We start from the raw sequence: 42,821 nt of genomic DNA, 5'->3' as shown, positions 1-42,821 counted from the left end.
TTCTGTTCCCCATACCTATGATTGCTAGTATAAGTTTTTCAATTGGTATTTTTCTGCTCCTAACAAAATCCTTTCCCGGAGAAACACAGAACTGATCGATGGACTTGCAAACGCTGTGTATCTCCTTTAGTAAAATATCTCTAACTTGTTTTGATTTCACGTGCACCTCCTTGAATTTAGACTTTTGCCTCTAATTTCAAGGGCCGCTTTCGCTACCTCTAAAAATAAATCTGTAGCGAAAGCGGCCGCACTTTTATGCTTACATGTCAACTGTTTTTAGAAAAAAAGACCCCTACATCATTTTCAGATGTAGAGATCTTTATAGTGTCATCTTAACTTAATGACATTGGGGAAATCCCGATGGCGCTTATTTTTATGTACTTAATTATTTGATTATTGTCTGGTCTCCACGAGGCTGAGCATACTTGCTGCCGATTGTTCCGTGAAGCTCTGTCTGTACATAATCAATAACTGCCTCATCCATAGGAATACCTGTATCGAACTGTGCACTTGCTGCTGCGAATGCATAGTAGGTATCTCCACCTGCTGCACAGAAATTGTTTGTAACTACAGCATATGTGTCAGTAAGTGAGAAAGGCTCTCCGTTTACGCTCTCGATAGTTACTCTGTTTATCTTAGTCGGCTTGTAATATGTTGATGCAGGATAAGCAGGTCCCTGTGCGAAAGGCTTAGTTGTATCTACTGTAAACTTGATGCCTGAAGTCTGAGGATATCCGCCGATAGCATTAGGTGTGCAGTATGTTGAAGCCTCAAGTGCCTCTAAGAGTTCTGCACCTGTTACATAGACAACTGATACTGTATTTCCGAAAGGAAGCACTGTGTTGATGTCCTTCTTGGTAACTCCGCCCGCCTTGATGGCTGCTCTGATTCCACCACCGTTTGTAATTGAAACCACATGTGAAGGATCAACAGAGATTGATCCGCTTACCTTCTGAACTGACCACAGCATAGCGTCTGTGATAAGGTCACCAAGGTTTGTCTCCTCAGTTCTGTTACCGGGAGCTTTAGCACCGTTAAGTTCTACATCACTCTTGGCAATACCTACAGCATATTCTCTGTCAACTCTCTTGATGATTGCTGTAGTAACAGCATCAGTTACAACGTCCTTCTGAAGTCCGTCAAGAGTTATAAGATAGCTGTCTTCAAGTGACTTGGTTGCATTGTCAAGTACAACAACACCGATAGTCTCAAGCTTAGTACCTGTTGAAGTAACAGGAGCAAGCTTCTTCTCAGCTGTCATGATTGTATGTGAGTGTCCATCGATCATAAGATCAATGCCCTTTGTCTTAGCGTATACATCGACACTTCTGTGTCCATCCGGAGCTGACTCATCGTCTACACCAAGGTGTGAAAGACATACTACATAATCAGCACCCTGTGCATTAAGCTCATCAACCTGAGCCTGTGCGCACTTAGCAAGATCACCCTTTGAAAGGAATGTGATGCCCTGAATAAGTCCAGGATTAACCTTTGTCTGTGTTTCAGGTGTCTCCAAACCAAAGAAACCGATCTTCATGCCTGACTTTGTTGTGTACATTGTGTTTGCAGGAACAATTGTGTTACCGCTCGCATCAAGAACGTCTGCACAGATAACCTTGAACTTGGCAACTGCAAGGTTTCCGCGAAGCTGTGCGTAGCCATAATCGAACTCATGATTTCCGAGAGTTACGATATCATAACCGGCTGCATTCATCGATGTGATTGCATCAAGTCCCTTGGTCGTGCTTACATAAGCGGTTCCCTGAGAGAAATCTCCTGAATCAACCAGAATAACCTCTGCTCCTCTGTTCTGGAAATTCTGCTTAACAGAAGCGATGTAAGCATAGCGTCCGATAGCACCGTGTACATCGTTTGAATGAAGAATGACGGTCTTGCCTGTAAGATCGGCAGGAACATCTGCGATTGTCTTAATATCCTGCGCTATATTTACAGCGTAAGATGTTAAGGCTGTTACATTGGCTGTAAGAACCAGTGCCAATGCAAGTAGAACTGATAATACACTTTTTAAAACCCTTTGTCTTTTCATGCACTTTCCTCCTAAGAAATATTTAGAGTACATCAATCATTATATAATTCACAGGCCACAATTCATACAGTATTCTGACAAATTAAAATTGGTCAAAATTGTGCAGTTTCACTATAAAAAAGAGACATCTCTTTTATGGGGCCCAGAAGGTCCTCTGGAAGGAACAGTTTCCCCATCCCCGTCCCTAAATCAATCTTTGGTTTATTGGCTCCATGGAAGTCAGAGCCTCCGCTTACAGCAAGGTCATACTTGACAGCAAGTTCTTTAATCTGCCTCTCTTCTGAGGGACTGTAGGTTGAATAGATAGCTTCAATCCCTTTAAGTCCCGCGCCTTTTAGCCTTGCCACCAGAGCATCAAGCTTTCTGTCGCTCATATGATACAGTATGGGATGTGCCAGGATTGGTACTCCACCTGCCTCAAGCACATAGCCAATGGCTTCCTCCGGTGATATCTTTTCTCTTTCAACGTAGTATGGGCAGTTATCTCCTATGTATTTATCAAATACCTCGTTTCTGTTCTTTGCATATCCCCTGTCCACCATGAATTTGGCATAATGGGCTCTTGTGAGAACGGCACCGGGAAAAGAGCTGACAAGCTCCTCGTAGGATATTGGAATGCCGGCTTCCTCAGATAGCTTTTTGCACATCTTCTTGTTTCTCTCAGTTCTTGAGTCTATGAACTGCTGTAGCTTACCGGTAAATTCAGTATTGTGGTGATCTATATAGAGTCCGACAATATGAACATCCTTCCCCTCTTCCACAGTAGAAAACTCAATCCCCGGGACAAACTCCATATCAGGGTAATTCTCTTTTACATATAAAGCTCCCTCGTCAAGGCCATCCACAGTGTCATGGTCGGTAAGGGCAATGGCGGAAAGGTTCTTCTCATGGGCATAGTCCATCAGCTCTTTTACCGAAAATGTGCCATCTGAGCAGTTTGAATGTGTGTGTAAGTCTATTCCTCGCATCTTAAACCTCCAACATCCCCTATTTTATCATAAAAAAGAGAACCACCCGTATTGGATGGTTCTCTAAAGATCATTTAATGATCAATTATTTGTTTCTAGCCTCTTTGTAAGCCTTAACTGCAGCGTCAACGCCTGCCTTAAGACCCTCAAGACCAGCCTTGGCAACCTCAGCTGACTGCTCAGCGAGCTCCTTAGCGATCTCCTCAGCCTTCTTTGCAGCCTCTTCAAGCTTAGCCTTTGTCTCATCATCTACGAAAGACTTTGTGTCTGCACCACACTTGTCGCACTTCTTCTCAGCCTTCTCAGCGATAGCAGCCTGAGCAGCAGCAAGTCTTGCAACAGGAACACGGAAAGGTGAGCATGATACATAGTCAAGTCCGATCTTGTGGCAGAACTCAACTGATGAAGGATCTCCACCGTGCTCTCCGCAGATACCTACGTGAAGTGAAGGATTTACAGGCTTACCAAGCTTAAGTGACATCTCCATGAGCTTACCAACACCTGTCTGGTCAAGCTTAGCAAATGGATCGTTCTCAAAGATCTTGGTGTCATAGTATGCATTGAGGAACTTACCAGCGTCATCACGTGAGAATCCGAATGTCATCTGTGTAAGGTCGTTTGTACCGAAGCAGAAGAAGTCAGCTTCCTTAGCGATCTCATCAGCTGTAAGAGCAGCTCTGGGGATCTCGATCATTGTACCAACTTCGTAGTCAAGCTTAGCACCTGCAGCAGCGATCTCAGCATCAGCTGTCTCTACTACTACCTGCTTAACAAACTTAAGCTCCTTAACTTCGCATACAAGAGGGATCATGATCTCAGGCTTAACGTTCCAGTCTGAGTGAGCCTTCTGTACTTCAAGAGCAGCGCGGATAACAGCCTTTGTCTGCATCTTAGCGATCTCAGGATATGTAACTGCAAGACGGCATCCTCTGTGACCCATCATAGGGTTGAACTCGTGAAGAGAATTGATGATAGCCTTGATCTCGTCTACGCTCTTGCCCTTAGCGTCAGCAAGCTTCTTGATCTCGTCCTCAGTTGTAGGAACGAACTCGTGAAGAGGTGGATCAAGGAATCTGATTGTAACAGGGCATCCCTCAAGAGCCTCATAGAGCTGCTTGAAGTCGTTCTGCTGATAAGGAAGGATCTTCTCAAGAGCAGCTTCTCTCTCTTCTACTGTATCTGAGCAGATCATCTCACGGAAAGCAGCAATTCTGTCTTCCTCGAAGAACATGTGCTCTGTACGGCAAAGACCGATACCCTCAGCACCAAGCTCTCTAGCCTTCTTAGCATCAGCAGGTGTATCAGCGTTTGTACGAACCTTAAGTCTTCTGAACTCATCAGCCCATGCCATAATACGTCCGAACTCGCCGGCGATCTTAGCATCAACTGTTGCGATCTGACCATCGTAAATGTTACCTGTTGTACCATCGATTGAGATGTAATCTCCCTCGTGGAACTCTTTTCCTGCAAGAGTGAACTTCTTGTTCTCCTCGTCCATGTTGATGTCGCCACAACCTGATACGCAGCACTCACCCATACCACGAGCAACTACGGCAGCGTGTGATGTCATACCACCACGAACTGTAAGGATACCCTGAGCAGCCTTCATACCTGTGATATCCTCAGGTGAAGTCTCAAGACGAACAAGAACAACCTTCTCGCCTCTCTCAGCCCAAGCTACAGCGTCATCAGCTGTGAATACAACCTTACCGCAAGCAGCTCCGGGTGATGCGCCAAGACCCTTTCCAAGAGGAGTAGCAGCCTTAAGTGCAGCAGCGTCGAACTGAGGGTGAAGAAGTGTATCAAGGTTACGAGGATCGATCATTGCAACTGCCTCTTCAGGAGTCTTGTGTCCCTCGTCAACCAGGTCGCAAGCGATCTTAAGAGCAGCAGGAGCTGTTCTCTTACCGTTACGGCACTGAAGCATGTAGAGCTTCTTGTTCTCTACTGTGAACTCCATATCCTGCATGTCATGGTAGTGATTCTCAAGAGTCTCACAAACCTTGATGAACTCTGCATAAGCCTCAGGGAATTCCTTCTCCATCTGAGCGATTGGCATAGGTGTACGAACACCTGCAACTACGTCCTCACCCTGAGCGTTGATAAGGAACTCACCCATGAGCTTGTTCTCACCTGTAGCAGGGTCACGTGTGAATGCAACACCTGTACCTGACTCATTGTTAAGGTTACCGAATACCATAGGCATTACGTTAACAGCTGTTCCCCATGAGTAAGGGATGTCGTTGTCACGACGATATACGTTAGCACGAGGGTTATCCCATGAACGGAATACAGCCTCGATAGCAAGCTTAAGCTGCTCTACTGGATCTGAAGGGAAGTCCTTACCAAGCTGGTTCTTGTACTCAGCCTTGAACTGCTCAGCAAGCTCTTTAAGATCTGCTGCTGTAAGGTCAACGTCAAACTTAACGCCCTTCTTCTCTTTCATCTGGTCGATAAGCTGCTCGAAGTACTTCTTACCAACCTCCATAACTACATCAGAGAACATCTGAATGAAACGACGATATGAATCATATACGAAACGCTCGAAAGCAGGATCAGGATTGCCCTTGATCATAGCTGCTACAACTTCGTCATTAAGACCAAGGTTAAGGATTGTATCCATCATACCAGGCATAGATGCACGAGCACCTGAACGAACGGAAACAAGGAGAGGATTCTGAAGATCACCAAACTTCTTGCCGTTGATCTCTTCCATCTTCTTAACGCCTTCCATAGCCTGAGCCATGATCTCGTCGTTAATCTTACGACCATCCTCGTAATACTGTGTACAAGCCTCTGTTGTGATTGTGAAGCCCTGTGGTACCGGAAGGCCAATGCTTGTCATCTCAGCAAGGTTAGCACCCTTACCACCGAGGAGGTTACGCATTGTCATGTCACCTTCACTAAACATATAAACCCATTTGTTCGCCATGTTTTTACCTTTCTTACCGGAATACAGTCCGGTAACCTTTCATATATACATTTTTTTATAACTACTGTGTGATTAATACACAGGAATTACCTTATGATGGTATAAAGCTGTCAAAAATATAAATGTCAAAGTCCTCTTTTGCTGCTTCAAGCTGCTCCTGGTCCTTGATGGTCCAGGCAGCGGTAACACATTTGTACAAATGTCTGCAAAGCTGCATCGAAAAACTCTTTGGATATTTGCGGTTAAACGCAATAAAATCCGGTTTTGCCAAAAAATTGAAAAACAGATTGGTGAGTATAAAATACAGTGCTCCTCTAAATTCCTCGGGCTTATCCCTGTGGAACTGATCCGAAAGCTGACCCCTGAAAATTTCGGGGCGATGTCTTCTGTACCAGATTATCCCCAACGGATTAAAAGATTCAATACAGTACACACCCTTGTAGTTTCTAAGAAGCGTATCTACCTTAGGACATACGGACAAATCTCCTCGCTCGATCTTAAGCTCAATGATAAGCGGAACCTTTCCATCTACAAGCTTAAGAAAATCTTCAAACCTCGGTATCTTTTCTTCAGAATTTAAAATATGAAACTTCTGAAGTTCCTCAAAGGTGTAATCAATAACCTTACCTGATACTCCCACGCTGCCATCTTCGTTTCTGACTGCATCTTCCGGAATCTCACCATCTGAGTATCTTGCTACTCTTGCCAGTGTGAAATCGTGGAATATTACCGGAACACCGTCTTTTGTAAGCTGAACATCGCACTCAATGCCATATCCTGCCGTGACAGCCTTGCCAAAAGCGGCCATTGTGTTCTCCGGAGCATCGGTATTGTTATCATGAAGTCCCCTGTGAGCATAAAGGACATTCAGGTATGGTTCCCTGTCAGGTCTCCTTGTCATTCTTGGCATAATAATAAGTAAATAAAGAACTGCCAAAACTGCCAGAACTATGCATAAAACCTTGATTGTAACCATCAAACCACTTCCTGAAATTGATAAATTTATAACTTGTCCGCCAACTATTTTACATTGTCTTCTTTGATTACGCAAGAAATATAGTGCCTATAATGGAAAAAATTCTGTGAAGTGATTGTAAAAAGTTTATTTTTACACTATTCTTAATTCATATCCTATACAAAAAGGGAGATTTTGGGGAAATGAAACTAAATTATAGGAGAACCATTCTAATCGGACTTGCATTTTTGTCCATCACGGCTTTCTGGCAGTTCTACGACAACGAGATTCCAAAGATACTTAAATACAACTTTGGCCTGGGCGAAACTCTTACCGGCGTTATAATGGCCCTGGACAATGTCCTGGCGCTGTTTCTTCTTCCGCTTTTCGGAGCTCTCTCCGACAAGACAGACACAAAGCTCGGAAAAAGAACTCCGTACATCTTATTCGGAACTATCTCAGCCATGGTACTTTACTTCGTGCTCATCCAGGTAGCAAAGCCATCCGGCAACCTTATCTTCTTTATTATAGTGCTTCTGCTTCTTCTTGTAGCCATGGGCACTTACAGATCACCGGCCGTATCGCTTATGCCCGATCTTACACCGGCTCCGCTACGAAGCTCAGCGAACGCCATAATCAATCTCATGGGAGCTCTCGGTGGTGCTTTCACCCTGGTTCTTACCATGGTATTCATTGACAGCAATACTTCAGCCGCTGAAGTCAACTACACTCCAATCATGTGCGGAGTACTTGCGATCATGTGCATAGCAGTCCTGGTACTTCTTCTTACGGTAAAAGAGCCTGTCATCGCCAAAAAGATACAGGAAGAAGGCGGACTTCACTCCCTTGGTGAAGAACTTGAAAATGAAGAAGGGAACGATGCAAACAAAGGCAAAGCTCTTCCAAAGGACGTATTTAAGAGCCTTGTATTCCTATTATTATCTGTAGCCTTCTGGTACATGGCCTACAACGCCGTTACCACTGCTTATACAAGATATGTCAGCGAAGTATGGCACCTTAACGGCGACGGCTACGCAATGACAATGATGATTGCCATGGTTGCAGCCATCATCAGCTATGTTCCCGTAGGTATTGTTTCCAGCAAGATAGGCCGTAAGAAAGTTATTCTTTTTGGCGTTGTACTCATGAGTATATGCTATCTCGTAGCAGCGCTGATGCCTGTATATAGCGGAATCGTCAATGTCTTTTTCGCAATAATCGGAATCGGCTGGGCAGCCATCAACGTAAACTCCTATCCTATGGTAGTTGAGATGAGTAAATCAGGCGACATCGGCAAGTACACCGGAACCTACTACACCTTCTCAATGGCAGCTCAGGTATTTACTCCTATCCTTTCAGGCTTCCTTCTTGAACACGTATCCTACAGGACACTGTTCCCTTACGCCTTTATCTTCTCAACCCTGGCATTCTTCACAATGCTCATGGTAAAGCACGGCGACTCAAGATCCGAAGCTAAGAAGAACGTCCTTGAGCACTTCGATGTAGACGATTAAATAATGACAAAAATAAACCGCCCGGACCGATAACTCGTCCGAGCGGTATTTTTTATCATATTCTTATTCAGATCTCTAGCTCTTTTCCTGTGAGGAGTCTGTAAGCCTCAAGGTATTTGTCGATGGTCTTGTCGATGACTTCCTGAGGAAGGTTGTAGTCGCACTCAGGATTAGCCTTTAAGTAGTTACGTACAAACTGCTTGTCGAAGGAAGGCTGGTCATGACCTGGCTCATATCCATCTACAGGCCAGAAACGTGAGCTGTCGGGTGTGAGCATCTCATCACCGATAACTACCTCTCCGTTCTCATCAAGGCCAAACTCAAACTTGGTGTCTGCAATGATGATTCCCTTTGTGAGGGCGTACTCTGCACATTTCTTGTAAAGAGCTATTGTGTAGTCTCTTATCTTGGTAGCATATTCAAGGCCGTGTCCGGGGAAGTCTCTCTCAAGAACTTCTACGCTGCGGTCAAAATCGATGTTCTCATCGTGATCACCGATCTCAGCCTTGGTGCTTGGTGTGTAGATGGGTTCAGGGATCTTGTCGCACTCCTTAAGTCCCTCGGGGAGCTTGATTCCGCATACTGTTCCGTCCTGAACGTAGCTCTTCCAGCCTGAACCTGTTATATATCCTCTTACGATGCACTCTATAGGAAGCATTGTCAGCTTTTTACAGAGCATACTGTTACCTGTAAACTTAGGTGATCTGAAAAACTCAGGCATATCTGCCGTATCTGTACTGATCATGTGGTTCTTTACAATGTCTTTGGTCAGATCAAACCAGAACTTTGACATCTGTGTAAGAACTGCACCCTTCTTTGTGACCTTGTTCTTAAGGATCACGTCAAATGCTGAGATTCTGTCGGTAGCAACCATGATAAGGTTCTCACCGATATCGTAGATCTCACGAACTTTTCCCTCTTTTACTGGACTGTACTCCTGCATAACTGCTCCTCCTATATAGATATTGACCTTATTTATATAAAGACGTGATTAGTCGTCTTCTTCCTCATCAGCAACAGTGTTATAAACTGTACGCTTTCTGGCCATCTCATCATTTTCAAGGTACTCATCGTATGTGGATCTCTTATCCACAAGTGTTCCGTCCGGAAGGATCTCCATGATCCTGTTGGCTGTTGTCTGTACAACCTGATGGTCTCTGCAGGCAAAAAGCTCAACGCCCGGGAACTTGATCATTCCGTCATTAAGTGCGGAGATTGACTCCATATCAAGGTGGTTCGTAGGCTCATCGAAGATAAGGCAGTTAGCACCGCTGATCATCATCTTTGAAAGAAGACATCTTACCTTCTCTCCTCCGGAAAGGACCTTAACCTTCTTGATTCCGTCCTCACCTGCAAAGAGCATACGTCCAAGGAAACCTCTTACATAAGTGGAATCCTTGATCTCTGAATAACCTGTAAGCCACTCTGTGATGTTGTAATCGTTGTCAAACTCTTTTGTATTATCCTTGGGGAAGTACGCCTGTGAAGTTGTTACGCCCCACTTGTAGGTTCCCTCATCCGGCTCGATCTCTCCCATAAGGATCTGGAAAAGAGTTGTCTTAGCCAGCTCGTTACCGCCTACAAAGGCGATCTTATCATCGTGCTGAACTACGAATGAGATATTATCAAGGACCTTTTCGCCGTTAATGGTCTTGGAGATTCCGTCAACGGTAAGGACTTCATTACCGATCTCACGGTCAGGTCTGAAGTCAATGTAAGGATACTTTCTGCTTGAAGGCTTGATGGTATCAAGCTCGATCTTCTCAAGAGCTCTTTTTCTTGAAGTAGCCTGCTTGGACTTTGAAGCATTGGCGGAGAATCTTGCAATGAACTCTTTAAGTTCCTTGATCTGCTCCTCTTTCTTTTTGTTGGCTTCCTTCATCTGGCGGATCATGAGCTGTGAAGACTCATACCAGAAGTCATAGTTACCGGCATAGAGCTGGATCTTGCCGTAATCGATATCAGCAATGTATGTACATACCTTATTAAGGAAGTATCTGTCGTGGGATACTACAATAACGATGTTCTCATAATTGATGAGGAACTCCTCAAGCCATGCAATAGCATCCAGATCCAGGTGGTTGGTAGGCTCGTCGAGAAGCAGAATATCGGGATTTCCGAAAAGAGCTCTCGCAAGAAGAACCTTGACCTTCTGATTACCGTCAAGTTCCTTCATAAGCTTGTAGTGGTTCTCTGTCTCAATGCCAAGTCCGTTAAGAAGGCTCTCGGCATCTGACTCAGCTTCCCATCCGTTCATCTCGGCAAACTCAGCCTCAAGCTCACTCGCTCTTATTCCGTCCTCGTCAGAGAAATCCTCTTTGGCGTAGATTGCATCCTTCTCCTTCATTACCTCAAGGAGACGGGCATTTCCGCCCATAACGGTATCAAGAACAACGTTATCATCGTACTTAAAGTGATCCTGTTCAAGGAAAGAAAGACGCTCACCGGGAGTTATAGCGATATCTCCGTTGGTGGTCTCTATCTGTCCTGACAGGATCTTAAGAAATGTAGATTTACCTGCTCCGTTGGCACCAATGATGCCATAGCAGTTACCTTCTGTGAATTTGATGTTTACATCTTCAAAAAGAGCCTTTTTACCGACTCTAAGGGTTACATTGTTTGCACTGATCATTTAATAAATCCTCATATAATAAACTTTAGCTTGCAACAGTTCGTATTATATGGGATTGCCCGGCAAATTGCAACTGCTGTATTTCTTTATAAACTCATCCATGGGAATCGGTTTGGAATAGTAATATCCCTGAAGATAGTCAACTCCAAGCTCTGTTACTATCTTTCTCATTTTATCATCTTCTATTCCTTCACATGTGGTCTTAAATCCCATGCGTTTAAAAGTCGATATCATGCTGGGAAGAATCTCGTCAGGCTTTTTGCAATAGTCCCATACAACACTCATATCGATCTTAATATCAACAAAGGGATAGCTCTTTATTCTGGACAGATTTGACGATCCCGTTCCGTAGTCATCCAGCGCAAATTTAAAGCCCTTATCTATCATGGCCTGAACCTGTTTGTTCATTATGCTCTCATCTGCAAGGGATACCTCGGTTATCTCAAGGTGTATCTTCTCCGGATCAACACCATACCTTTCAACTATGGAAGCATATCTTTCCGCCAGATCTCTTTTTATGAACTGAGCAGGAGAAAGATTGACGCTCACCCACTTCATTCCCATATCTGTCATATTGTAATCTGAAGCAAACCTACATGCTTTCTCAAATATCTGTTCTCCGAGAGCATTGATCCTGCCGTTTGCCTCAGCCACAGGGATAAATAAACCGGGAGGAATGATATTGCCCTTTTCATCCCTTATCCTGGCCAGTGCCTCTGCTCCTACGAGCTTTCCGCTTTTTGCTTCTATAAAGGGCTGGAAGAAGACCTCAACCTTATCATGCTCTACAGCATACTCAAGGTTCTTCTTGAGGGCAGCCTTATCTACATATTCATTTAAATCTTTCTCGGTTACAACTACAGTCTCTTTAAGGTCTCCCTTATCAGCCTTCTCCATGGCATCCATAATTGTACTTAAAAGGAAATCGGATGAAGCAACTTTCCCGTTTACAAGAGCTCCGCAAAAAGCAACCTCCAAATAAATCTCCAGGTTCTCAGATACCCATGGATTCCTAAACCTCTCTCTGATAACTTCTACAGCCTTCTCCAGAGGCATTTCCTTATCGCTGACCAAAAAGAATCTTCCGTTTCTGTAATAAAATGCATCATATTCAGGGAATGCAGTTAAAAGATACTGGCTTATCAGAGTAAGTCCCTGATCCAGCTGCCTTCCGCCATAAATGTCTCTCATTTCCATATAATTATGGATAACTATACCCAAAATCTTATGTTTTAACTTTCCGTTGTTCTCTTCGAAATAATCCCTAAAGGCATTACTGTTGAAAATTTTTCCTCTTGTCTCAAGATAAAACTCCGGATTACCAAATGCCAGATATGCAGTAATTATCGCAATTAAACAGAAGCTATCCATAAGCAGATATGATGGAAAGATTTTTCTGAAAATAATCCCGGCTAAAAGCACGGCATTATAAAACAGCATCGTGAAAAAATATCTTCTCCTGACAGTATTTTTATACTTAAGAGTGACATAAACAGAAAATGCTATATAGAAATATGAAACATAATACAGAAGGAAATAATATGGTCCGTTGTGATACTGCCCGCCATCCAAGTTATATATAAGTCCGGTCCAGGGGCTTAAAAAGCTAAACAAAAATCCCGCACCAAATGGCACACAAACAAGGGCTAAAACAGCCCTGTTCGAAGCATAATTGCGTTTAAATACAATTGAAGTAAATTCGAAAAATGCAAGAGCTCTGTTGAAAAAGAATGCAAAGTAGCAGACATTCAAAAGATGAGCTACCGATAAGCTCACCTCTGAAATATTACTGTCAGCCCAGCTTGCAATGATATCAAAGAATAAAACTGCACTTTCAACCCACAAAAGATACAAAAATGTCCTATTGATCTTAACTGAAAGCCTGGGTAATGAAAAATAAAACAGCAGGATTATAAATAGTATGAATAAGCTATGGATTGCGTAGCCGTAATTCCACATACGGTTCCTCAATTCTTTCCTTACTGCACGTTAATAGTTAATATAATTTTAAATAATTATTCACGCTATTACAATCCAAATAGTATTAAGACTTTATAAAACATTTTTTATTGCTGCAAGAAGATCGCTATATTCCTCAAAAGCCTGAAGATGAGGATAATCCTCTTTTATCTTATCTGTAGTCCTGAATAAAAATCCATTCCTGGAGGCCTCGATCATGGCAAGATCATTGTAGCTGTCTCCGCTGGCTATAGTATCATAACCGATAGACTGAAGTGCCTTAACGGTTGTGAGCTTGGAGTTCTCGATTCTCATCTTAAAGCCTGTGATCTCTCCGCTTTCGGCAACCTCAAGGCTGTTGCAGAAGATTGTCGGCCATCCAAGCTTCTCCATAAGAGGAGTTGCAAACTGAGTGAAGGTATCGCTTATGATAATAACCTGGGTAAGACTTCTGAGCTCGTCCAAAAACTCTTTTGCTCCCGGAAGCGGATCTATGGTTCTTATGGTATCCTGGATCTCTTTAAGTCCAAGGCCATGCTCCTTAAGGATTCCGATACGCCATCTCATGAGCTTGTCATAATCAGGCTCATCTCTGGTTGTTCTCTTAAGCTCAGGTATTCCGCTGGCCTGTGAAAAGGCGATCCAAATCTCAGGTACCAGTACTCCTTCAAGGTCAAGACAAACTATATTCATGGCAAAATCCTCTTTTCTTCTAATTTTATACAAAACCTTGTTTAGTTTAGCACATTAAAGTGATGCAGACAACACCAAATTTATATCGCGCCCAGAATAAACTCAGCAAGACCGTCGTGGTCGTTGTCAAACCTTGTCACTACATCAGCAGACTCTTTTACAAGGTCCGTTCCGTTTATCATGGCGATTCCGCATCCGGCTGCCTCGATCATGGAGATGTCATTCTGCTCATCACCTGCAGCGTAGGTATTCTTTTCGTCAACCCCAAGGATACCGGCGAGTCTTTTGACTGCACTGCCCTTTCCGGCCTCGGAAGGGAATATCTCCATATAATTGGGATTTGAATACAAAAGAGTAAGCCTATCCCCTACCATTTCCTGTAGTGCCAGTCTGAATCTCTCCTGCTTTTCTCTGTCATGAAGCTCGATTGCTATCATCTTGGAAGGTGGCTGTTTCAAATAGGCCATTACATCATCAGTGACGGTAAGCGGAGTCTTGATGACTCTTCTGTAGTACTGCATGCACTCATTGTCATGTCTTGATACAATGTGATCCTCATTGTAGGTATGACAGTGCATGTCATACTCCTCTGCAAGGTCGAGGATGCTCTCAACAAGCTCCAGCGGAACTCCGGTCTTATATACGTATTTCTGTTCATCGACGCTGTATATCTCAGTTCCGTTTGATCCGCACAGAAAGCTTCCTTTAAAATCAAGCCCCAGTCCGTCGTAAACCGCCTTTGCGCTATCTATCGCCCTTCCTGTATTTATACAAAAATAATGCCCTGAATCAGTGAATCTCTTCAGGGCATCTAAAGTATTCGGAGTAATCTTTTTTTCTGAATTAAGAAGTGTCCCATCCAGATCAAAAAAGAATATCTTTTTGTCCATTTTATCCCTCAACTATTAAGTATCTTCCGTCTCCGATATCAAATACCTCGTCCGCATCAAGAACATTTCCGCCCTCTGTATCGACGCCGGATTCCTCGAAGTATTCTTCTACCTCTTCAACTCCTTCAACAACTACTGCCATGCAGTCTTCAAGAAAAGCTTCAGCCTCTTCCTCATTGGATGCTACATCCTCAGGAAACAGCTGCCCCTGGTTTTCAAGAAAACATCTGATTACAGCCTCGTCATACTCATGCATAAACTTTTCCTCCATACCTCTCATAATAGTCCATGTTCTTTGAGTTCTTTGTAAAGCCTTGCCACAGGAAGTCCCATTACATTGTAATAATCACCCTTGATACCGGTTATGAACCTTGCAAAAAGCCCCTGTATGCCGTAGGCTCCTGCCTTGTCATCGCACTCGCCGCTGCCAACGTACCAATTGATCTCATCAGCGGACATTGATGCCACATCAACATCGGTGCATTCTGAAAAGGTGAAGCTCTTTAATAGTCCCTTATCATTCCAGAAGACGCTGACTCCGGTGTAAACGCTGTGGGCCTTGCCCGAGAGCATTTCAACCATTTTGTAAGCATCGCTTCTGTCTGACGGTTTACCGAGTATCTTATGATTATATGATACAACGGTGTCTGCGCCTATTACAACAAGTGTGTCCTCTTCATTCGTAAAAGTTTTGTTAAATATTTCTTCGGCCTTCTGAAAAGAGAGTTCCTCAACAATTTCAGACGGAAGCTCTTTGGTCATTACTTCTTCTGAAACGGCAGGAATTATCTCAAATTCCGGTATGATCTTTGAAAGGAGTTCCTTTCTTCTCGGCGATCCGGAAGCCAGTATATATCTCATTGTTATAAATTCCCCTATCTGTTTATTATGCTTTTGGATTCATCTCCGGTATAAAGACTCTGCTGCTACCCGGGTCATGTCTTTCAACCGCCTCCACAGCTTCTTTTCCAAATACCATCTGAGAGTTGACTCTCTCTGTTCCCTCAAGGTTCCTTTCGGATATCTTCTCATAAACGCCCTTGCTGTTCATGATATGAGCCTTCTCTGTGTCCTTAAGCTCAACGTCAAGAATATGCCAGAGCTTCTCCTTAAGAACTGCATCCTCCACAGGGAAAAGAATCTCAACCCTTCGTTCAAGGTTTCTTGGCATCCAGTCAGCACTTGAAGCATACATCTCTGGGCTTCCGCCGTTCTCAAAGTAGAATATCCTGCTGTGCTCAAGGAAGTTTCCGACGATGGATCTGACGGTGATATTCTCACTCACTCCCTCTACGCCTGCTCTGAGACAGCATATACCTCTTACTATGAGATCAACCTTAACGCCGACGCTGCTGGCTCTGTAGAGCTCTGCAATAACGTCCTTGTGGCAGATTGCGTTCATCTTGGCAACTATCCTTGCCCTCTCGCCCATACGTGCATGCTCTTCTTCTCTCTTTATAAGGTCAATGATCCTGTCCTTGAGCCAGAGAGGCGCAATGGCAAGCTTATTCCATCCAAGGGGCTCGCTGTAACCTGAGAGCATATTAAATACAGCCGTTGCATCCTCACCAAATGCCGGTGCACAGGTAAAGAGACCAACGTCAGTGTACTGCTTGGCTGTTGAATCGTTGTAGTTACCGGTTCCGAGGTGGACGTATCTCTTTATGCCGTCCTCTTCACGTCTTACAACGAGTGTTATCTTACAGTGGGTCTTAAGTCCAACAAGACCATATATTACATGACATCCGGCTTTCTCAAGCATCTTGGCCCAGACGATGTTGTTCTCTTCATCGAATCTTGCCTTGAGCTCAACCAGAACCGTTACCTGCTTGCCGTTGTCGGCAGCCTTGGCAAGAGCTGCAATGATGGGCGAATTACCGCTGACTCTGTAAAGTGTCTGCTTGATAGCAAGAACATCGGGATCCACAGCTGCCATCTCAACAAACTTAACCACATTCTCAAAGGTCTGATATGGATGATGCATAAGGATATCGCCCTTTGAGATCACATCAAAGATGTTCTCTCCCGTCTCAAATTCCGGAACGCTCTGAGGAGGATAATAGCTGTGTTCCTTGAGATCATCAAAGCCCTCGAGCTTGTACATCTTCATAAGGAAGGTCAGGTCGATCGGGCCTTCGATGCTGTAAATCTCGTTATCTTCCACTTCAAGTTCTGAAGTTATCTTTTTAAGAAGCTTTTTATCAATACCCTTTTCAACTTCAAGTCTGATGGCCTGTCCCCACTGACGACGCTTGATTTGCTTCTCGATCTCTTTTAAAAGATCTTCCGCTTCGTCCTCATCGATTGAAAGATCGGCATTTCTTCCTACTCTGTAGGCCGAGCAGGTAATAACATCATAGTTTAAAAAGAGCTTGTGCATGTTGCGAAGGATTATCTTCTCAAGAAGAATGACCTTCCTTGGCTTGTCACTGTCATCCCCCTCCGGTATCTCAAGAATTCTTGGAAGTACGTCAGGAACCTGAACCGTTGCAAAGTCGATCTCATCGCTTTTCTCTTTCTTCTTAAGAAGAGCTGCGATATTTAAAGACTTGTTCCTGATAAGTGGGAACGGTCTTGAAGAATCCACAGCCATCGGTGTGAGAACCGGATACACATACTCATCGAAGTATCTGTCGACAAACTCGATCTCTTTGGAAGTAAGGCCCTCCTCTCCTGCAACCTCAAGGCCCTTTTCAAGTAAAAGAGGCTTAAGCTGAGTGTTGTAGATGTCATATTGCTTATCTACAAAGCTGTGAACCTGCTCCAAAACCTTCTCAAGCTGCTCTCTTGCAGTCATTCCGGCGATGTCAGGCTTTTTGTAGCCGGCGTTGATCATGTCTTTTAATGAAGCTACCCTGACCATGAAAAACTCATCAAGGTTACTGGCAGAAATAGAGAGGAACTTAAGTCTCTCAAATAGCGGATTGGATGTATCCTCAGCCTCGGAGAGCACTCTTGCGTTGAATTGCAGCCAGCTGAGCTCTCTGTTTATATACAGTTTTGGATCTTCAAAATTGATGGATGACTTGTCTTTTGCCATTTGCTATTCCTCACATCATTTTCTTTTGTTTGATGACCGGCATTATGCCAAATACTTCTTCAAAGAAGGCTGCCCTGTTGGTAAACAGGCCCTTCTCCAGCGTGATGTCCGCCCTTGTATCAATGTTGATGATAAGCTGCTTGTCTTTTATGCTGACCTTAATGTCCTTGAACTTCTGCTTGTGTGTCCTGTCAAGGCCGTTGGCAACACGAAGGATTGCCGTGAGCTTGGCAATCACAAGGTATTCCTCCTGTGAAAGGCCCTCGAGATAAGGACTCTTGCTGCCGAAGTAGTCGAATTCTTCGTGATTGTACCTTACAACGTTGGCCACAATGGTCCTCTCCTTGTGAGAAAGACCTATGATCTCCGTTGACATGATGATGTTGTAGGAGCAGTCTCCGAGGTTGACCATACTGATGTATTTACCGCAGTCATGGAGCATTGTTGCAACCTGCAAAAGAAGGCGTTCCCTCTTGCCAAGGCCATGGAACTTCTTGGTGTTATCAAATATCGCAAGCGCAATCTGCTGCAGAGTCTCACGCCTTGATTTACTTCCCATGTATCTCTTTGAGATATTCTGGGCACAGGAAATGATATCGTGTTCGAAATCGTGTGGCGATTTTATAAAGTTCTTTTTCTCAGCGTACTCATATGCTATGCCATCGCAGAGCGTAACGCCCGGAGCCCAGAGGTTCTCTGCGTTTGTGATATCCATGATGCACTTTATTAGGATTCCCGAAACATAAAGAAGCGAAACATTCTCTTCGGGGATATCGAGTCTCTTTGCTACCTCTCTCGCATTGATATCTGCTGCATTGGCAAGGACCTGACTGTATTCTGCATTGGAAGCATAGCCTACGAGACCCCCTTTGCTCTTGACTCTTCTAAGTACCGGTGATACATAGTCGTCGATAATTATCAGGTTTTCAACTCTTCTGTCTTTTAAATACATCTTGGAAAAGACAGCGAGCTGTGAATTTACAAGTTCAGAAATAAGCTCGGGATACTCTCTTCTTGTGGCATGTACTGTCTGCATGACAGCATTTAGCCTTAAAACACCGGTCTTAAGGTTCTGGGTTGCGATAAGAGCATCCTTTTCAAACAGCGATATCTGAATACTTCCGCCGCCTATATCGATGATTGCAGTAGGTTTTTTGATAACCTCCTGGAACTGTTCATTCTTAAGAGCGATGGACTTGTAATCAAGAAATCTCTGTTCAGAGTTACTCAGGACATCGATATGCAGATGGGTCCTCTGCCTGATGAGCTCCTGAAGGATCACGATATCTCTGGTCTCTCTGATAGCACTGGTTCCGTAGGCCTTGTAGTGAGTTGCCCCGTACTCCTTCATCTTCTGGCGAAACTCCGAGAGGATCCTTATAAGCTCATCAACGTGGCTGCTGCTTATGGTTCCCTTGGCGTAGGTCTCCGTACCCAGATCCATGCGATGTCTTACGTGATCAAGCTCCCTTACTCCATTCTTGTCGGAGAGCTCAAAGATCTTCATTGCCATTTCATATGAGCCAACATCAATTGCTGCAAAAACTTCACCGGTCATATTCGCTCCTTAAAATGCTAATTAGTAATTTCCAAGAATCTTCATCATCTTCGCTTCTTCTCTAAGGCCTCTTAGAGCGTTCTTAACTGAACTGTCCTCAAGGTTTCCGTCGAAGTCAATAAAGAATCTGTACTCCCAATTTCTGTCCTCAATGGGCCTTGACTCTATCTTGGTCATGTTAAGACCGTTGTAGATAAAGTGTGACATGATGTGATACAAAGATCCTGCCTCATGAGGAATCTCAAGGCACAGGCTGATCTTGCCTGCCCCCTTAAGGAATACCTTTTGATTGGTAACAACTATAAATCTTGTGGAATTGGACTCTGCCTGATTAATAGCCTCTTTTATTATCTCAAGGCCGTAGATTTCTCCGGCCCTTTTACTTGCTATGGCCGCCTGGGTCTTGTCTTTATCCTCCGCAACCTTCCTTGCTGCAAAGGCATTGTTCTTCATGCTTATCTGCTTGATATCACTGTGCTCTGCAAGGAACCTTGATGACTGCATCAGTGACTGGGGATGTGAGTAAACAGTCTGTATGTCCTCAAGCTTTGCTCCGGGAACGCCTAAAAGACAGTGCTTTATGTCAATTATCTGCTCTCCCACAATGTAATTCTCATACTCAGTAAGAAGGTCGTATACTTCACTAACAATGCCCGCTGTGGAATTCTCTATGGGAAGAACCGCGTAGTCAGCGCTTCCATCCTCCAGTGCTCCAAAGGCATCTCTGAAGGTATCCACGTGAAAGCTGTTTACACCCTCTCCGAAAAATCTGATGGTCGCTTCTTCAGAATAAGCTCCCTCTGCCCCCTGGTAGCAAACTCTCCTGGCAGAATCCAAAAGAGAATCGATCTGAATAAAGGGGAGTCTCAGCGATGCACCTTTTTCAGAGAGCTTCTGATACTGAAGCTTTCTTGACATAGACATTATCTGGGAAAAGAGCTCTTCCACTCCGATACTGTTAAACTCGGAATGGGTTAGGCTCTTGACTGTCTTTATCTTCTCCAGCTCCCTCTCCCTGTCATAAACTTTTTTGCCGTTTTCTATCTTGTAATCAGCTATTGCTGAAGAGACTTCCATTCTCTTTTCATATAGTTCAACTAAAGAAGAATCTATCTCATCTATCTGTTTTCTCAGGTCCTTTAAATCCAAGTGTCTGCTCCTCCACGTACTTTTTCCATTATTTTACATGATTAATGATATAACAAATTACTTCTTGATAGCAAGAAGACACTCGCTATATAATAAAAAGCGGAGGGAAAAGAATGAATAAGAAATTTGCACTGTTTTTCATACTGATGCTTCTGGTCATAACCGGTGCTCTTACTCTCTATTTCATTGATAAACATGTCCCTATGAGTCCCACCGATTCAGGTAATATTCCCGGCAACATGCAAAACGGCGGTCTGTTTTTTGAAATGGACGGCAAGGTATATTTTTCAAATGCTTATGACGATGGATGCCTTTATTCCATGAATGTTGATGAATCCAAGCCCAAGCGCCTTACAAGCATGGGCTGCAAATATATCAGCGGTGCTAACGGATATCTTTATTTCTATATGGATTCCACCAGCAAATCCTCCAAGGTCACAGGTCTTGGCGCAGCTTCCAAACAGTACGGTATCTACAGATGCAAGACTTCGGGCCGCGATCAGGTTTGCCTCGTCAGAGATTTCTGTGGTGAGACCCAGCTCTGCGGAGAATACCTCTACTATCAGATCAAAGATGCCAATGGCGGAACTCTTCACAAGATCAAGTGCAACAAGAAAGATAACACCCAGGTGGCGGATGAGCTCATCTCTCCTATGTGTTATGACAACGGCATTATCTATTACACCGGCGTTAGCAATGATCATGATATTCACGCACTCCATACAAAGGACGGCGATATTACCACTCCTGTTATAAGTGGTTTTTATTTCTTCCCCGTAGTCAAGGACGGATACCTTTATTACCTCAACGGAACCTCCAACTACAGCCTCTGGAGAACCAATCTCACAAACGGCGAGCAGCAGCTGGTTACTTCAGACAGATGCGATTGTTTCACTATTGATAACAATCATATTTACTATTCCTATTCAAATGCCATGAATCCTTCTCTTCGCAGATGCGATCTGGACGGTGGCAATAAAGTTGTTCTCTTCGAAGGCGTTGTCAACAGCATTAATGTGACAAGCCGTTATGTATATTTCAAAGTATTTGGTGACGACAATACTTACTTTCACATTCCTGTAGATCTGTCGGCTCCCGCGTCGGCATTTACAGTCATAGCGAATTAATGAATTAAGCGCGTATTCTATTTCAGGATACGCGCTTACATTAAGTATAAAAAAATAATAGGGAGAGAGTATGAACACATTAAGACACATGATGAATCCTCTGGACTTTTCAGTGGAGGAGCTGGAAGAGCTTTTTGACCTGGCAGGCGATATAGAAAGGAACATGGAGGGCTATGCTCACAAGTGTGACGGCAAGATCCTTGCAACCTGCTTCTATGAGCCAAGCACAAGAACAAGACTGTCCTTTGAAACCGCAATGCTGCGCCTAGGAGGTAAGACACTTGGCTTTGCTGATGCATCAAATTCCTCAGCAGCCAAGGGAGAAAGCGTTGCAGACACAATAAGGGTAATCTCCTGCTTTGCAGATATCTGCGCCATGAGACACCCCAAGGAAGGTGCTCCTATGGTAGCGGCCACCAAATCAGGAATCCCGGTGATCAACGCAGGTGACGGCGGACATCAGCATCCGACCCAGACCCTAACTGACCTTCTCACCATCAGGTCTTTATATGGAAAGCTCGGGAACTTTACCATAGGCCTTTGCGGAGACCTTAAATTCGGCAGAACCGTTCACTCACTTATAAATGCCCTCAGCAGATATGAAGGCATCCGCTTTATCTTTATTTCGCCAAAAGAGCTAAGGGTTCCCGACTACATAACAGAGATGCTCACACAAAAGAACATCCCCTATGAAGAAGTAATAAAGCTTGAAGAAGTAATGCCTCAGCTTGATTTTCTCTACATGACAAGAGTTCAGAAGGAACGTTTCTTCAACGAGGAAGACTACATAAGACTCAAAGATTTCTACATCCTGAACAAAGAGAAAATGGCAAAGGCCAAAGAGAGTATGTATATTCTCCACCCTCTCCCAAGGGTAAATGAGATATCCGTTGAAATAGATGATGACCCAAGGGCAGCTTACTTTAAGCAGGTTCAGTACGGACTGTATGTAAGAATGGCTCTGATACTCACACTTCTTAATATCAAATAAATCGGGAGGAACAGATAATGCTTAATATTGGAAAAATAGAGGAAGGCTTTGTTCTTGACCACATCCAGGCAGGAAAAAGCATGCAGATATACAGACACCTTGGGCTTGATAAGCTCGATTCCACAGTTGCCATCATAAAGAACGCCAAGAGTAAGGCGATGGGTAAAAAAGATATTCTTAAAGTAGAATGTGATATCGATTCCCTGGACCTTGACGTACTTGCTTTTATCGATCACAACATCACGGTAAACGTAATAAAGGCCGGTGAGATCATCGAAAAGAGGTCTTTAGTTCTTCCTAAGGAGATCACAGGAGTTATCAGATGCCACAACCCAAGATGTATCTCCTCAATCGAGCAGGAGCTGCCACAGATCTTCTATCTCGCTGATGAGAAAAAAGAGATCTACCGCTGCAAATACTGCGATGAGAAATACTCAGAGAGTACCATAGACAGACTTTAATGCTATACTGCAAAAAAGCGCCTGCTTCAGGTTAAAGAAGCAGGCGCTTTGTTTGTTTTCAATATTTACTTGATGTAACCGTTCTGTCTGTTGTGAATGTCATCGCGGTTTTTCTCACGGCGCTTCTCTTCGCCTCTGAGCATCTCCTGCATGTAAGGATTGTCATTGGAACCTGAAACAGACAGTGGTCTTGTTTCGTTGTTGATGTAGATGTCCTTTGATGATTTTCCAAACATAGTAACACCTCCCCAGGTATTATATAGTCAACTATATTATAGCACATTCGCAAGAAGTGAGTCAGTGGGGACGTTTCAGTTTGACTCATTTTGTGAAGCAAAATGAGTCAAACTGAAACGTCCCCACTGACTCACGGATTGCTCCACTGCGTTCTCGCGATGAAGCATATACATATATTAAGACTACGGATTGCTCCGCTTACACTCTCGCAATCCTCCAAAACCATTCGGAAATCGTGTCGCATAAAGACGCGCCACTTTTTTCCTCATGGTTTTGGTCGCCAAAGTCAAAAAAAGCACAGGCCACTTGCAAGCAAGGGCTGTGCTTTTTTTAACTTTGTCTCGTCTTAATATCCGAATTCCTGAGCCCAGTACCAGCTGCCGTCGCCTGTCTGGCAAATAGCGATACCAACTGTCTTGTATCCGCCATCCATAATGTTAGCAGCGTGTGTAGGTGAATTCATCCATGCTGTGTAAACAGCATCAGCTGACTGATACAGCTTAGCAAGATTCTCACCATACTGGCAACTTGAATCAACTGTCCAGAATGCTGATCCGTTAGGTCTTGTGTGTGAGAACATTGTTGTGATCTCATTAGCACGAACCTGTGCAGCATTTGTAAGTGGCTGGCTCCAGGCAAGCTCTGAAAGACCTCTTGCTACTCTCTGCTGATTCATGATATTAAATACAGCAGTGCAGGCATCAAGTGCTGCCTGAGATGATGCAGCTGATCCTGCAAGGGCAATTGCCTCATCATCAATCCAGATCTCTCCGGCTCCCTCTTCCAGACCTCTGACAGCAGCCTGATCATCGACAATCGCATCATTCGTTGCACCACATGCAAGAAGTGTGAATGTCATGACAGCAGTCAGTGTCATTGCAAGTACTCTTCTTAATCTTAACTTCTTCATAATCCATTACTCCTGTACACTTTTTCACAACCTAAACATAATTACCTATGTTCTTAACTAAATACTAACCTACAGAAAGGGTGTTTTCAACACAAAAAAGCATAAAATTTAGCGAAAATAAATATTTATTTCACCCAAAAAGGAGCCAAAATGAAACTTTATTTTACTTCCACAAGTTCAATTTTAAAGTTGAGCTCTTTGCCTGCCATCTCGTGATTAGCATCGAAGGTAATCTGTGTGTCGTCCTTGGCTGTAACCTTAACAGGAATAGGTCTTCCATAGATGTCCTGAAGGTAAACCTTCTGGTCAACTGTAAGCTCTTCTGATCCCGGAAGATCTGAAATATTCATTGTAATAAAAGCACTTGGATCAACATCGCCGTATGCTTCCGAAGGCTCAAGATGAATATCAATGATATCTCCGACATTCATTGTTGCAACAGCCTTATCAAAACCATGGATCATCATTCCTGTTCCGCAGATAAACTCTAAAGGTTCTCCTCTGTCATAGGATGAATCAAACTTGGTTCCGTCATTAAATGTTCCTGTGTAATGAGTTCTGCAGGTCTTACCGATATTCTGACCCTCAAAATCAGGCTCGTATGTATGGCATCCGCCGCATCCACCGCATCCGCCTTCTGATCCGCCACAGCATCCGCCGTCGCCACATCCCTCGTCTGCTCCGCAGCAGCACTCTTCTCTCTCTTCGTAATCGCTCATATAATAGTCCTCCAAATAAAATACCCGACCATTATACATTTTTAGCAATTACCTGTAAATACATGATCAAGTTCTTTTTTTGCCACATCTCTTAACCGGTAGATTAGTCCTACATCCGTGGCAGGTCTCTCCAGCTTAAACCTCGGGAAATATCTGCTTAAATGGAGGGCGACCTTCTCTTTTCCCCTGCCATCATCCAAAGACGCTATCCACTTCGACAGCTCTTTTATCTCATCCTCTGCATCGTTATAGCCGGGAACCACAAGAGTTGTGACTTCAACATGGCTGGTTTTTGCCGCCATGCTTATAAAGTCCATTACCATCTTCCTGTCGCCACCGAGCACATCCTTATAATAACTGTCGGTAAAGCCCTTTAGATCAATATTCATGGCATCTATATGTGGGATTACCTGCTGCGCCACTTCTGCTGACACGCATCCGTTTGACACAAGAACAGTCTTCATACCTCTCTCATGGACCTCTTTGGCCGCGTCCACCACAAACTCATAGCCCACCAGAGGCTCATTGTAGGTAAAAGCCACACCAATATTTCCCTCGTACTTATACTCCAGGGCAATCTCAGCGAGCTCTTTTGGCGACATCTCTCTGTAGCCATACGGATACTCTTTCCCGAAATCATAGGAAATCTCGTGGTTCTGACAAAATGGGCACCTCAAGTTACATCCATAGCTTCCCACGGATATGATATTTGATCCGGGGTAAAAGAGATTTAGAGGCTTTTTCTCTATCGGATCAAGGGCGATGGATGTTATATGGCCATAGTTTCTTGCTACGACCTCTCCGCCTCTGCATATCCTTGCTTTGCAAAGACCTATCTGACCCTCTTCCAGACTGCAATGGTTGTGACAGACATTACATTTTGGCATATCTATCCCTCTTATAAAAATCAGTAGTGGCGAATAACTTCAAAACGCTCCAGACTATAGTCCTCATCCTCATAGATACCGGCCTTCTGACGTGCGATATCGATCTGCTGCTCTATGCTGTCAACACCGTCGAGATTAGGTAATAGGAGGCCTCTTTTTCTTCCGTGGGTCACAATGACTCCGTATCTCTTAACATCAAGCTGGTCGGGGCTGTCAATCGGCTCAGGCTCATCCAGCACATCCACGCTCATCTCGAGGTATGGAAGCTCATCCTCCTTGATCATCGGAAATCTCGGATCGTTTGTGCCTGCACTGATGGCATTTTGCATTATCTCATCAGCGATGCAGGAGGTTGTCGGAAGTATGGTTCCAATGCAGCCTCTAAGGGCTCCGTCCTTGTGAATGGACACAAAGGTTCCGGCTCTTCTTTCAAACATCTCTCTGTCCATATCAGACCACTTATCACCCTTAACGTCCTTTTTGGTAATCCTCTTGCCCATGGTTATATAGCTCTCAAGCGAATATCTGGCAAGTCTTACATAAGGGTCTTCATCCTGTTTTCTCTTCTCCAGCTGCGCTTTCTTTTTATCTCTCCACATCTCAAGGAAGTGCCTGCTATCATCAGGGCCTCCCACCTCGAAGGTGCAGATTCCGTATCCCACACCAAAGGTTGCCTCATGAGAGAGCTTGTGCGCAGTAACAGATAATCCGTCCAGCGCGCCTGCCATCATGACAAAAGACCTGTGACCACACTCGGCAGCTTTGTCGCAGAAGGTTTCATCGAAGTCAAGGAGCCTGTCAAACTCTCCGCTACCGCATACTTCCATTATTCTCTCATCATACTCAGGCCCTTCCTTGGCAAAACCATAAGGCCCGTCTTCCTTCATCTTGTGTGAGAGATCTCCGCTGGCAACGTAAACTGCCCTTACGCCGGTCCTTGCGACCGCTTCCGCAATTATCTGTCCCATCTCATAGTGCATAGGAAGTGAAAGACCTGACAGACCGATCCTTACAATCTTAAAGTCCTTATATTTCTCTCTTATATAGTACAGAGGAATCATTGTTCCATGGTCAAGGTCAGGGTCTCTCTCCCCCATAGTTCCTGCAGGAAAGCCCTGGATCTCCATGCTCTTTATGTCGTCTTTCTCCTGTCCGTAGGAGTCGGAAATTGCGCAGATTTCAGCCACAAGATCTGTGTCATACTCCACATCAAACTTCACCTGGCCTGCTCTGAACTGCCCCATATCTCCTGTAGCTCTTTTACCCGGAGAAACATGGAAGTAATCGGCATACATGACGCTGTGAGGGCTTGAAATAATGATTGTCTCAGGCGCAAGTTCTGCTATCTTTTCAGCCACCTGCCTGTAAGCATCAGTTGTTGCCCTGATCTTTTCCTCTTCGCCTCTTCCTACCTCAGGTAGCATGATAGGCGGATGTGGTACCATAAAAGCTCCTACTATTGGCATATCTGGTTCCTCCCTCTTTATTAAAAATCAACAAGTGACTTCATATCCTCAGGAAGCTCAGCCTCAAAAGACAGCTCTTTTCCCGTTATAGGCTGCATAAATTCAAGGTGTGCAGCGTGAAGAGCAGCTCTCTTCATTCCGTGGCTGTTCTTTATCTCTTTTCCATAAAGACTGTCTCCCAAAAGCGGATGTCCAATATATGACATGTGAACTCTGATCTGATGAGTTCTTCCGGTATCAAGACATAGCCTTACAAGCGCATAGTCTTCAAACTGCCTGACCAGCTTATAGTGCGTAATAGCTTCTTTCCCGCTCTCCATTACCTTTCGGATCATGCGCACACCCTCTTCCTGGCCGATTGGTGCATCTATTGTTCCCTGCTCATTTTCAAGGACTCCGCTGACAATGGCCAGATATTCTTTTCTCTTGGACATATTTCCCTTCTGATTTGAGAGTATCGCAGCCGCATGCCTGTTTTTAGCAAATATCAAAAGACCTGACGTCTCCCTATCAAGCCTTCCAATGGTGCGGACCACATGATTTTGGCCTGTACGAAGATAATAACCTGCCAGAGCGTTTGAAAGTGAATCAAGATGGTGGGCATAGGATGGATGCACCACCATATCTCCGGGTTTATTAAGAAGGATCAGATCCTCATCCTCGTAGACTATGTCTATAGGATCATCTGAAGGGATCACATCACCCGAATTGTCAGTATCTTCATATATCTTGACCTTTAATATATCACCGGCGCTTACAGTCTCCTTAAGCCATATCAGCTTGTACTGCGCATCCCCTGCCTTCTTTATCATTACTCCGTCTTCAAACTGTTTACACCTCGTTATCTCTCTGGATGACAACTTCAGCTTACCGGACATGATCTCCCTGACTTTAAGTCCTTCCTCATTATCCGTTATCTTAATTTCAATTTCTCTTGCACTTTCAGGCATTATATATCCGTCCCTTAATTTCTATTTCCTTACTACTAATGATACGATATTTACCCCTGTTTTTACAGCAAAAACGGCACATGACAAAAGCCATGTGCCGTAATCTTACAAATATTAAACTTACTTCTTAACCGAAGCACATTTGCTGCAACATGAGCAGTTTCCGCCGCTACATCCGCTACAGCCCTCTCCTCTGAGTTCTTTCTTAAAAGTCCTTATTGTCGCTCTTCCGGAGAAGAATACAATTACCGCAAGTGCGATTACGACAACTGCGTTTCCGATAATAGATGCCATATCGCACCTCCTTTCTAACTAAAACACACTGAAAACTACATTTTTATTCATTAAGCTGTCATCTTAACAGCCATCTCTTTTCCCTCACCCTCAGCTGCCTGATAGCCTTTTCTGAAGATAAGGTAGAGAAGTCCTGCAAGAAGAACTATTCCTGCGATGGTTCCAATTCCGAAGGAAACCTGTCCGAGGATAAGTCCTCCGATATTGTAAACGATAAGAGCAAGAACATAAGCCCATCCTGTCATGTATCCGATTGCTGCCCAGGTCCACTTAGCGTTGTTCATCTCACGCTTGATGGCTCCGATTGCTGCAAAGCATGGTGCGCACAGAAGGTTGAAGATCATGAACGCATAAGCTGCAATAGGTGAAAAGTCAGCTGCGACTCTGCTCCAGATCTGCTCACCCTCTTCTCCGAGTTCTTCTTCACCGTCATCATAATTATAAAGTACACCGAAGGTTCCAACAACCTCTTCCTTAGCAACAAGACCTGTTACTGTTGCAACAGTAGGCTTCCAGCTTCCAAAGCCAAGGGGCTTAAACACGAAGGAGGCTGCGTTTCCAACGCTTGCAAGGAGGGAAGCATCCATTGCATTTACATCCTCTACAGGAACATCCATCTTGTCTGCGAGCTGTGCAACATACTCATCTGTAATGATCTCTTCATCCTCAAAGAGATTATCAACAAGTCCGAAGTGTCCGTTTACTGAACCGAAGGATGACAGGCACCAGATAATAACTGAAGATACTACGATAACGCTGCCGGCTCTCTTAATAAATGACCAGCCTCTCTCCCATGTGGCACGAAGCACACCTGAAACAGAAGGAACATGGTATGTAGGAAGCTCCATAACGAAAGGAGCAGGAATTCCGGCAAATGCCTTAAACTTCTTAAGAATGATTCCGGAAAGGATGATTGAACCGATTCCGATAAAGTAAGCTGAAGCTGCAACAAGTGGTGATCCACCGAAGATCGCACCTGCGATGAGTCCGATGATAGGAAGCTTAGCACCGCATGGCATAAAGGTTGTGGTCATGATGGTCATCTTTCTGTCACGCTCGTTCTCAATTGTACGGCTGGCCATAACACCGGGAACACCACATCCTGTTGCTACAAGGCAAGGAATGAAACTCTTTCCTGAAAGACCAAACTGTCTGAAGATACGGTCCATAACGAATGCAACACGGGCCATGTATCCAACATCCTCAAGGATTGAAAGGAGCAGGAAAAGAACTAACATCTGCGGTACGAAACCGATAACAGCTCCAACACCTGCAACAATACCGTCCTGGATAAGTCCGTATAAAACTGTACCCTCTTCTACATGGAGAATACCAAGAAGTGTATCAAAGAATCCGGGAACCCACTCACCGAAGATCACATCATTGGTAAAGTCTGTAGCTCTTGTTCCGATTGAAACACTCCAGCCGCCCATGGCGATGGCATATACGAAGAACATGATAAGAGCGAAAATAGGAAGACCCAAAATTCTGTTGGTAACAATCTTATCAATCTTATCTGATACAGTAAGCTCGCCCTTTGCAAGGCCCTTCTTAACTGCCTTATCTGTAACCTTTGTGATATAGGTGTATCTCTCGTTTGTGATAAGTGATTCAGCATCATCATCAAGAGCGCTCTCACACTGCTTTGTAACAGCCTCGATCTCTTTGAGCTGATCTGATGTAAGATGAAGCTCCTTTACAGCCTTCTCATCTCTCTCGAAGGCCTTTACTGCATTCCAGCGAAGGAATTTCTCATCGCTTCTATCCTTTATGATCTCTTCAATCTTTACTACAGCATCCCTGACTTCGCCTGTAAGGAAATCACTGTTGTGGCTTGCTTTTCCAATCTTAGCTGCTGTAACCGCCTTCTTGACAAGGTCCTGTGTTCCCTCGCTCTTAAGGGCTGAAAGCTCAACGACTTCACAGCCAAGTGCATCTGAGAGTGCCTTGATATCGATCTTGTCGCCGTTCTTGCGAACCAGGTCCATCATGTTAAGTGCTACAACTGTTGGAATGTTCAGCTCGAGGAGCTGAGTTGTAAGATAGAGGTTACGCTCGATGTTGGTTCCGTCAACGATATTAATGATAGCATCGGGCTTCTCTGTTACAAGATAAGTTCTTGATACTACTTCCTCAAGTGTGTATGGAGAAAGGGAATAGATACCGGGAAGGTCCTGGATTACAACATCCTTGTACTCATCTCCCTTAAGCTTACCCTCTTTCTTTTCTACAGTAACGCCGGGCCAGTTTCCGACGTATTGTCTGCTTCCTGTTAAATCATTAAAAAGTGTTGTTTTACCACTGTTGGGGTTACCAGCAAGTGCAATCTTTAATTCCATTTATAGCCTCCTAATGTGTGATCATTTTAAAATGCGGTTTTTGGTGTTAGCACAAGCTAACCGCCCTTCTAAAAATAATCTGCATAACTTTCATGCAGAATGAAAATGGAAATATCGGTCTTACTCGACCTCTACGAACTCTGCATCAGCCTTACGAACGGTAAGCTCGTATCCTCTTACTGTAAGTTCGATAGGGTCACCCAGTGGTGCAACCTTTCTTACGTAAACTTCTGCTCCCTTGGTCAGTCCCATATCCATGATCCTGCGCCTTGTCGGGCCTTCACCATGGAGTCTTACAACCTTGGCACTGCCGCCAATCTCCACATCTCTAAGTGTCTTCATTACTTTTCTCCCTCTATTTTGAAATTTTTAGTAACAACATAAAATTATCCGCATCAGATAAAGATGCGGTTTGCGAGTGTCTTATCAAGAGCTATGCGGCTGTCCTTGACATTAACAATAAGGTTTCCGCCGTTCTTGTTTATTATGGAGATCTCTTCTCCTGTGACAAAGCCAAGTGTCGCAAGGTGCTGCCTGGTCTCGTCATTTCCTGTGATCTTCTGAATCTTTAAAAGCTGTCCGCTATCTGCAAAAGTAAGTGGCATCATGAATACCTCCTATATTGTTAGCAATAGGCATCTAATGTTACCTACAGCTAACTTGATTCATTACTAGGATATTCCGAGAGTGCCTTGTTGTCAATTGCTAACAGATAATTTTTATCAATTTCATCACTTTTATAGCAATAAAAAGTACTGATACAGATTTTTTTGTACAATCTGCATCAGTACTGATTTTGCGCAATTATATTTTGTTAGTCTAAACTAATATCCTTGATGTAATTTATGGCAAGGTTACATCATCCCTTTTTTATCACGCATCCTCTCGATAGCATCCATAGCAAGCTTACTTCTCTCACACTCAGAAGCTGAAAGAGAAATCTGCCATGCCAGAGGGCTTCCCTTCATATGCTCGGAAGCATAGGAAAGACCGTTTGTACGCTCATCAAGGAAGGGCCTGTCGATCTGGTTTGGATCACCAAGGAGAATGATCTTGGTATCCTTGCCTGCTCTGGTGATAATGCCCTTGGCCTGAGTAGGAGTCATGTTCTGCGCCTCATCGATGATAAGGAAGGTCTTAAGAATGGATCTTCCTCTTATGAAGTTAAGAGCCTCGCACTGAACTATTCCTCTCTCAAAGACTTCATCAGTCTTACCCTGAAGCTCCTTCTCATCTTTGTATCGCTCCTCTTCATTGGAGTCTATGAGCTGTTCAAGGTTATCAATGATAGGTCTCATAAGAGGCGATATCTTTTCCTGCTCATCACCGGGCAAAAATCCGATGTCATCATCAAACTGCGAATTAGGTCTGCAGACCAGGATCCTTCTGTATTCACCGGTAGGACGATTTATCATCTTCTCAAGGCCGACTGCCAGTGAATAGAAAGTCTTGGCAGTTCCTGCCATACCCTTTACGATGACCAGTGGCGCTACATCTGCCGGCTGCATAAGTGCTTCCTGAAGGAAGTATTGTCCTGCATTTCTCGGCTTAACGCCGTAGGGCTGACTCTTTTCATACTCAAGCTTTTTGATAAATCCTTTGCAGACACGTCCCATCTGGGTCTTACCCACAGACTGATCCGCTCTTACTACAACAAACTCATTTTCATATAAATCAGGTTTGTACTGCTTCCCCTCCTCATCACAACAGTAAACGGCTTCTACAGGGATTCCTTTCTTCTTGAAGTCCTTGAAAAGATCCTCCGGAGCATAGACATCAATACGTCCTGAGTACTGCTCGCCGCCTCCTGCAACCTGCTCGGTTGTGAAATCTTCTGATTTGATATTAAGAAGCTGAGCCTTAATACGCATCAGAATGTCCTTAGTTACAAGAATTACCTGTTCCTTGCTGCTCTCCTTAAGTCCCTTGCACACTTTTAGTATGCGGTTGTCAGACTTATACTCTGACATATCCTTCGGAAGCTCAACATCCTTGAAGTTCTTCTCAACTCTAAGAAGTCCTCCATTGTCAAGCTCTACACCCACAACCAGATCTCCCTGGCCTCTGAGCTGTTCGAGAATCCTGATGGCTTCTCTTACATTGGCTCCACGCTCACCTTCATCCCTCTTGTGCGTGTCAAGCTCCTCCAAGACTACCAGCGGAAGAACGACCTCGTTATCATCAAAGCACTTGAGAGCATGGGGTGCTTGAATCAAAACGTTGGTGTCCAGTACGTAGATCTTCTTCATGCGTAGGTCCCCCTCTATTTGTATGACTTTGAAATCATTATACCATATATTGTGGTAATGCAACATAAAATAAAAAAAGAGCCTGTATCAAAATATGATACAGGACTCTTATCGTTGTTATTATGATCAGAACTCGCAGGACTGTGGTGTTCTTGGATAAGGTATTACGTCACGGATATTTTCTACGCCTGTTAAGTACATGATAAGACGCTCAAATCCCATACCGAATCCGCTGTGGATGCATCCGCCGTATCTTCTGGTATCAAGGTACCAGTCGATGCCTTCCTTATCAACGCCCATCTCATCCATTCTCTCTATGAGCTTGTCGAGATTCTCTTCTCTCTGGCTTCCTCCCATAAGTTCTCCTGCCTGAGGAACAAGGAGGTCAACTGCTGCAACTGTCTTGTTGTCAGGATTTACCTTCATGTAGTAAGCCTTGATGTCCTTGGGCCAGTCAGTTACAAATACAGGTCCGCCGAAGTAATCTACGATATATTTCTCATGCTCTTTTGCAAGGTCTTCTTCGTAATCGGGCTTGAAATCCCACTTAACATCAGCTTTTTTAAGAATATCGATAACGTCGTGGTGCTTGATTCTTGTAAAGTCAGTATTTACGATGTTATCGAGCTTCTCTTTAAGTCCCTTGGCAACGAACTTGTCGCAGAAATCAATTTCCTCAGGGCACTTATCGCAGACATACTTAACAACATACTTAAGCATCTCTTCTTCGATATCCATAAGGCCGTCAAGATCGCAGAAAGCCATCTCAGGCTCGATCATCCAGAACTCATTTGCATGAGTCTGAGTGTTTGAATTCTCTGTTCTGAAGGTTGGTCCGAAGGTGTAGATATCGCCGAAGGCCATTGCAAAGGTCTCACCCTGAAGCTGGCCTGAACCTGTGATAAATGCCTGCTTACCGAACAGATCCTTCTTGAAATCAACCTTACCGTCCTCAGTCTTTGGAAGATCATTCATGTTAAGAGTTGTGATCTTGAACATCTGATCCGAACCTTCACAGTCAGCGCAGGTGATAAGAGGTGTATGAACATATACATATCCTCTCTCTTGGAAATAGCTGTGAATAGCCATTGCTGCAACGCTTCTTACTCTGAATACCGCACTGAAAAGGTTGGTACGTGGACGAAGATGTGCAACAGTTCTAAGGAACTCTCTTGTATGTCTCTTGGGCTGGATCGGATAATCCTCCGGGCAATCACCCAAAAGCTCAACGCTTGTAGCTTTTACTTCAAAAGGCTGCTTATTCTCGGGAGTAAGTACCAGTGTTCCGATAACCTTAACACTTGCACCGACACCAATCTTGGAAGCATCAGCGAAATTAGACAGCTCCTTGTCGTATACTACCTGTAAATTCTCGAAAAATGAGCCATCATTGATATTAAGGAATCCAAAATTTGACTGTGCTCTGTTGGTCCTTACCCATGCGCATACAGTCACTTCCTTTGATGCATACTCAGATGTTTTTGTAAATAACTCCCTGATTTTAGTCCTCATCTTTTTTTCTCCTCAAAATAATACTATTAAGAAATATTATCACCTTTCGCGAATATTGCAAAGAGTTTTAATAGCTGTTATCAGCCTTTCGTTTGCATTATGGTCTTTGATCGCGATCCTGTAATACCCTATATCAAGTCCGTCAAAAGTCCTGCAGTCCCTGATCAGGATTTTATGCTCCAGCAGTCTGTTATACAGCTCTTCATCACTTCTGATCAGAATGAAATTCGTATCAGATTCGCAGGTGCTTATTCCAATCTTCTCAAGTTCGTTTACAAGATATGCCTTCTCTCTTTGGATCATCTCAAGAGATTCTTTGGTAAAAGAGCCTTCTCCTGTAATCTCAGCGCACTTAATCCCCACGCGATCCGCAAAAACCGACATGTTCCATTCAGGCAAAAAGCGCCTGAGTCTCCCTGTATTTTCCGCGGAGGTTATGGCAAATCCAACTCTCACTCCCGGTATGGAAAAGAGCTTTGTATAGGCATCTACCACAAAGAGATTCGGATATTCACAGGTGAAATTCCTCGCACTTTGCGGAATTTCTTCACAATCTCTTTTACCGGATAATCTAAAGAAGCATTCATCTACAATGAGCGTAGCACCGACTGCCCTGCATTTATCCATTGTCTTAACCAGTATGCTTTCCGGTATCAGCCTACCTGTGGGATTGTTAGGGTTTCCAAGAATAACAAGGTCGACATCATCTGTTATTGCGTCTATAAAGTCCTCATTCAGGACAAAGCCATCTGCCTCTCGAAGCAGAAAGTGCCCAGTAGCACAGTCTTTTGCAGCGCCGAGTGCATGCTCGTAGCCATAGAAGCTCGGGATGGGTAAAAGAGCTTTCTTCGGCCTTACCATATTTACTATAGCCATGAGCAGCTCTGATGCTCCATTACCACCTACAATGTTTTCTGCCGTGAACTTCGCATTCTTCTGAGAAAGCCTGTTCTCCGCTTTTGCCACAGCTGTAACAAATTCGCTCTGCATAATATCAGGATAGTTTGAGACCTGATCCGCTGCAGTTTTAATCTCATCAAGAACCTGCACCGGGCATGGAAGCGGATTTAAGCTCACCGAGAAATCCAGTTCTATTTTTTTGTCATAAATCTCTCCGCCGTGTAACATACAAGCTCCTGAATCTTTTTTCACCAATTATCTATAATACGAAATGCTAAGAACTACTGCAAGAATGACCATCAGGACAATACAAAGAGACTCTGTACCATACATTAATCTGCAGGCCCTTTTAATGTCTTTTCTCTCAATAGGTCTGTCGTCATCCCCTATATAAGGCTTTTTGACAACCTTGCCAAAATAGCTGGCATCTCCGGCAAGTCTAACTGAAAGAGCTCCGGCAAGAACGCTCTCGGTCTGAGCTGAATTCGGAGACTTATGATTGTAGCGATCTCTTTTAAATATCTTGGCAGCTCCCTTTGCCGAATACTCTTTTCCCATAAAGAATGATGCACCTATCATAAGAAGTGCGCTTATCCTTGCGGGAATATAGTTAAAGACATCGTCCATCTTAGCTGCAAACTTCCCGAAATACTCATACCTGTCATTGTGATAACCCAGCATGGAATCCATGGTGTTCACCGCCTTATATACCAGTCCGAAAACTGCTCCGCCAAGGAAACAGTAAATAAGAGGCGCAATGACTCCGTCGGAAGTATTCTCTGCCACGGTTTCAACCGCTGCTCGCACGACTCCGTCTTCATCCAGCACGTTTGTATCTCTTCCGACGATCATGGAAACTGCGGCTCTTCCGGCATCAAGGCCGTCTTTTTCCAGCGCATCATACACTTTCATGCTCTCATCTTTAAGGCTTTTTGCTGCGAGGCAATATGCTGTAAGAATTGCCTCTACCGCGATTCCCAGATAGCTGCTGTAAAGATGCGTAAAGAACCAGATTGCAAAGCCGACGACAAAGGTAAGCGTCACAACGATAACCCACAAGAGAGCTCCGAGACAGAACTCCTTTTTGGTGTTCCTTGCCTTATCCTTAGTTTCTTTTCCAAGAAACGCCTTTTCCAAAAGACCTATAACTCTCCCCATAAGCCTTACGGGATGAGGTATCCGGTGCGGATCTCCGACGATCCTGTCTATTAAAAATCCAATAAAAAAAGCTATAAAATGTTCTATCATAATCTGACCACAAAGAAGTAAACAGCAAGCACAAGGAGGCCGATCAGCTCTCCTCTTGCAACAAACATGCCTGCCGTGTCTCCTGTAACTCCGCCGAATTTCTTATTGCAAAGGTATGCATAGTAAAAGCAAAAAATGATGAGAGCCAGAAATGCAAAAGCTCCTGCCATCAGATTTATGTATATCATAAAAAGTCCGGAGACAGAAGCTAGAAACGTCAAAAACATAAAGTCGGCGCTTCCCGTCTTTCCCGCTTCTCTGCTGAGCATACCGTCACTCTTTGCCTTTGGAAGGACAAGACTCAAAACTCCGCAAAGGGCTCTTACAAACACGAACAGAAGCGCAAAAAGATATATTCCCATGTAACCCGTATCTCCGGCTCCTGCATAGGCAAGCAGATACGCTCCAAGGATAAACAAAAGGGAAAACCTGGCAAACCCGATCACGGCAAAAGCTCCGATATGCGGATCCTTCATGATCTCAAGGCTTCTCTCCCTCCCCGAATATGAAGAGAGGGCATCGCAGACGTCCATATAGCCGTCCAGGTGAAAACCGCCGGTAATAACAACAGGCACCAGACACATAAGGAGTGATGTCACAAACACAGGAACTTCAAATCGGCAGCATATGATCCACAGGCCTATTTCAAGTCCTCCGATAACCATCCCGATTAAGGGAAGAAAGCTTATGGCATGACTGTACTCCTCCTCTTCCCACTTAAACTGCGGTACAGGAATCCTTGAGTACATGGAAAATGCAATTAGTATACTCTTAATTATTTTCACTTTTATGCCATTCTCCTTCGATAAATTCATAGACTGTATCAGCCAAGCTGCGCAGCCTTCCGTTCACCTCATCAAGGCATGTGATATACTCTTTTGTCTCCTCATCAAATTCATCTCTCTGTGCAAAAGAGTTTGTCACTATCACTACGTTTTTAGCTGCCCGGCAGATTTGTTCCACGTCTGAAACAACGGCCCCTACAGCACTGTCTCTGAGGCTTTGAGTACCTTCAGTTTTCATAAAGTTCTCATCGTGCATCACATTCCCCACCAGGTTAGATATACACTCAATGAGCACTGTAGAATCCTTAAGATCCGGCTGTCCCGATACAGCTTCCCAGGCCCTCACAGGCGCTTCTATGGTAAAAAAGCCTTTTCCTTCCCGTTTCTTTCTGTGCTTTTTTACTCTTTCGTATCCCGCTTCGTCCAGGATCTCCATGGTGGCAAGATATATTCTTTTGTTTTCTCCCGAAAGCTCAAGTGCCACATTTTCTGCCAGCTCACTCTTTCCGCTATCAGGCACTCCCACGACTAAAACCACCATCAGTCAAACCTCTCATAATCCTCAATATCGTAATCAGCAAACTTCGCTGCGTTGTTGTAGAAATCCATCGCCATATCAAGAAGTGAAAATGCCATTAAAGCTCCGGTTCCCTCACCAAGCGCAAGATTTCCGTTCATAAGAGGCTTAAGTCCCAGCTCACTAAGCGTAAAGACATTGCCCTTCTCTCTTCCTGCGTGGGATGCGATCATGTAGTCAGATGTCCCGGGAACAATGGCATTTGCCACCATTGCTGCGCAGGTGCTGATCACGCCGTCAAGCATGACAGGTATATGATAGATCCCGGCGCCTATGCACACTCCGACAAGGCTTGCTATATCCAGGCCTCCGAAGGTCCTCAATATTTCTAAAACCCTCTCTTTTTCACCAAGACCATCAAATGAATACTTGGAAAGTCCTTTTCTCAAAACGTCTATTTTCCTGAACAGCCCTTCATGTGAAAGCCCTGCTCCGCGCCCGGCAACATCAGAAGGATCAAGTTCAAGCATTGCGCATATTACAGCACAGGACGTAGTGGTATTGCCTATTCCCATCTCTCCTGTTGCAAGGATATCTGTACCTTTCTCCGAAAGCTCTTTTACCAGGCCTATCCCTGTCTCTATGGCGGAGAATACCTCACTCTCATTCATGGCAGGCTCATCAAGAAAACTCTTTGTTCCCCTGCTGACCTTCATGTCAAGAACTCCACTGATCTCTTCGCAGCAGTCAATCCCGATATCAACAGTAACAACTTCAGCATTCACTTTCCTTGCCATGGTGCTTGCGCTGCTGATACCCTTTCCGAGAGCTACTGCCACAGCCTTTGTGATCTCGCTCCCGCTTTGGGATACGCCCTCTTTTACAATTCCGTTGTCTGCGCACATGACAACCAGAGTCTTTTTATCAATCCCGGGGTGTTCGCTGTTTTGGATCGCACCGATCCTGCAGATCACATCCTCAAAATCTCCCAGAGAATCCAGGGGCTTTGAGATCCTATCCCAGTTTCTTTTCACCTGCATAAAGACCTTTTCGTCAGGCTTATCTATATTCAGATCAAACAGTTCTTCCTTGGTCATACAAAATTCCTACATTCCTAAAAATCTCTCTATAACCTTCCTGCATGAAGGATAGTAAAGGTGTGCAAATCCCGCAAAGACATTTCCCTTTGACTGATATCCGCTCCAGGACCTGCCACTGCTTAGCTTGGTAACAGTAACAGCTTCGCCGTTATCCGTGGTGTCGTAGTAATGGAATTCATGCCCTCTTACGCGATCTTGTTCCATCAGAAAGGGATTGTCTAAAGCTCTGCTAACGGATACATAACCAAAATGCGAGAGCTTATCTGTCATGAATGAGCTGCCACTAAGAGCTCCCACCATGTCGTATTCGCTGCCCTCTTTATCTTTGAGCTTCTCCTGCAGGTAGAGAAAGCCTCCGCACTCCGCAAGGATTGGCATCCCTAAGTCTGCAGCTTTTTTGATGCTATCGCGCATGCTCACATTTTCCGAGAGCTCTTTTGCATAGAGTTCAGGATAGCCTCCGCCTATGATCAGCTTTGAAACCTCCGGAATTTTTCTATCATGGATTGGGGAAAAGAACTTTATACGCGCCCCCATTTTCTCAAGAAGCTCAAGGTTTTCCTCATAGTAAAAGCAAAAGGCTTCATCCCTGGCAATACCCACAGTCACGTCAAACTGCGGATATGGCTTTTCTTCCGAAGTGTTTAAGACTCCGGCCTCATTTGCTATCTGCATAAGAGCGTCCATATCAAGGCTCTTTAAAAGCTCGTCAGAAACGCTGTCAACTCTTGAAAGGAGCTGTGGAACCTCCGATGGCATAACCAGCCCAAGGTGTCTACTCTCAAGGGCGCCATCCTTTAGTGAAGGGAGCGCTGCTATTACAGGGATTCCAAGATCTCTTTTGATAAGGGTTGAAAGCTCAGAAACAACCGCTCCTGATACCCTGTTAAGAATAACACCCTTTATCACGTGCTCACTGCCGTACTCAAGATATCCCTTTATCATGGCAACCACGGATTTGCTCATGCCCTTTGCATCAACAATAAGTATCGCCGGGGTCTTTGTCCTTACGCACAGATCATATGAAGATCCAAGCCCTTCCTCGACTCCAAGGCCGTCATAAAAGCCCATGACACCCTCAATTATGCCGATGTCGCACCCTTTTGAGCCTTCGATGAGGCTTCTTCCTACTCCCTCTTCCCCGGCCATTATAAGGTCCAGGTTTCTTGAAGGAACCGATAATACGCTTTTGTGAAACATCGGATCTATAAAGTCAGGTCCGCATTTAAAGGCGCAGGGATTAAAGCCCTTTTTTACAAGAGCTCGTAAAAGTGCACAGGTTATAAGAGTCTTTCCGCTGCCGCTTTTTGGCGCGCACAAAAGAACTCTTGGCAGTACTTTTTCTCTTTCCATTACCATCCACCTAAACTTCAAAAGCTATAACAAACACCGGATTCATCCCATCTGCCATGTGATAGGTTCCGACTTCCTTAAACCTTGCTGCGCCAAGCTGAACCACCTCAGTGTTTGCTGCTCCCATGGCACTGATCACTTCCATGGTCTTTCCAAGGGTTTCAAGAGTTACGCAATTGACCACAAACCTTACAGGTCCGTTTTCCCTCTTGCAGCTCCTTATAATTTCTTCAAGATTTCCACTGCTTCCGCCTATAAATACATGGCTTGGCTTTGGAAGACCGGCTAAAGCTTCAGGCGCTTTTCCATCAACAATCTCCATATTCTCAAGGCCGAATTTATCTCTGTTCTTATATAGGAGCTCTATGGCCTTTTCATTTTTCTCTACGGAAAAGACCTTTACACTCGGATCAGTAAGTGCAGCCTCCAGCGATATTGAACCTGTTCCTGCACCAACATCAAAGAGAATACTGTTTTTGGTAAGGCCAAGCTTTCTTACAGACAGTGCCCTTACTTCTTCCTTGGTCATGGGCACATCGCCCCTTATTATCTCATCATCCGAAAGTGCCGGGATCAGCTTGTTCTTAGAAGCTACCGGGTTCTCGATATACATTAAGGTCTTGCCCTTAACATCACATTCCAAAAAGCCTTCTGCCCCATACACGCTTATCTTCTCTTCATCTGTTCCAAGCTCACACCCAAATGTCACTCTGCATTCTTCAGGCAATCTCTTGGCTGTTTCAAGTGCTGCTTCTGCGCTATTTGCAAGAAGAATTACTTTCTCATTTTTCCTGACAAAACCGCCCACATCGCATTCTCTGCCGTGGTTTGAGATTATCGTCACATCTTCAAGAGCAGTGCCGATCCTTGCTGCAAAGAGTGATACCGAAGATATTCCGGTTATCTTTTTTACTGTGTAGCCCTCTTCTTCAAATATTGCAGAAGCTTTCTTTGCTCCGCTGCAAAGGCTTATATCTCCTGAATACACCACCAGAGGAGCCTTATACTCATGATGCTCCTTTAGAAATTCCAGAATCTTCTCTCCCTCATACCGGTCCTTTTGAGGAGCGGAAATCCCATTTATTCTCTCAAGAATCGTCTTTGCGCCAAAGACAATATCAGCTTCCTTTAAAGCTTTTGAAAACTCAGCGGTATAGAACCTCTCATCCCCTGGGCCTACACCACCCAGAGTTATTTTCTTGCAAGGTTCCTCTAAAGGCTCTTTTCCCAGAATAGCAAAGATCCTCTCAAGTATTTCTCCGGCTTGCAGGCCATCATTAGAGGCATCATTTTTCTCAGGATTTCTTATAACGATTGCCTTAGCATTACAGTTCGCACAGGCCATTAGTTTCTCTGAAAATCCCCCTGCCTCTCCGCTGTCCTTTGTAAGGATGACCGATGCATTTACTTCTCTAATCAGAGCTTCATTCATAGCCACCGAAAACGGTCCCTGCATTGCAATTATCTGACGCCCCCGTAGCCACGCTTCATGACACTTTTCGATGCTTGCAACATCAGGGATGATTCTGACATAAACTCTGGATATGTCTGAAATTCCGCTTGTAATCTCTTTTAAATCCCTGCTACCCGTAAGGAGCAATATGTTTCCTGCCCGCTTCTCAAGCTCTTTTGCCGCCTCTGCCACATCTTCAACATATGTCACGTTTCCTGCATTTACCTCAGAATCTGCAGTTTTTCTCAGTAACCTTAAATAGGTAAAAGACTCTTTTTCACAGGCGCTCTTTATCTCCTGGGAGGCCTTTATCGCATAGGGGTGCGTCGCATCGACAACCGCAGCAAACTCGCCGCTTCTAAGAAGCTCGGCAATTGCATTTCTGTCCATGCGTCCCACAAGGAGAGATGCTTCTCCGCTCTCCTCTTCAACTGTCTTTCCATATTCTGTTGCAACGCTGACCACATGTGGAATTCCCAGTTCCTCTAACTTACTAGCAAACAGTCTTCCTTCAGTGGTTCCGCCGAAAACAAGAATCTTATCTCTCACTTTGATATCCTCTGGCTGTGACCATAAGTCCCATTATATTTCTGGTTGATGAATTGCCGATAAACACCGTCGAGAACATATCTGCGGAAGCTTCTTTCAGCTCCCCAAGGGTAAGGACTTCTGAGTTCTCACCGTCTCTTCCGATGTTCCTTGCAATTCCGCACACCCTCTCTTCTTCGATCTCCTCAAGAAGTATCTCACAGGCCTTCCTTAAAAATCCGGCTCTCGACTTACTCTCGGGGTTATAGAGCACAATGACCATATCCGTCTGTGCTGCAGCCCGGAGCCTTTTTTCAATAAGTTCAAAGGGTGTGAGCCTGTTGCTTAAGCTTATGCAGCAAAAATCATGTATAAGCGGAGCTCCCAAAATGGCTCCACCACTGATGGCCGCTGTGACTCCTGTCGTAGCCTTTATGGAAACTTCCGGAAAATCAACA

Annotated in this window: 37 protein-coding genes and 1 pseudogene (1 of these 38 only partly in view); 4 read left to right on the top strand and 34 right to left on the bottom strand. The window is 44.3% G+C overall.

The window, feature by feature from the left end; all coding sequences use genetic code 11:
- Positions 1 to 385 precede the first annotated feature (385 nt).
- From G589_RS0113305 to G589_RS0113290, 4 genes are all read right to left on the bottom strand, one after another.
- Positions 386 to 2,047: a bifunctional metallophosphatase/5'-nucleotidase gene (locus G589_RS0113305; protein ID WP_026522484.1), complete on the bottom strand. Its 1,662-nt coding sequence runs from the start codon at positions 2,045 to 2,047 to the stop codon at positions 386 to 388.
- 92 nt (positions 2,048 to 2,139) lie between these two features.
- Positions 2,140 to 3,015: a PHP domain-containing protein gene (locus tag G589_RS0113300; RefSeq protein ID WP_026522483.1), complete on the bottom strand. Its 876-nt coding sequence runs from the start codon at positions 3,013 to 3,015 to the stop codon at positions 2,140 to 2,142.
- A gap of 85 nt (positions 3,016 to 3,100) precedes the next feature.
- Positions 3,101 to 5,947: a pyruvate, phosphate dikinase gene (gene ppdK / locus G589_RS19990; RefSeq protein WP_035776104.1), complete on the bottom strand. Its 2,847-nt coding sequence runs from the start codon at positions 5,945 to 5,947 to the stop codon at positions 3,101 to 3,103.
- Between the two features lie 91 nt (positions 5,948 to 6,038).
- Positions 6,039 to 6,923, bottom strand: coding sequence for a glycerophosphodiester phosphodiesterase family protein (locus G589_RS0113290; protein ID WP_035776102.1), 885 nt, complete (start codon positions 6,921 to 6,923; stop codon positions 6,039 to 6,041).
- A 182-nt stretch (positions 6,924 to 7,105) separates the two neighbouring features.
- On the opposite strand from G589_RS0113290, the gene G589_RS0113285 reads away from it, so the two are divergent.
- Positions 7,106 to 8,416, top strand: a complete 1,311-nt coding sequence (locus G589_RS0113285) for an MFS transporter (RefSeq protein WP_026522481.1) — start codon at positions 7,106 to 7,108, stop codon at positions 8,414 to 8,416.
- A gap of 67 nt (positions 8,417 to 8,483) precedes the next feature.
- Here G589_RS0113285 and G589_RS0113280 read toward each other — a convergent pair whose 3' ends face one another.
- The 10 genes from G589_RS0113280 to pheA all read right to left on the bottom strand — a co-directional run bounded on the left by G589_RS0113280 (position 8,484) and on the right by pheA (position 20,337).
- Entirely contained in the window at positions 8,484 to 9,359 is an 876-nt protein-coding gene (locus G589_RS0113280; protein ID WP_026522480.1) for a phosphoribosylaminoimidazolesuccinocarboxamide synthase, read from the bottom strand.
- Positions 9,360 to 9,407: 48 nt separating this feature from the next.
- Positions 9,408 to 11,048 carry an ABC-F family ATP-binding cassette domain-containing protein gene (locus G589_RS0113275; RefSeq protein WP_022769046.1) on the bottom strand — a complete coding sequence of 547 codons (1,641 nt, stop codon included), beginning with the start codon at positions 11,046 to 11,048 and terminating at the stop codon, positions 9,408 to 9,410.
- Between the two features lie 45 nt (positions 11,049 to 11,093).
- Entirely contained in the window at positions 11,094 to 13,007 is a 1,914-nt protein-coding gene (locus G589_RS0113270) for an EAL domain-containing protein (protein ID WP_026522479.1), read from the bottom strand.
- A 93-nt stretch (positions 13,008 to 13,100) separates the two neighbouring features.
- Entirely contained in the window at positions 13,101 to 13,700 is a 600-nt protein-coding gene (gene thrH, locus G589_RS0113265; protein WP_026522478.1) for a bifunctional phosphoserine phosphatase/homoserine phosphotransferase ThrH, read from the bottom strand.
- 80 nt (positions 13,701 to 13,780) lie between these two features.
- The gene (locus G589_RS0113260; protein ID WP_026522477.1) at positions 13,781 to 14,590 is read right to left on the bottom strand and encodes a Cof-type HAD-IIB family hydrolase; all 810 of its coding nucleotides are present in this window, start codon (positions 14,588 to 14,590) and stop codon (positions 13,781 to 13,783) included.
- 1 nt (position 14,591) lies between these two features.
- Positions 14,592 to 14,846, bottom strand: coding sequence for a hypothetical protein (locus tag G589_RS0113255; RefSeq protein WP_022769040.1), 255 nt, complete (start codon positions 14,844 to 14,846; stop codon positions 14,592 to 14,594).
- Between the two features lie 20 nt (positions 14,847 to 14,866).
- The gene (locus G589_RS0113250; protein WP_026522476.1) at positions 14,867 to 15,451 is read right to left on the bottom strand and encodes a Maf family protein; all 585 of its coding nucleotides are present in this window, start codon (positions 15,449 to 15,451) and stop codon (positions 14,867 to 14,869) included.
- Between the two features lie 25 nt (positions 15,452 to 15,476).
- Positions 15,477 to 17,630, bottom strand: coding sequence for an RNA degradosome polyphosphate kinase (locus tag G589_RS0113245; RefSeq protein WP_026522475.1), 2,154 nt, complete (start codon positions 17,628 to 17,630; stop codon positions 15,477 to 15,479).
- 10 nt (positions 17,631 to 17,640) lie between these two features.
- Positions 17,641 to 19,188: a Ppx/GppA phosphatase family protein gene (locus G589_RS0113240; RefSeq protein WP_026522474.1), complete on the bottom strand. Its 1,548-nt coding sequence runs from the start codon at positions 19,186 to 19,188 to the stop codon at positions 17,641 to 17,643.
- 21 nt (positions 19,189 to 19,209) lie between these two features.
- Positions 19,210 to 20,337: a prephenate dehydratase gene (pheA, locus tag G589_RS0113235; RefSeq protein ID WP_026522473.1), complete on the bottom strand. Its 1,128-nt coding sequence runs from the start codon at positions 20,335 to 20,337 to the stop codon at positions 19,210 to 19,212.
- Between the two features lie 113 nt (positions 20,338 to 20,450).
- Between pheA and G589_RS0113230 the strand changes: the two genes are divergently transcribed.
- The 3 genes from G589_RS0113230 (at position 20,451) to G589_RS0113220 (ending at position 22,916) form a co-directional block, all read left to right on the top strand.
- The gene (locus G589_RS0113230) at positions 20,451 to 21,464 is read left to right on the top strand and encodes a DUF5050 domain-containing protein (RefSeq protein ID WP_026522472.1); all 1,014 of its coding nucleotides are present in this window, start codon (positions 20,451 to 20,453) and stop codon (positions 21,462 to 21,464) included.
- A gap of 70 nt (positions 21,465 to 21,534) precedes the next feature.
- Positions 21,535 to 22,455 (top strand): aspartate carbamoyltransferase, encoded by a 921-nt coding sequence (gene pyrB / locus G589_RS0113225; protein ID WP_026522471.1) that lies wholly within the window; start codon positions 21,535 to 21,537, stop codon positions 22,453 to 22,455.
- Positions 22,456 to 22,472: 17 nt separating this feature from the next.
- Positions 22,473 to 22,916, top strand: a complete 444-nt coding sequence (locus G589_RS0113220) for an aspartate carbamoyltransferase regulatory subunit (RefSeq protein WP_026520332.1) — start codon at positions 22,473 to 22,475, stop codon at positions 22,914 to 22,916.
- Between the two features lie 65 nt (positions 22,917 to 22,981).
- Here the strand turns inward: G589_RS0113220 and G589_RS21950 are convergent, their stop codons facing one another.
- From G589_RS21950 to cobJ, 20 genes and pseudogenes are all read right to left on the bottom strand, one after another.
- Positions 22,982 to 23,152: a hypothetical protein gene (locus G589_RS21950; RefSeq protein ID WP_155832546.1), complete on the bottom strand. Its 171-nt coding sequence runs from the start codon at positions 23,150 to 23,152 to the stop codon at positions 22,982 to 22,984.
- 347 nt (positions 23,153 to 23,499) lie between these two features.
- A complete protein-coding gene (locus G589_RS0113210; protein WP_051192387.1) occupies positions 23,500 to 24,063 on the bottom strand; it encodes a CAP domain-containing protein in 564 nt (187 codons plus the stop codon).
- Between the two features lie 158 nt (positions 24,064 to 24,221).
- Positions 24,222 to 24,776 (bottom strand): annotated as a pseudogene (locus tag G589_RS19985) (FKBP-type peptidyl-prolyl cis-trans isomerase); the annotation flags it as partial.
- A 47-nt stretch (positions 24,777 to 24,823) separates the two neighbouring features.
- Entirely contained in the window at positions 24,824 to 25,669 is an 846-nt protein-coding gene (gene amrS / locus G589_RS0113200) for an AmmeMemoRadiSam system radical SAM enzyme (protein WP_026522469.1), read from the bottom strand.
- Between the two features lie 20 nt (positions 25,670 to 25,689).
- Positions 25,690 to 27,135 (bottom strand): AmmeMemoRadiSam system protein A, encoded by a 1,446-nt coding sequence (gene amrA / locus G589_RS0113195; RefSeq protein WP_026522468.1) that lies wholly within the window; start codon positions 27,133 to 27,135, stop codon positions 25,690 to 25,692.
- 20 nt (positions 27,136 to 27,155) lie between these two features.
- The gene (locus G589_RS0113190; RefSeq protein WP_035776100.1) at positions 27,156 to 28,085 is read right to left on the bottom strand and encodes an RluA family pseudouridine synthase; all 930 of its coding nucleotides are present in this window, start codon (positions 28,083 to 28,085) and stop codon (positions 27,156 to 27,158) included.
- 120 nt (positions 28,086 to 28,205) lie between these two features.
- Positions 28,206 to 28,379 carry a FeoB-associated Cys-rich membrane protein gene (locus G589_RS21945; protein WP_196811887.1) on the bottom strand — a complete coding sequence of 58 codons (174 nt, stop codon included), beginning with the start codon at positions 28,377 to 28,379 and terminating at the stop codon, positions 28,206 to 28,208.
- 50 nt (positions 28,380 to 28,429) lie between these two features.
- Positions 28,430 to 30,718 (bottom strand): ferrous iron transport protein B, encoded by a 2,289-nt coding sequence (gene feoB, locus G589_RS0113180; RefSeq protein ID WP_026522466.1) that lies wholly within the window; start codon positions 30,716 to 30,718, stop codon positions 28,430 to 28,432.
- Positions 30,719 to 30,838: 120 nt separating this feature from the next.
- Positions 30,839 to 31,060 (bottom strand): FeoA family protein, encoded by a 222-nt coding sequence (locus G589_RS0113175; RefSeq protein ID WP_026522465.1) that lies wholly within the window; start codon positions 31,058 to 31,060, stop codon positions 30,839 to 30,841.
- Between the two features lie 53 nt (positions 31,061 to 31,113).
- Positions 31,114 to 31,326, bottom strand: coding sequence for a FeoA family protein (locus tag G589_RS0113170; protein ID WP_022769018.1), 213 nt, complete (start codon positions 31,324 to 31,326; stop codon positions 31,114 to 31,116).
- Positions 31,327 to 31,572: 246 nt separating this feature from the next.
- The gene (locus G589_RS0113165; protein ID WP_026522464.1) at positions 31,573 to 32,967 is read right to left on the bottom strand and encodes a PhoH family protein; all 1,395 of its coding nucleotides are present in this window, start codon (positions 32,965 to 32,967) and stop codon (positions 31,573 to 31,575) included.
- Between the two features lie 126 nt (positions 32,968 to 33,093).
- Entirely contained in the window at positions 33,094 to 34,479 is a 1,386-nt protein-coding gene (asnS, locus tag G589_RS0113160; RefSeq protein ID WP_026522463.1) for an asparagine--tRNA ligase, read from the bottom strand.
- A gap of 39 nt (positions 34,480 to 34,518) precedes the next feature.
- Positions 34,519 to 35,607 (bottom strand): pyridoxal phosphate-dependent aminotransferase, encoded by a 1,089-nt coding sequence (locus G589_RS19980; protein ID WP_051192386.1) that lies wholly within the window; start codon positions 35,605 to 35,607, stop codon positions 34,519 to 34,521.
- A gap of 27 nt (positions 35,608 to 35,634) precedes the next feature.
- On the bottom strand, positions 35,635 to 36,627 hold the full coding sequence (gene cbiB / locus G589_RS0113150) for an adenosylcobinamide-phosphate synthase CbiB (RefSeq protein WP_026522462.1): 993 nt from the start codon (positions 36,625 to 36,627) through the stop codon (positions 35,635 to 35,637).
- Positions 36,624 to 37,412: an adenosylcobinamide-GDP ribazoletransferase gene (locus tag G589_RS19975; protein WP_051192385.1), complete on the bottom strand. Its 789-nt coding sequence runs from the start codon at positions 37,410 to 37,412 to the stop codon at positions 36,624 to 36,626. The genes cbiB and G589_RS19975 overlap by 4 nt, the downstream gene beginning before the upstream one ends.
- Positions 37,399 to 37,953 (bottom strand): bifunctional adenosylcobinamide kinase/adenosylcobinamide-phosphate guanylyltransferase, encoded by a 555-nt coding sequence (locus G589_RS0113140; RefSeq protein WP_026522461.1) that lies wholly within the window; start codon positions 37,951 to 37,953, stop codon positions 37,399 to 37,401. The genes G589_RS19975 and G589_RS0113140 overlap by 14 nt, the downstream gene beginning before the upstream one ends.
- Positions 37,953 to 39,026: a nicotinate-nucleotide--dimethylbenzimidazole phosphoribosyltransferase gene (cobT, locus tag G589_RS0113135; RefSeq protein ID WP_026522460.1), complete on the bottom strand. Its 1,074-nt coding sequence runs from the start codon at positions 39,024 to 39,026 to the stop codon at positions 37,953 to 37,955. The genes G589_RS0113140 and cobT overlap by 1 nt, the downstream gene beginning before the upstream one ends.
- Positions 39,027 to 39,035: 9 nt before the next feature.
- On the bottom strand, positions 39,036 to 40,382 hold the full coding sequence (locus tag G589_RS0113130; RefSeq protein WP_051192384.1) for a cobyrinate a,c-diamide synthase: 1,347 nt from the start codon (positions 40,380 to 40,382) through the stop codon (positions 39,036 to 39,038).
- 10 nt (positions 40,383 to 40,392) lie between these two features.
- The gene (gene cobK / locus G589_RS0113125; RefSeq protein WP_035776097.1) at positions 40,393 to 42,384 is read right to left on the bottom strand and encodes a precorrin-6A reductase; all 1,992 of its coding nucleotides are present in this window, start codon (positions 42,382 to 42,384) and stop codon (positions 40,393 to 40,395) included.
- Positions 42,374 to 42,821, bottom strand: partial view of a precorrin-3B C(17)-methyltransferase gene (gene cobJ / locus G589_RS0113120; protein WP_026522457.1) — the 3' portion only. 293 nt of this gene lie beyond the right edge of the window; the window shows 448 of its 741 coding nt (coding positions 294-741); the start codon falls outside the window, past its right edge; the stop codon is at positions 42,374 to 42,376. The genes cobK and cobJ overlap by 11 nt, the downstream gene beginning before the upstream one ends.

It is taken from the genome of Butyrivibrio sp. VCB2001, from assembly GCF_000423965.1.
Classification (GTDB): Bacteria; Bacillota; Clostridia; order Lachnospirales; family Lachnospiraceae; genus Butyrivibrio.
Note: the sequence above shows the minus strand (reverse complement) of the source record. Positions and strands in the feature narration are given on the sequence as shown.

Coding starts and splice junctions, on each gene's coding strand:
- G589_RS0113230 (WP_026522472.1), top strand. CDS start 20,451: ATGAATAAGAAATTTGCACTGTTTTTCATACTGATGCTTCTGGTCATA.
- amrA (WP_026522468.1), bottom strand. CDS start 27,135: ATGCCAATAGTAGGAGCTTTTATGGTACCACATCCGCCTATCATGCTA.
- G589_RS19980 (WP_051192386.1), bottom strand. CDS start 35,607: ATGTTACACGGCGGAGAGATTTATGACAAAAAAATAGAACTGGATTTC.
- G589_RS0113250 (WP_026522476.1), bottom strand. CDS start 15,451: ATGAGATATATACTGGCTTCCGGATCGCCGAGAAGAAAGGAACTCCTT.
- cobT (WP_026522460.1), bottom strand. CDS start 39,026: ATGACCAAGGAAGAACTGTTTGATCTGAATATAGATAAGCCTGACGAA.
- G589_RS21945 (WP_196811887.1), bottom strand. CDS start 28,379: ATGGCATCTATTATCGGAAACGCAGTTGTCGTAATCGCACTTGCGGTA.
- G589_RS0113130 (WP_051192384.1), bottom strand. CDS start 40,382: ATGGAAAGAGAAAAAGTACTGCCAAGAGTTCTTTTGTGCGCGCCAAAA.
- amrS (WP_026522469.1), bottom strand. CDS start 25,669: ATGCCAAAATGTAATGTCTGTCACAACCATTGCAGTCTGGAAGAGGGT.
- G589_RS0113175 (WP_026522465.1), bottom strand. CDS start 31,060: ATGAAGACACTTAGAGATGTGGAGATTGGCGGCAGTGCCAAGGTTGTA.
- G589_RS0113300 (WP_026522483.1), bottom strand. CDS start 3,015: ATGCGAGGAATAGACTTACACACACATTCAAACTGCTCAGATGGCACA.
- G589_RS0113240 (WP_026522474.1), bottom strand. CDS start 19,188: ATGACCGGTGAAGTTTTTGCAGCAATTGATGTTGGCTCATATGAAATG.
- G589_RS0113285 (WP_026522481.1), top strand. CDS start 7,106: ATGAAACTAAATTATAGGAGAACCATTCTAATCGGACTTGCATTTTTG.
- G589_RS0113220 (WP_026520332.1), top strand. CDS start 22,473: ATGCTTAATATTGGAAAAATAGAGGAAGGCTTTGTTCTTGACCACATC.
- ppdK (WP_035776104.1), bottom strand. CDS start 5,947: ATGGCGAACAAATGGGTTTATATGTTTAGTGAAGGTGACATGACAATG.
- G589_RS0113210 (WP_051192387.1), bottom strand. CDS start 24,063: ATGAAGAAGTTAAGATTAAGAAGAGTACTTGCAATGACACTGACTGCT.
- pyrB (WP_026522471.1), top strand. CDS start 21,535: ATGAACACATTAAGACACATGATGAATCCTCTGGACTTTTCAGTGGAG.
- G589_RS0113255 (WP_022769040.1), bottom strand. CDS start 14,846: ATGCATGAGTATGACGAGGCTGTAATCAGATGTTTTCTTGAAAACCAG.
- G589_RS0113140 (WP_026522461.1), bottom strand. CDS start 37,953: ATGGTGGTTTTAGTCGTGGGAGTGCCTGATAGCGGAAAGAGTGAGCTG.
- G589_RS0113290 (WP_035776102.1), bottom strand. CDS start 6,923: ATGGTTACAATCAAGGTTTTATGCATAGTTCTGGCAGTTTTGGCAGTT.
- G589_RS0113165 (WP_026522464.1), bottom strand. CDS start 32,967: ATGAAGAAGATCTACGTACTGGACACCAACGTTTTGATTCAAGCACCC.
- G589_RS0113170 (WP_022769018.1), bottom strand. CDS start 31,326: ATGATGCCACTTACTTTTGCAGATAGCGGACAGCTTTTAAAGATTCAG.
- G589_RS0113270 (WP_026522479.1), bottom strand. CDS start 13,007: ATGTGGAATTACGGCTACGCAATCCATAGCTTATTCATACTATTTATA.
- G589_RS0113275 (WP_022769046.1), bottom strand. CDS start 11,048: ATGATCAGTGCAAACAATGTAACCCTTAGAGTCGGTAAAAAGGCTCTT.
- G589_RS0113190 (WP_035776100.1), bottom strand. CDS start 28,085: ATGCCTGAAAGTGCAAGAGAAATTGAAATTAAGATAACGGATAATGAG.
- cbiB (WP_026522462.1), bottom strand. CDS start 36,627: ATGATAGAACATTTTATAGCTTTTTTTATTGGATTTTTAATAGACAGG.
- asnS (WP_026522463.1), bottom strand. CDS start 34,479: ATGAGGACTAAAATCAGGGAGTTATTTACAAAAACATCTGAGTATGCA.
- thrH (WP_026522478.1), bottom strand. CDS start 13,700: ATGAATATAGTTTGTCTTGACCTTGAAGGAGTACTGGTACCTGAGATT.
- G589_RS0113245 (WP_026522475.1), bottom strand. CDS start 17,630: ATGGCAAAAGACAAGTCATCCATCAATTTTGAAGATCCAAAACTGTAT.
- G589_RS0113305 (WP_026522484.1), bottom strand. CDS start 2,047: ATGAAAAGACAAAGGGTTTTAAAAAGTGTATTATCAGTTCTACTTGCA.
- feoB (WP_026522466.1), bottom strand. CDS start 30,718: ATGGAATTAAAGATTGCACTTGCTGGTAACCCCAACAGTGGTAAAACA.
- G589_RS21950 (WP_155832546.1), bottom strand. CDS start 23,152: ATGTTTGGAAAATCATCAAAGGACATCTACATCAACAACGAAACAAGA.
- G589_RS0113260 (WP_026522477.1), bottom strand. CDS start 14,590: ATGGACAAAAAGATATTCTTTTTTGATCTGGATGGGACACTTCTTAAT.
- G589_RS0113280 (WP_026522480.1), bottom strand. CDS start 9,359: ATGCAGGAGTACAGTCCAGTAAAAGAGGGAAAAGTTCGTGAGATCTAC.